Here is a 57,671-nt window from a genome sequence, read left to right on the forward strand (position 1 = left end):
GGGCGCGTCGAGGACGATGCGACTCACGATCGCGTCACCGAGGTCCGCCACGCGCGCCCACCGGCGCTGCTCCTCGAGGCCGGCGAGCCGTCGGACGCGCAGGAGCTCCTCGTACCAGGCCAGCACACGCGCCCGCTCGGGGATCCGGGCCTCCGCGCGGTCGAGCGTCGAGGCGGCCACCGTCGAGGCGGCCTGCGGGTCGGGCACCTCGGCCGCGTCCCAGCCGAAGGAGGCGAACTCGCGGCGGCGTCCCTCGGTCACGGCGGCGGCGAGCTCGGGCTCGGAGTGGTCGGTGAAGAACTGGAAGGGCGTGCGGGTGCCCCACTCCTCGCCCTGGAAGAGCATCGGCGTGTACGGCGAGAGCAGGACGAGCGCCGCCTCCGCGGCGAGCCTCGCGTCGCTCAGGCTCGCCGAGGGGCGGTCGCCCGTGGCGCGGTTGCCCACCTGGTCGTGGTCCGAGGCGAAGACGACGAGGCGGCGCGGGTCCGTGCCCTCCGGCACCGGCGCCCCCCAGTCCGAGCCCCGGAAGGAGGACCAGGTGCCCGCGTGCAGGAAGCCGTGGCCGTAGGCCGTCTCGAAGGCGCCGGGCTCGGCGAAGTCCGCGTAGTAGCCCTGCGCCTCGCCCGTGAGCCGGACGTGGATGGCGTGGTGGACGTCGTCGGCCCACTGCGCGGTCATGCCGAGGCTCGGCATGAGCGCGGGAGGCTCCTCGTCCGTGCCGGTGATGACGCCGACGTCGTTGAGGTCGGACTCCGCGATGAGGGACAGCGGCCGCCCGAGCTCGCCGGAGAGGTCCTCGACGGCGTCGGCGAGCCGGGCCAGGAGGTGACGGTGCGGGGCGACGGCCGTCGACCAGGCGTGGTCGTCGCGGATGGCGTGGATCGCGTCCAGGCGCAGGGCGTCGACGTGGAAGTCGCGCAGCCAGCGCAGCGCCGAGTCGATGACGAAGGCGCGCACCTGCTCGCTGCCGGGCCGGTCGTAGTTGACGGCGGGGCCCCAGGGCGTGTCGTGGGCGCTCGTGAAGTACGGCCCGAAGACGCCCAGGTAGTTCCCGCTGGGACCCAGGTGGTTGTAGACGACGTCGAGGCAGACCGCGAGGCCCTCCCGGTGGGCGGTGTCGACGAAGCGCGCGAGGGCCTCGGGCCCGCCGTAGGGCTCGTGGACGGACCACAGGGCGACGCCGTCGTAGCCCCAGCCCGCCCGACCGGGGAAGGAGGCGAGCGGCATGAGCTCGACGACCTCGACGCCGAGGCGCGCCAGCTCGGGCAGGTGCTCGGCGGCGGCGTCGAGGGTGCCCTCGGAGGTGAAGGTGCCGACGTGCAGCTCGTAGACGACGGCGCCGCGGGCGTCGCGCCCCGCCCATCCCTCGTCGGTCCACAGGCCCTGTGCCCAGGCGGCCGTGTCGACGGTGCGCGAGGGGCCGTGGACGCCGTGGGGCTGGCGGGGACTGCGCGGGTCGGGACGGTCCGCGGAGCCGTCGACGCGGTAGGCGTAGTCGGTGCCGTCGGGCAGGTCGCGGGGGCTCACCCACCAGCCGCCCTCGGCGCGCTCCATGACGAGCGCCTCGTCGGTGGCGGGGAGGTGCAGGAGGACCTCGCGGGCCTCCGGAGCCCAGACGGGCACGCGGGGCCCGAGGGGGAGCGCGGGGGAGACCCAGGCCTCGCGGGGCGGCACGGGGTGCTCGCGCTGCTGCTCGTCCTCACGCATCAGGCGTCCTCCTCCCCGTCGTGGACACGCACCAGGACGGCGACGGGGGCGTCGCCGAGGACCTCGGACAGGGGCTGCGCGCCGCCGCCGAGCGCCGCGTCGTCGAGGACGCCGGCCCAGCGGCCCTCGGGCAGGACGACGGAGTCCTCGCGCCACCCGCCGAGCTGGGCGAGCCGGCGGCCCAGGCGCCGGACGATGACGACGACCTCGGCCTCCTCGTCCGTGAGGCGGGCGAAGGCGAAGGCGTGACCGGTGGTCACCGGCAGGGCGCGGTAGCCGGAGCGCGGGCCGACGAAGGCCTCGGGATGCTCGCCCCGCATCCGCAGGAGGGCGCTGGTGAGGGCGAGCTTTTCCTCGTCGAGCGTGCGCGGGGCGGCGCCGTCGTCGAGGGAGGCGAGGACCGCCTCGAGGCCGGCCGGCGAGGCGTAGTCGACGGCGCGGCGGTTGTCGGGGTCGACGAGGCTCGTGCGGGTGGTCTCGGAGCCCTGGTAGACGTCGGCGACGCCGAGCCAGGTGAGGGCCAGGGCCTTGTTCGCCAGGGTGACGTCATGGACCTCTCGACGAGTCGTCTCCGCGAAGGCGGTCAGCTCCTCGGCGACGCCGGGGTCGGCGAGCAGGAAGGCGGCGTAGTCGGTGAGGCCCTTCTCGCGGCCCTCGTCGGCGCCGGTCCAGGTGGTCCAGACCTTCTGCTCGCGGGAGGCCTTGATGAGGTAGGCGCCCAGGCGCTCGGCGTCGATCGGGTCGTCGGAGTCCGGCGCCCACGTGCCCCACAGCGTCTGCCACAGGAGGTTCTCGCTGCGGCCGTCCAGGTCGACGGGGCGCTGCTCGGCGGTGGCGACGCGGAGGCGGTGGACGAGCTCGCTCCACTCGTCGGGGTAGGAGGCGAGGACGTCGAGGCGGGCGCGGACGTCCTCGCCGCGCTTCGTGTCGTGGGTCGTCGTCGTCACCATCGTGTCCGGCCAGGCGTCCTGGACGCGGTCGGCCCAGGCGTGCGCCTCGTCGGTGCCGAGGGCGAAGCCGGAGGGGTTGCCGCCGACCTCGGTGAGGCTGGTGAGGTGCGTCCACCGGTAGAAGGCGGTGTCCTCGACGCCCTTGGCCGTGACGGCGCCGCAGACCTGCTGGAAGCGGATGACGGCCTCGGCCCGCTCGGGGGAGTCGGCCAGTCCCTCGGACCCGACCGGCTCGCCGAGGAGGAGGCCGACGACGAGGTCGAGGGTCTCGGCGCTGTCCTCGTCGAGGCGGCGGCGGGCGCGCTCGGCGTCGGTGCGCAGGACGGCGGCCTGCTCGGGCTCGGGGGTGACGCCCGGGACCACGTAGGCGCGGTAGCGGTCCGCGGCCACGAGGAGCTCGATGAGGCAGCGGCGCAGGTCCCGGAAGGTGTGGTCGCGCAGGCGGACGTCCTCGTCGGTGAGCCGGTCGAGGATGCGGGCGAGGCGGTCCACCTCCGCGGCGAGGGACCCGGAGATGACCTCGCGCTTGGCGGTCTCGACGACGCGGGCGTAGTCGACGGGGGCCTCGCCGGTCAGCTCCTGCATGAGGGCGCCCAGGCGGGTGGCGCCGGCGGGGTCGACCTGGAGCTGGTCGATGCGCCAGGCGGCGTCGTAGCCGGTGGTGCCGGCGACGTGCCAGGAGCCGGGCAGGGGCTCGTCGGGGGCGAGGATCTTCTCCGCGGCGATCCAGGCGCCGCCGGTGGCCTCGGAGAGGTGACCCAGGTAGCCGGCCGGGTCGGCGAGGCCGTCGGGGTGGTCGACGCGCAGGGCGTCGATCGTGCCCGCCTCGAGGAGCTCGATGATGAGGGCGTGGGAGCCGTCGAAGACCTCCGGGTCCTCGACGCGGACGGCCGCGAGGGTGCCGACGTCGAAGAAGCGGCGGTAGTTGATCTCCTCGTCGCCGACCTTCCAGTAGGCGAGGCGGTAGTGCTGGCGCTCGACGAGGACGGCGAGGGGGAGGGACTCGGTGCCCTCGGCGACGGGGAAGACGTGGTCGTAGTAGCGCAGGACCCACTGCTCGCCGAGGTCGGGCTCGGTGGGGACCACCATCCGCTCGAGGTGCAGCTCGTCGTCGGCGAGGACTCGGCCGATCCGCTTGCCGAGGACCGGCATGAGGATCGGCTCGTCGACGTCGACGTCGAACCAGGCGGCGAAGGGCGAGTCCGGACCGTTGCGCAGGACGGACCAGAGCGGCCGGTTGTGCCAGCCGGGGGTCGGGACGGCCATGTGGTTGGGGACGATGTCGACGACGACGCCCATACCGGCGGCGTGCGCGTCCGCGGCGAGCCGCTCGAGCCCGGCGCGCCCGCCCATCTCCTCGCTGATCCGGGTGTGGTCGACGACGTCGTAGCCGTGGGTGGAGCCGGGGGCGGCCTGGAGGACGGGGGAGAGGTACAGGTCGGTGACGCCGAGCCGCTTGAGGTAGGGCACGAGGGCGCGGGCGTCGTCGAAGGTGAGGGAGGCTCCCATCTGGAGGCGGTAGGTGCTCACCGGGGTGCGGCGGCCGGCCGCCGGGACGTGCCCGGACCAGGGGGCGTAGCCGTCGGCGGGCAGGTCGACCGCCTCCGGGCGGACGTCGTCGGAGGGGCCGGGCGGGTTGGTGGTGCTCGGGGCCGGGTTGCTCGGGGTCGTGGGGCTGGTGGTCATCTCGTGCCTTCGTCCTGTCCGTGCGCGGCGCCCGGCGGGCGCCGTCTGACTGGTCTGGTGGGCTGTGTCGGTCGGGGCTTCGTCGGTCGGGCGGGTGCCGGCGGGACGGCTGCCTGTCGGGTGGTCGCCGGCGCTGTGCCGGGTGGGCGGCACAGCGGTGCGGTGCGACGGTCCCCGGGACGGCGCGGGGGAGGCACCTGCGGTGCCTCCCCCGACGTCCTCAACCCCGCGCGGTGGTGGGGGGAGCGGTGGTCGTCTCGGGCGCGGCCGGCGCCGTCGGGGCGGCCGGAACCGCCGTGACGCTCTCGCGGCCCTTTGCGGCGATCTCGGCGCGATTCGGGTCGGCGCCGAGCGTCGTGGCGGCCTCGGCCTGGAGCTCGTCGGCCTGCTCCGCGGTGGCGGCGTCCGGGTCGGCGAGGAGGAAGAGCATGGATCGCGCCTCGACGACGACGTCCTCGCCGGCGGCGAGCACGAGGTCGGTGCCGCCGTCCTCGGCGGGCGCCGTGTCCAGGGCCACCGTCCAGGCCGCGGCGTGGTCCGGGCCGGGGAGGGTGAACTCGATGTCCTCCTCGGAGGCGTTGATGAGGATGAGGAAGGAGTCGTCGACGATCCGCTGACCGCGCTCGTCGGGCTCGGCGATGGCGTCCCCGTTGAGGAAGACCGTCATGGCGCGGGCGTACCAGGTGCCCCAGTCCTCATTCGTCATGCGCTCGCCCGAGGGGCGCAGCCACTCGATCTCGCCGAGCTCGGACTCGCCGCCGTGGCCGGCCTCGCCGGTGAAGAAGCGGCGGCGGCGCAGGACCGGGTGGTCGCGGCGCAGCCACACCATCGTGCGGGTGAACTCGAGGAGCGCCTGCTCGTCCTCGCCGAGGTCCCAGTCGATCCACGAGATCTCGTTGTCCTGGCAGTAGGCGTTGTTGTTGCCCTGCTGGGTGCGGCCGAGCTCGTCGCCGTGGCAGATCATCGGCACGCCCTGGCTGAACAGGATCGTGGAGAGGAAGTTGCGGACCTGGCGGTGGCGCAGCGCGGGGACCCCGCGGTCCTCCGTCGGGCCCTCGGCGCCGCAGTTCCACGAGCGGTTGTTGTTGTCACCGTCGTTGTTGCCCTCGCCGTTGGCCTCGTTGTGTTTTTTGTTGTACGAGACGAGGTCGTTGAGGGTGAAGCCGTCGTGCGCGGTGACGAAGTTGATCGAGGCGACGGGCGTGCGTCCGGAGTGCTGGTAGAGGTCCGAGGAGCCCGTGATGCGGGAGGCGAACTCGCCCAGCGTCGAGGGCTCGCCGCGCCAGAAGTCGCGCACCGTGTCGCGGTACTTCCCGTTCCACTCGCTCCACAGGGGAGGGAAGCCTCCGACCTGGTAGCCGCCCTCGCCGACGTCCCAGGGCTCGGCGATGAGCTTGACCTGGGAGAGCACCGGGTCCTGGTGGATGATGTCGAAGAAGGCGGAGAGCTTGTCCACCTCGGCGAACTGGCGGGCCAGGGTCGAGGCGAGGTCGAAGCGGAAGCCGTCGACGTGCATCTCGGTGACCCAGTAGCGCAGCGAGTCCATGATGAGCTGGAGGACCGCCGGGGAGCGCATGAGCAGGGAGTTGCCCGTGCCCGTCGTGTCGAAGTAGTGCTCCTCCCCGCCGTCGACGAGCCGGTAGTAGGCGGCGTTGTCGAGGCCCTTGAAGGACAGCGTCGGGCCCATGTGGTTGCCCTCGGCGGTGTGGTTGTAGACGACGTCGAGGATGACCTCGATGTCGGCCTCGTGGAGGGCCTTGACCATCGTCTTGAACTCGGCGACCTGCTGGCCGTCGGTGCCATAGGCGGCGTAGGTGTTCTGCGGCGCGAAGAAGCCGATGGTGTTGTAGCCCCAGTAGTTCGACAGCCCCTTCTCCTGGAGGTGGGTGTCGTTGACGAACTGGTGGACCGGCATGAGCTCGATGGCGGTGACGCCGAGGTCCTTGAGGTGGTCGATGACGACCGGCTGGGCGAGGCCAGCGTAGGTGCCGCGCAGGTTCTCCGGCACCTCGGGGTGGAGCCGGGTGAGGCCCTTGACGTGGGCCTCGTAGATGATCGTGTCATGGTACTCGTGGGCCGGCGGACGGTCGTGGCCCCAGTCGAAGAAGGGGGTCGTCACCACTGAGCGCATGGTGGCGCCGGCGGAGTCCTCCTCGTTGCGGACGGAGGGGTCCTCGAAGGTGTACGAGTACAGCGACTCCGAGGGGACGACCTGCCCCGAGATGGCCTTGGCGTAGGGGTCGAGGAGGAGCTTGGAGGGGTCGCAGCGGTGGCCGGCGGCCGGGTCGTAGGGGCCGTGGACGCGGAAGCCGTAGTGCTGGCCGGGGCGGACGGCGGGCAGGTAGCCGTGCCAGACGTCGGCGTCGACCTCGGTGAGGTCCACGCGCGTCTCGGTGCCGGAGGCGTCGAAGAGGCACAGCTCGACGCGCTCGGCGACGGAGGAGTAGACGGCGAAGTTGGTGCCGGTCCCGTCGAAGGTCGCGCCGAGCGGGTACGGCCGGCCGGGCCAGACCGTCTGCTCGGGGGTCGACGGCGTGGGCGACGCCGCGCTCTCGGCGGACGTCGTGGCTGAGGGCTCGGGAGTTGTCTGCATGGGGCAACCTTGCCACGAGGGCGTCCTCGGGGCCCGTCCACGTGCCCGCTCACCGCTGAGGGCGTAGGCCGCGCCGGCGGCCCGGGCGGCGGACGGCGGGCGCCGCTCCCGGCCACGGCGAACGGCGCGTGAACCGCCCGTGCACGGGGCGTGAGGCACGTCATGCCCCATCTGATTTGGCGGCCGGCGCGAGCCTCTGCTAACTTTCTGCCCGCACCGCTCAGCGGTTGCGGCACGCGGATGTGGCTCAGTTGGTAGAGCATCACCTTGCCAAGGTGAGGGTCGCGGGTTCGAGTCCCGTCATCCGCTCGGGCGATTGGCGCAGCGGGAGCGCGCTTCCCTGACACGGAAGAGGTCACTGGTTCGATCCCAGTATCGCCCACCACCCACCGAGACCCGGTTCCCAGCAGGGAGCCGGGTCTCGTTCTTCCCCGGCCACCAGGTCCTCCCATGACAACCGGACACCCGCTCATGAGAGGACAGGCGCCATGGCGCTGCTCCACCGCACCCGTAGGACGCTCACCGGGACCTTCCGAGCCGTCAGCGACGAGGAGTACGCGCGGCTCTGCGCGGGGACCCTCGTGCCGCACCGCGCCTCGGTCGAGTGGGACGACTACGCCGTCCTCCTCCCGGAGCGGGAGCTCTGGCAGGGCGCCCGCACCGCCTGGTGCGTCGACGGCGGACCGCGCGCCCTGCTCACCCTCCGCCGCTTCCACATCCACCGGATGCCCGTCCTCTGGGCGGAGGGCTCGCCGCTGTGGCCCGGCGGCGACCCGACCCCGGAGGAGGAGCGCGCGCTCGTCGAGGACCTGCGCCGCTGGGTCTCCTCTGTCGACCCGGCCCAGGCCCTCGTCCGGCTCGCCGTCCTCCACCACGAGGAGATTCCCGGCGTCGTCCCCACCTGCCAGCAGCTCTACGCGCACGACTCGACGGTCGTCATCGACCTCGACGGCGACGAGGAGGCGCTGCGCTCACGGATGAAGGGCCGCGGCCGCCGCGGCGTCAACCGCTCCCTGCGGCGCACCCGCGTCGTCGTCGAGGAGGAGACGGGCGTCGACCGCACCGCCTTCGAGGAGGTCTACGGCGTCATGCACGCCACCGCGCAGCGGCAGGGCTTCCACGAGCACGACGTCGACTACTACTGGCGCTTCCTCACTCACTTCCGCGACCGCGGCATGGCTCGCCTGTGGGTCGGCCGCGTCGACGGGCGCGCCGTCAACTGGGGGCTGGCGATCATCCGCGGCGACTTCGCGACCTGGGAGGTCGCCGCCTCCGACGACGAGGGACGCCGGCAGCACGGGCCGGACGTCACCCTGTACCGGGCCCTGCTCGACCTGCAGGCCTCCGGCGTCCGCACCTGCGACCTGGCCGCCATCGGCTCCGACGACAACCCGGCGCTCATGGGCCTCAACGAGTTCAAGACCAAGTGGGCGACCGGGGTCACCCGCGTCGGCGCCCCCATGGAGCTCGTCCTCCAGCCGGCCCGCCACCGCCTCCTCAACGCCCTCGCCGCGCGCGTGAGCGGTGAGGGCGGCATGCCCGCCGTCCTGCGGGCGGCCGAGCGGGAGCGCGCGGCGCGCGAGGCGGAGGAGCGGGCCGAGCCGGTCCTCGTCGATCCCGCGCTCGCGGTCGACCTCCGTGACGGGCGCCGCCGAGGCCGGGGCGTCGCGTGACCCGGCGCCGCCCCGGTCGGGGTGCGTCACACGACGGCGCGCGCTCCTTGGAGCGCCCGGCGCGCCGTGGCACCCTGGATCCGGCCCGCGACCGGGCCCGCCGTGCGCGACCGGCGCCCGCGACCACCGAACCGGGAGAGCACATGCCTGCCACCGTCCTGCCCGTCATCGTCTCCGGCGAGACGAGCGCCTACGCGCTCGCCCGCCTCATGCACGAGGCCACGGGGGAGCGGGTCGTCTGCGTCAGTCCGGACCCCATCGAGGCCATCGCCCGCTCGAGCTTCATCGACGTGCACCACGTCCCGCTCCACCAGGACGACGAGGCCATCATCGCCACCCTCGAGGAGCTCGCCGACGCCCACCCGGGCGCGACCCTCGTCATCATGGCGAATCACGACAACTTCGCCCGCTTCGCCGCCGCCAACGCCGAGCGGCTCGGAGACCGCTTCGTCCACCCCTTCCCGTCGCTCGAGGTGTGGGAGACCGTCCAGGACAAGGCCCGCTTCAACGAGCTCTGCCGGGAGCTCGACATCCCGACCCCGCCCGACGCCGTCGTCGACCTCGCCGACCCCGCCGAGGGCGAGTGGGAGGCGCCCGCCGTCGAGCTGCGCTTCCCTGTCGTCGCCAAGGCCATCGACGCCCTCGACTACTCGAGGGTCTCCTTCGAGGGGAAGTCCAAGGTCTTCTTCCTCGACGACCAGGCCGAGCTCGACGCCATCTGGGGGCCCATGCGGGAGGCCGGCTTCCGCGGCCGCTTCCTCGTCCAGGAGATGATCCCCGGCGACGACACCTGCGGCGTCTCGCTCACCGCCTACGTGGACTCCCACGGAACGGTCACCCTGCGCTCCGGCGCGCAGGTCCTCGTCGAGGACCACGACCCGACCGCCATCGGCAACCCCATCGCCATGCTCATCCGCGACTACCCCGAGCTCCACGCCGAGCTCGAGCGCTTCTTCGAGCGGGTCGGCTACACCGGCTTCGCCAACGTCGACGTCAAGATCGACCCCCGCGACGGCAGGCACTACTTCTTCGAGGTCAACCCGCGCATGGGCCGCAACTGCTACTACGTCGACGTGGGCGGCGTGAACCCCATGGAGCCGATGGTGGCCGACCTCGTCCACGGCGAGCGCCGCGAGCGCGTCGACGCCGTGGAGCCCGGCGTCTACAGCCTCATCCCGCGCGCCCTCATCCTGCGGTACCTGCGCCGCCCGTCCCTGGCCGGCGAGGTCCGCCGGGTCACCCGCCGGCGCCCGGTGAAGGACCCGCTCGTCAACCGCGAGGAGAAGGACCTGCGGCGCGCCGTCGTCGTCCGCCTCATGCGCCTCAACTACTTCCGCAAGCTGGGCCGCTTCTACCCGCACCCGGAGGGCCTCTACCTCTGAGAGCCCGTCGCTCCGCCCGCCGACCAGCCCAGCCGCCCAGCCAGCGCCGTCCCGCCCCGGGACCGGCCGAACCCCACGAGGAACCATGCCCAGCTCCCACGCGATCTTCCGCCCGATCACCGACGACGACTACGACGCGCTCATCGACGGCCAGCCCTACCCCCACCGCGCCGCCGTCGCCTGGGACGGCTACGCCGAGATCCTCCCCGAGCGCGAGATCTGGAACGGCACGCGCGTCGCGTACTGGCCCGCAGGCGCCGCCGCCCCCCGCGCCGTCCTCACCCTGCGCCAGTACCACATCCGCCGCATGGCCTTCCTGTGGGCCGAGGGCTCGCCCGTGTGGGTGGGCGAGGGGCCCACCGCCGGCGAGGAGCAGGCCCTCGTCGACGCGCTGCGCCGCTGGGTCGCCAAGGTCGACCCGACCCAGTCCTTCATCCGCCTCCACGTCCTCCACCACGAGGACGTCGCGGGGATCGTCCCCACCTGTCAGCAGATCTACGGCCACGACTCGACCATCGTCATCGACACGACGGGCACAGAGGAGGACCTGCGCGCACGCATGAAGAAGCGCGGGCGCCGCGACGTCAACAAGGCCGGGCGCGAGTGCCGCGCGACGATCGCCGAGGAGACGGGCATCGACCGCGAGGGCTTCGACGAGCTCATCGCGATCATGCACGAGACCGCCGACCGCCAGGGCTTCCACGACCACGACGCCGACTACTACTGGACCTTCTTCACCTACTTCCGCGACCGCGGCATGGCGCGGCTCCTCGTCGGCCGCGAGGAGGGCCGCCCCGTCAACTGGGGCCTGTTCATCGTCCGCGGCGACTTCGCCACCTACGAGGTCGCGGCCTCGAGCGAGGACGCCCGCCGCAACTACGCCCCCGACCTCACCCTCTACACCGGGCTCCTCGCCCTCCAGGCCGACGGCGTCAAGGCAGTCGACCTCGTCGCCATCGGCTCGGACTTCGCTCCCGAGCTCAACACGCTCAACAACTTCAAGACGAAGTGGACGCAGGAGATCACGAGGGTCGCGGCGCCTGTCGAGATCGTCCTCAAGCCGCGCCGGTACCGCCTCCTCAACGCTCTGGCGCACCGCCTCGGGCGCTGACGACACGCGCCCGCTCCTGCGCCCCTGGAGCGAGGGCCTCCGCCGCTGCGGCGACGGAGACCGGACGAGAATCATCCTTAGGAATGATACGGAGGCGCATCGGCGTCCATAGGCTCCGGTAGCAGCGCAGCGGCGCCCGTCGGGCGCCCCGCGACCCCGAGATCCGAGGAGACAGCGTGCCCGTGCCGACCGCCCCGACCGAGACGTCCGGAGTCCTCACCCGAGCGAGCGCCAAGGAGATGCGCATCGCCGTGGGCAACACGCCGGCGCCCGTCGAGCAGACCGAGGCCTGGGAGCGCTTCGAGGGCTCGATGGGGCGCTCGCTCTTCGGCCGCTACGTCTACGTCGCCGACGGCAAGCCGACCGCCGCGGTCGCCCTGTACCGCTACGAGGTGCACGGGCAGCCCTTCCTGTGGGCCAAGCACGGGCCCGTCTGGCTCAAGGAGCAGACCCCCGAGCGCGAGGCCGAGCTGCGCGAGCTGCTCGTCGCAGAGGTCCGACGCCGCGAGCCCCGCACCGCCTTCATCCGGCTCCACGCCCGCTTCCAGGCGCCCGGCCTCCACGAGCTCCTCTCGACGATCACCTACGACCGCACCATCGTCATCGACCTCACGCCCGGCAGCCCCGAGGCCATCAGCGACGCCATGCCCAAGGACGGACGCCGCGGCGTCCGCCGGGCCGAGCGCGTCGCCCGCGAGGCCGGCTGCACGATCGCCGAGGAGACCGGTCTCGACCGCGCCGCCTTCGACGAGGTCTACGAGGTCATGGTCGAGACCGCCCGCCGCGACGGCTTCCGCCCCCACCCGAGCGAGGTCTACTGGCGCCTCCTCACCGAGCTCGGCCCCGAGCACGCCCGGCTCTTCGTGCTGCGCAAGGACGGCGCGCCCCACGCCTGGGACCTCGTCACCGTCGTCGGTCGCCACGCCGTCGCCTACTACGGCGCCTCCTCGAACGAGTCGCGCGGCTTCCGCGCCGCCGAGGCCCTCGACTGGTTCGTCGCCTGCGCCCTGGCCGAGGAGGGCAAGGTCGGACTCGACCTCATGGGCGCCGAGTCCTCCCGGGTCCCCTACCTCTACAGCGTCGGCCGCTACAAGAAGCGCTTCGCCAAGCACGCCACGGAGGTCGACGGCGCCTGGGACCTCCCGGTGCGCCCCGCCCTCTACACGGGCATGGTCGCCGCGAAGCGGACCCGGGCCGCCCTGCGGCAGGAGGTCGCGCCGCGCGCCCGTGCCGGGGCCTCCGCGGCCACGGGGGCCCTCCGCGGCGCCGCGGGAGCCGTCGGGCGACGCCTCCGCGGCTGAGCGCCGCGGGTGACGGCGCCGCGGGCGGTGGAGCGGACCACCGGGGTGTGCCCGGCGCCTCCGAGACCGCACCCGGGCGGCCCCGGGGCCCGGCGGTAGAGTGGCGCGCGAAGAAGCGGGTGCACCAGTGCAGCGCCCCACCCCCACCACGCAGGAGAATCCCGTGCCATCTCAGCCCAGCACCGACATCACCCTCGACGGCGCCCCGCGCAGCATCGAGGAGGGCACCACCGGCACCGCGCTCTTCGAGGCGGACCGGGACGTCGTCGCCATGAAGGTCGACGGCGAGCCCTGGGACCTCGCCCGCGAGGTGCCCGCCGGCGCCGTCGTCGAGCCCATCACGCTGGCCAGCGAGGACGGCCTCAACATCCTGCGCCACAGCGCCACCCACGTCATGGCCCAGGCCGTCCAGGAGATCTTCCCCGACGTCAACCTCGGCATCGGCCCCTTCATCACCGACGGCTTCTACTACGACTTCGGCAACATCGACGCCGTCACGCCCGAGCTCCTCAAGGACATCGAGAAGCGCATGAAGCGCATCGTCAAGGAGGGGCAGTCCTTCGTCCGCCGCGACATCTCCGAGGAGGAGGGACAGACCGAGCTCGCCGACCAGCCCTACAAGCTCGAGCTCATCACCACCAAGGGCAAGGGCGCCGAGACCTCCGCCTCCGTCGAGGTCGGCGAGTCCGGCCTCACCATCTACGACAACGTCCGACGCAACGGCGAGGTCGCCTGGAAGGACCTGTGCCGCGGCCCCCACCTGCCCTCCACCAGGCTCATCGGCAACGGCTTCGCCCTCACCAAGTCCTCCTCCGCGTACTGGAAGGGCGACCAGTCGGGCGACTCGCTCCAGCGCATCTACGGCACCGCCTGGGCCTCCAAGGACGACCTCAAGGCCTACCAGAACCGCATGGCCGAGGCCGCCCGCCGCGACCACCGCAAGCTCGGCGCCGAGCTCGACCTCTTCTCCTTCCCGGAGGAGATCGGCCCCGGCCTCGTCGTCTTCCACCCCAAGGGCGGCATCCTGCGCCACGAGATCGAGCAGTACGTCATCAAGCGCCACGAGGAGGCCGGCTTCGACTTCGTCCACACGCCGGAGATCTCCAAGGGCAACCTCTTCCACACCTCGGGCCACCTGCCCTACTACGCGGACACGATGTTCCCGCCCATGAACGTGGACGAGGAGACCGACGCCGAGGGCAACGTCACCAGGGCCGGCCAGGAGTACTACCTCAAGGCCATGAACTGCCCCATGCACAACCTCATCTTCCGCGCCCGCGGCCGCTCCTACCGCGAGCTGCCCCTGCGCTTCTTCGAGATGGGCCACGACTACCGCTACGAGAAGTCCGGCGTCGTCCACGGCCTGACCCGCATGCGCGGCTTCACCCAGGACGACTCCCACACCTACTGCACCCGCGAGCAGGCCCCCGAGGAGATCCGCAAGCAGATCGAGTTCTTCATCTCGATCCTCCAGGCCTTCGGTCTCAACGACTTCTACCTCGAGCTGTCCACCCGCGACACCGACGGCGCCCACAAGGACAAGTTCATCGGCTCCGACGAGGACTGGGAGGTCGCCACCCGCACCCTGGAGGAGGTCTGCACCTCCACCGGCCTCGACCTCGTCCCCGACCCGGGCGGCGCCGCCTTCTACGGCCCCAAGGTCTCCGTCCAGGCCCGCGACGCCATCGGCCGCACCTGGCAGATGTCGACCATCCAGTACGACTTCAACCAGCCCGAGCGCTTCGACCTCGAGTACACCGCGGCCGACGGCACCCACCAGCGCCCGATCATGCTGCACTCCGCCAAACTCGGGAGCGTCGAGCGCTTCATCGGCGTCCTCACCGAGCACTACGCCGGAGCCTTCCCGGCCTGGCTCGCCCCCGTCCAGGTGCGCCTCGTCCCGGTCGCCGAGGCCTTCGACGAGTACGTCACGCAGGTGGCCGAGAGGCTTCGCGCGCGCGGCGTCCGCGTCGAGACCGACCTCTCCGACGACCGCTTCGGCAAGAAGATCCGCAACGCCTCCAAGGAGAAGGTGCCCTTCACCCTCATCGCCGGCGGCGACGACGTCGACGCGGGGGCCGTCTCCTTCCGCTTCCGCGACGGCTCCCAGGTCAACCAGGTGCCCGTCGACGAGGCGATCGAGCACATCACCCGCGTCATCGCCGAGCGCGTCAACGACCCGGCGGGGGAGAAGCCGGTCCGTGACTGACAGGTCTGACAGCACGGGCAGCGCCACCGGCGCCCGGCCCCGCGACCTCGAGCACGTCCAGGGCGCCGTCCTGGACGGGCCCGACGGCCCCGTCACGGTCGAGGCCCCCTTCCAGCACGCCGACGCGCCCGACCCCTTCGAACGCCTGTGGACGCCGCACCGCATGGTCTACGTCGGCGGGCAGGACAAGCCCAAGGACTCCTCGTCCTCGCAGTGCCCCTTCTGCGCGGCTCCCGACCGCGAGGACGAGGACGCACTCATCGTCCACCGCGGCGAGCACGCCTACGTGCTCATGAACCTCTACCCGTACAACACGGGCCACCTGCTCGTGTGCCCCTACCGCCACGTGTCCGACTGGACCGAGGCGAGCGAGGGCGAGCGGGTCGAGATCGGGCGGCTCACCGCCCGCGCCATGGAGGTCGTCCGCGCCGTCTGCCACCCGCACGGCTTCAACCTGGGCATGAACCAGGGAGAGGTCGCCGGAGCCGGCATCGCCGCCCACCTCCACCAGCACGTCGTGCCCCGCTGGACGGGGGACGCCAACTTCATGCCCATCATCGGACGGACCAAGCCGGTGCCCCAGCTCCTCGGCGACCAGCGCGACGTGCTGGCCGCGGCCTGGGACTCCGCGCCCACGGGCCTGGAGGCCGACGAGCGCTGACGCCGGTCCCGTGCCCCGGCACGGCGAACCGGCGCCCGGCGCCGACGGAACCCCGAAGCCCCGCCGGGCGGTCCGCCGCCCGGCACCCCTGGTCCACCGGTCCCCGAACCCCGATCCTGAGGAAGAGATGCTCGGACAGCACGGCCGCGGCCTCACCAAGGCCCTGTTCACCAAGCCCGCCCTGGCCATGGCCAAGGTCGGCATCACCCCCAACATGCTCACCGTCGGCGGGACCGTCGCCTCCGTCGCCGTCGCCGTCCTCACCCTCCCGCAGGGCCGCTTCGTCCTCGGGCCGGTCCTCATGGTGCTCGTCCTCATCGGCGACTCCTTCGACGGGATCCTCGCCCGCGCCACCGGACGCACGAGCCAGTTCGGGGCCTTCCTCGACTCGACGATGGACCGGCTCGCCGACGGAACCGTCTTCGGCTCCCTCACCGTCTGGGCGGCCCTCCACATGGTCCCCGGGTGCCTGCGCACCTGGACCGTCGCCCTGGCCGCCTGCAGCGTCGTCCTCGCCGCCGCCGTCCCCTACGCCCGCGCCCGCGCCGAGTCCGTCGGCGCCACCGCCTCCGTCGGCATCGCCGAGCGCACCGACCGCCTCGTCGTCGGCCTCGCCGCGACCTTCCTCGTCGGCCTCGGCGCGCCCACCTGGTTCCTCACCGCGGGCCTCGCCATCGTGGCCGCCGCCTCCCTCATCACCGTCATCCAGCGCGTCCTCACGGTCCGCACCCAGGTCCTGGCCCGCGAGGCCGCCGAGCGCGCCCGGGGCGAGCAGTGAGGCGGCCCGGCGTCGACGACGTCTACCGCTTCGCGTGGCGCAACGTCCGCCGCCTGCCCGCACCGGTCGGCTACGGGCTCTTCCACCTCGCCGGCGACGCCGCCTGGGCGGTCCAGCGCGTCACCCGCTCGAGCACCGGCGTCGGCCAGCTGCGCCGCAACCTCGCCCACCTCCTGCCGGAGGGCACGAGCGAGCGCACGCTCTCCTTCACGACGCGCGCCGGCATGCGCTCGTACATGCGCTACTTCTACGAGGCCTTCGCCCTGCCGGGGCTCAGCCGGGACCAGCTCATGGCCCGCGTGCGCCCCGACGTCGACCCCGCCGTCTGGGAGGCCGTCGCGAAGGGCTCGATCGTCATCGCCCTGCCGCACATGGGCAACTGGGACCTCGTCGGCGCCTGGGGGAGCGAGAGGCTCGCGCAGGTCCTCACCGTCGCCGAGCGCCTCGAGCCGGAGGACCTCTTCGAGCAGTTCGTCGAGTTCCGCGAGGGCCTCGGCATGCGCATCATCGGCCAGGCCAAGGGGGAGAAGGTCTTCGAGCGCCTCGTCGCCGCCGCCCGCGAGGACCGCTACGTCATCCCGCTCCTCGCCGACCGTGACCTGTCCTCCTCCGGCATCGAGGCTCCCCTCGGTGGGGCGCCCGCGCACGTCGCCGCCGGTCCGGCCGCGCTGGCCGAGCGCCTCGGCGTCCCCCTCTTCACCGCCTCGGTCGCCTACGAGCGCCTCACCGGCGAGCGCCGACGCGCCGCCGGAGGCCCCTGGGGCGTCGTCCTCACCATCCGCCCGGTCCCCGCGCCCGAGGGCCTCACGGGACGGGGGAAGGTCGCCGCGTGGACGCGCGCATGGGTGGCCGACCTCGGCCCGCGCATCGCGGAGCACGCCCAGGACTGGCACATGCTCCAGCCCGTCTTCGACGCCGACCTCGACCAGGAGCGCCTCGCCCGCCGCCGCGCCCGCGAGGCCGCCGAGGAGGACGCCCCGGCAGCCGCCGTCACCACCGCCGCAGGGGAGGGACGCGCATGAGGATCGGCATCGTCTGCCCCTACTCCCTCGACGCCCACGGCGGCGTCCAGGTCCACGTCCTCGAGCTCGCCGCCGAGCTGCGCGGCCGTGGCCACGACGTCCAGGTCCTCGCGCCCGCCTCCAGCGTCGAGGGCTACCCGGAGTGGGTGACCAGCGCCGGCGACTCCGTCGCCATCCCGTACAACGGCTCCATCGCGCGCCTCAACTTCGGTGCGGCCGTCGCCCGCCGCGCCCGCCGGTGGCTCGAGGCCCACGACTTCGACCTCGTCCACATCCACGAGCCGATCACCCCGAGCGTCGGCCTCCTCGTCCTCCAGGCTGCGGACTGCCCGCTCGTCGGGACCTTCCACTCGGCGATGGAACGCTCGCTCGCCCGCGAGCTCCTCTCGCCCGCCACCGGCCAGTGGGTCGAGCGCCTCACCGCGCGCATCGCCGTCTCTGAGGAGGCGCGCCGGACCCTCATCCAGTACCACGGCGGCGACGCCGTCGTCATCCCCAACGGAGTCAACGTCGCCCCCTTCCGGGCCGCGCGCAGCGACGACCCGCGCTTCGCCGGCACCCCCGAGGCGCCCACCATCTCCTTCCTCGGCCGCGTCGACGAGCCCCGCAAGGGCCTCCAGGTCCTCGCCGAGGCCGTCCCGGCCGTCCTCGAGGCACTGCCCGGCGCCCGCTTCCTCATCGCGGGCCGCGGCGAGGCCGGCGAGCAGCGCCGCGAGCTCGCCCGCTTCGGCGACCGCGTCGCCTTCCTCGGCGGCGTCTCCGACGAGGACAAGGCGGCGCTCCTGGCCTCCTCGAGCGTCTACGTCGCCCCGCAGACCGGCGGCGAGTCCTTCGGCATCGTCCTCGTTGAGGCCATGGCCGCCGGCACCCACGTCGTCGCCAGCGACCTCACCGCCTTCTCCGACGTCCTCGGCGGCGGCCGCTACGGAGCCCTCTTCCACAACGAGGACGGCGCCGACCTCGCCCGGGCGATCATCGAGACCCTCACCGACCACGAGGCAGCGGAGACCCGCCGCGCCGCGGCCACCGCCGTCGTCGGCCAGTACGACTGGTCGACCGTCACCGACCGGGTCCTCGACGTCTACGACATGGCCCTGTCCATCGCGCACACCCGCGTCAACGTGGCCCCCGGCGGCCTCACGATGATGGGGCGGCTGCGCAGCGTCCGCGAGGAGGGCTCATGACCACCGCGACCGCAGCGGCCTCCCTGACCGCCCTCGCCGCCCCCACCGTGACGGACCTCGCGCCCGCCCGGGCGCTGCCCGCGGTCGTGGCGGCGCAGGACGAGCTGCGATCCGGACCCTTCACCGGGCCCTGGGCCTGGACCACTATCGTCGCGCTCGTCGTCGTCCTCGTCGTCGCCCTCGGCTGGATCCTCTACGCCCGCGCCGTGCGCGTCGACCGCCTGCACCGCCAGGTCCTCGGAGCGCGCGCCACCCTCGAGGCCGAGCTCACCCACCGCGCCCAGGCCGCCGCCGAGCTCGCGGCCTCCGGAGCCCTCGATCCCGCCAGCGCCCTGCTCCTGTCCCGGGCGGCGCACGACGCCCTCGAGGCCGAGGGCCCCGTCGTCGACGACTGCCTCGACCCAGACGAGCGCGGGGGAGCGCACCCCGCCCGGCCCCGCGCCCTCATCGAGTCCGACCTCACCCGCGTCATCCGCGCCGTCGCCCACGAGGGCGCCCGCGCCGAGCTGGCCGAGGGCCCCGTCGGCGCCGACTGCCTCGCCCGCCTCGACCGCGCCTCCTACCGGCTCGGCCTGGCGCGCCGCTTCCACAACATCCACGTCGCCGAGGCGCGGCGCCTCCGGGCCCGCCCGGGCGTGCGGCTCCTCCACCTCGCCGGCAGCGCGCCGCTGCCCGCGACCTTCGACATTGACGACGACGCCACCGCCCCCGTGACCGGGAAGGACGACGACGCATGAGCAACCCCAGCGGCCCCTCGACGGGCACAGGAGGGTGGGCCCCCAGGCCCGGGTACCAGCGCGGAGGCCTCGCCCCGGCCGGAGCCCCGTCGACGGGCGCACCCGCGGCCTCCCCGGCACCCGGCTGGGCCGCCCCGCTGACCCGCCACCGCCGTCGCGGAGACGTCGCCAAGTACGTCATCGCCGTCGTCGGCGGCCTCGGCCTGCTCATCATGCTCGGCCTCACAGCCATGAACGCGGGCGGCTCGAGCCACGTGCTCCTGCCGATCGCCCTCGCGGTCATCCCGCTCGTCATCGTGCTCGCGGCCGTCTTCTGGATCGACCGCTGGGAGCCCGAGCCCTTCGGCGTGCTCCTGGCCGCCTTCCTGTGGGGCGCCGGCGTCGCGACCCTCATCTCGCTCGTCGTCAACACGACGGCCTCCGTGCTCGTCGCCTCCTCGACCGGCGACCCCTCGGGCGGCGAGCTTGTCTCCGCGGTCGTCTCCGCGCCCTTCATCGAGGAGTCCACCAAGGGCCTCGGCGTCCTCATCATCTACCTCATCTGGCGGCGCACCTTCAACGGGCCCGTCGACGGCATCGTCTACGCCGCCGTCGTCGCCGGCGGCTTCGCCTTCGCCGAGAACGTCCTCTACTTCGTTCAGTACTCCGACTCCCTCATGCAGACCTTCCTCATGAGGGCCGTGTTCTCGCCCTTCGCGCACGTCACCTTCACCGCGTGCACAGGCCTGGCCATCGGGGCGAGCTCGCGCATGCGCTCCCGGCTCGCCTGGCTGTGGATGACCCCCATCGGGCTCGTCGCCGCGATGATCCTCCACGCCTTCTGGAACGGCGTCATCTCGGTTGCCCCCGGGCTCTACCTCCTCGTCGAGGTCCCCTTCTTCCTCGCCTGCGTCGCGCTCGTCATCTGGCTGCGTTGGAGCGAGCGGATGACGATGCGCCAGCGGCTCATGGACTACGCCCGGGCCGGCTGGTTCGACCCCGCCGAGATCACCATGCTCACCACCGGCTCCGGACGCTCGGCCGCCCGCCGCTGGGCCAGGGGGCGCGGCCCCGTCGCCGCCGGCGCGATGAAGGAGTTCCAGACCGCGACGGCGGCCCTGGCCCAGCTGCGCCAGCAGGGCCTCGACGGACACGCCGAGGCCGACTACGCGAGCACCGAGAACGAGCTGCTCAGCACCATCGCGACCTCCCGGCGCACCTTCCTCGGGCGCTGAGGTCCCGCTGGCCGACCCGGCCGCGGGCGTGCCGGGACCACTGGCGTAGAGTCGATCGGGACGGGTCGCCGTACAACGGCGGGGGACACCCGCGGCGGGACCCGGCGGAGGATGAGCATGACCGAGCAGACCACCACGACCGGCACGACCACGGGCACCACGACCGTCAAACGCGGCATGGCGGACATGCTCAAGGGCGGCGTCATCATGGACGTCGTCACTCCCGAGCAGGCGAGGATCGCCGAGGACGCGGGCGCCGTCGCCGTCATGGCGCTCGAGCGCGTGCCCGCCGACATCCGCGCGCAGGGCGGCGTGGCCCGCATGAGCGACCCCGACCTCATCGAGGGCATCATCGACGCGGTCTCGATCCCCGTCATGGCCAAGGCCCGCATCGGCCACTTCGTCGAGGCGCAGGTCCTCCAGTCCCTCGGGGTCGACTACATCGACGAGTCGGAGGTCCTCACCCCGGCCGACTACTCGCACCACATCGACAAGCACGCCTTCACCGTGCCCTTCGTCTGCGGCGCGACCAACCTCGGCGAGGCGCTGCGCCGGATCACCGAGGGCGCCGCCATGATCCGCTCCAAGGGCGAGGCGGGCACCGGCGACGTCTCCAACGCCGTCACCCACATGCGCACCATCCGCGACGAGATCCGTCGCCTGGGCTCGCTGCCCGCCGACGAGCTCTACCTCGCGGCCAAGGAGCTGGGCGCGCCCTACGCCCTCGTCGAGGAGGTCGCCCGCACCGGCGCCCTCCCCGTCGTGCTCTTCACCGCTGGCGGCATCGCCACGCCCGCCGACGCCGCCATGATGATGCAGATGGGCGCCGAGGGCGTCTTCGTCGGCTCCGGGATCTTCAAGTCCGGGGACCCGGCAAAGAGGGCCGCCGCGATCGTCCGCGCGACCGCGCAGTTCGACGACCCGGCCGTCATCGCTGAGGTCTCGCGCGGCCTCGGCGAGGCGATGGTCGGCATCAACGTCGACGACCTCCCCGTCTCGCACCGCCTGGCGGAGCGCGGCTGGTGACCGGCTCCCGAGAGACCGGCACCGGGCGCGTCGGCGTCCAGCGGCACCCCCGCTCGCTCTTCCCCGTTACCGCCGACGGCGCGGGACCCCTCGTGGGCGTCCTCGCCCTCCAGGGCGACGTACGCGAGCACTCCCGCAGCCTCGCGGCCGTCGGCGCGCGCCCCGTCGCGGTGCGCTCCGCGCGCGACCTCGCCGCCCTCGACGGGCTCGTCGTGCCGGGCGGCGAGTCCACGGTCATGGGGAAGCTGCTGCGCTCCTTCGGGATGCTCGAGCCCCTGAGGGGCCTCGTCGCCGACGGCCTGCCGGTCTACGGGTCCTGCGCCGGGATGATCCTGCTCGCCGAGCGCATCGAGAACCCGGCGCCCGGTCAGGAGGGTCTCGGCGGCCTCGACGTCACCGTGCGGCGCAACGCCTTCGGCCGACAGGTCGACTCCTACGAGGAGGACCTCCTCGTCCCCGCCCTCGGTGCGGACGCCTCCGCACCGCTCCACGCCGTCTTCATCCGCGCCCCGTGGATCGAGGAGGTCGGCGACGGCGTCGAGGTCCTGGCGCGCACCCGCGCAGGCCGCGCGGGGGGCCTGACCGACGGACGGCCCGTCGCCGTGCGTCAGGGGTCGGTCCTGGCGACCTCCTTCCACCCCGAGGTCGCGGACGACCACCGCGTGCACTCGCTGTTCCTCTCCATGGTCAGGGAGGCGCGGTGAGCGAGGGCCCCGGCGGCCTCGATCACCGAGTCGCCACGACCCCGGACGGGCGCGACCCCGAGCGCGTCCCGGAGAACTGGCGCGAGCTCCTCGACCCCGTCGAGTGGAGCCTCAATGCCGAGGGGCTGCCGGCCCGCCGCGCCGCCCGCGTCATCGCCCTGCGCCACGATCCCGAGCCGGCGATCCTGCTCGTCACCGGCCACGACTTCGGCGACGCCGACCACTGGTGGGCCTTCACCCCGGGCGGCGGGATCCTGCCGGGGGAGTCGTCGCTCGACGCCGCGGTCCGGGAGATGCGCGAGGAGACCGGCGTCGTCCTGGAGCCCGACGAGCTCGCCGGCCCCGTCGTGAGGCGGTCGAGCCGCTTCGTCTTCAACCTCGTCACCGCCAGGCAGGACGAGGAGATGTTCCTGGCGGTCCTCGACGCCGGTCGTACGGCTGCCAGCGAGGGCGCCGACGGCGAGATGGACCGCTCCGGGTGGACGGACCTCGAGCAGGAGGTCCTCGACTCCCTGCGCTGGTGGCCGCTGGGCGCGCTCGACGCCGCCGTCGCCGAGGGCACGGCCGTCTACCCGCAGGCGCTCCCCGTCCTGGCCCGCGAGCTCCTCGGCGGGTGGGACGGCGTCGTCCGGGAGATCCTCGAGGAGGACTGAGCCCGCGCCCCGTGACCGCGGGCCTGTCCGCGCCCGCGAAGGCCTTGTGCGCGAGATCCTCGCCACGTCGCGGCCCCTGGGCGGGCCCGTTCCTGGGGGAGCGGCGTGCCCCGGCGCTAGGATGGCGACGGATCCTTGCGGGCCGTCACCGCTCCCTCACCCGGGGCCTGGTGCGGCGCCGCGGCCCTCACCTGACTTCGACACCCAGGAGGACACATGTCGGGACACTCCAAGTGGGCGACCACCAAGCACAAGAAGGCCGCGATCGACGCCAAGCGCGGCAAGCTCTTCGCGCGCCTCATCAAGAACATCGAGGTCGCCGCCCGCACCGGCGGCGGTGACCCCGCCGGCAACCCGACCCTCTTCGACGCCATCCAGAAGGCCAAGAAGAACTCCGTCCCCGCCGACAACATCACCCGCGCCGTCAAGCGCGGCAGCGGCGAGGAGGCCGGCGGCGCCGACTGGCAGACCATCATGTACGAGGGCTACGGCCCCGCTGGCGTCGCCTTCCTCGTCGAGTGCCTCACCGACAACCGCAACCGCGCCGCCTCCGACGTGCGCGTCGCCTTCACCCGCACGGGCGGCAACCTCGCCGACCCGGGCTCCGTCGCCTACAACTTCGAGCGCAAGGGCGTCGTCGAGGTCGCCAAGGCCGACGGCATCGACGAGGACACCATCCTCATGGCCGTCCTCGACGCCGGCGCCGAGGAGGTCGTCGAGGGCGCCGAGTCCTTCGAGATCATCTCCGAGCCCACCGACCTCATCGCCGTGCGCAACGCCGTCACCGAGAACGGCATGGAGTACGACTCGGCCGAGTCCCAGTTCGTCGCCGGCACCAAGGTCGAGGTCGACCTCGAGGGCGCCCGCAAGGTCATGCGCCTCATCGACGCGCTCGAGGACCTCGACGACGTCCAGAACGTCTACACCTCCGTCGACATCTCCGCCGAGGTCGCGGCGGAGCTCGACGAGGACGAGGACTGAGCCCCACGGGCTCCCGCGGTCCCGCCGCCCGCCATCGCGGGTGACGGGGCCGTTCCCGTACCCGGGCGCCGGGCCGCACGCGACCCGACCGGGCCGTGCCCGGCCACCCCGGCACCCGACCAACCCGACGAGCAGGAGAGACGAGGCACCGCCGTGCGCTCCACCCAGGCCGTCGTCGCCCAGCAGCGCGTCCTCGGGATCGACCCCGGGCTCACCCGCTGCGGCTTCGGCTGCGTCGACATCGACCCGCGCCGCCGCGCGCGCCTCGTCGAGGTCGGCGTCGTGCGCACCCCGCCCTCCCAGAGCCCGGAGCTGCGCCTGCTGGCCATCGCCGAGGCCCTCGACGACTGGATCGCGCGCCTGGGCCCCACGAGCGTCTCGGTCGAGCGCGTCTTCGCCCAGGACAACCTCCGCTCCGTCATCGGCGTCGCCCAGGTCATGGGCGTCGTCATGGTCGCCGGCGCCCGCGCCGGCCTCGAGGTCGCCCAGCACACGCCGAGCGAGGCCAAGGCCGCCGTCACCGGCTCGGGCACGGCCGACAAGCCGCAGGTCCAGATGATGGTCCAGCGCATCCTCGGCCTCGACGCCCTGCCGAAGCCCGCCGACGCGGCCGACGCCCTCGCCCAGGCCATCTGCCACGGGTGGCGCGGCGGCGGCACCGGCGTCGACGGCGGCACCGAGATGGTCTCCGCCGGAGGCTCCGTGCGCGCCTCGGCCCGCACCCCCGCCCAGAAGCAGTGGGCGCAGGCCCAGGCGGCCGCCCGGCGCTACGGCGCGGTCGACCCGCGTCGTGCGCGGCGCTGAGCCCCGCTGCTGCTAGGGTCTGAACGTCTGTTCGAACGCGCTGCGGCGCGATGAGGCCGAGGCTCCCCGCCCGGCACGAGGAGGAGCCCACCCGTGATCGCGTCACTGCGCGGCACCGTCGCCTCCGTCTCCCTGACCGGTGCGGTCATCGAGGTCGGCGGCGTCGGCATGAGCGTCCTGGCCACGCCCACCACCCTGGCCGCCCTGCGGGTCGGGGAGGAGGCCGCCCTCGCCACCGAGCTCATCGTCCGCGAGGACTCGCTCACCCTGTACGGCTTCGCCGACGCCGACGAGCGCGACTGCTTCCGCGTCCTCCTCGGCGCGAAGGGCGTGGGCGCCAAGCTCGCCCTCGCCATGCTCGCCGTCCACACCCCCGACGCCCTGCGCCGCGCCGTCGCGAGCCAGGACGTCGCCGCCCTCAAGCGCGTGCCCGGTCTCGGCCCCAAGGGCGCCCAGCGCGTCATCATCGACGTCGGCGACAAGCTCGGCCCCGTCACCGGCGCCGACGCCCCGCTCGCACCCGGCGCCGCCGACGCCCCGGCGGCCGACGGCGCCGAGCCGAACCCCGACGTCGTCGCCGCCCTCGTCCAGCTCGGCTGGAACGAGGCCGCCGCCTCCCGGGCCGTCGCCACGGTCGAGGCCGACGGCGCCGAGTCCGGCGAGCCGGCTCTGAGCGTCCCCGAGCTGCTCCGCGCCTCGCTGCGCTGGCTGGGAGGCGGCCGCCGTGGCTGAGGAGAGCGGGTACGGCTCCTACGAAGCGGGGGACCGGCTCGTCGGCGGGGGAGCGGACGACTCCGAGCGCGCCGCCGAGGCCGCGCTGCGCCCCAAGCGCCTCGAGGACTTCGTCGGGCAGGAGGTCGTGCGCGGCCAGCTCTCCGTCGTCCTGCGCGCCGCCATCGCTCGCGGCGCCACCCCGGACCACGTGCTGCTCTCCGGCCCGCCCGGGCTCGGCAAGACGACCCTCGCCATGATCATCGCGAACGAGGTCGAGGGCTCCCTGCGCCTCACCTCGGGCCCGGCGATCCAGCACGCCGGGGACCTGGCGGCCATCCTGTCCTCCCTGGAGGAGGGCGACGTGCTCTTCATCGACGAGATCCACCGCCTCGCGCGCACCGCCGAGGAGATGCTCTACCTCGCGATGGAGGACTACCGGGTCGACGTCGTCGTCGGCAAGGGCCCGGGCGCCACCTCGATCCCGCTCACGCTGCCGCCCTTCACGGTCGTTGGCGCAACGACTCGTGCGGGTCTGCTGCCCGCACCGCTGCGCGACCGCTTCGGCTTCACCGGCCACCTCGAGTACTACGGTCCGCACGATCTCTCGCGCATCATCTCCCGCTCCGCGGGGCTGCTGGGCGTCGACCTCGACCCCGAGGCCGCCACCGAGCTCGCCCGGCGCTCGCGCGGGACGCCGCGCATCGCCAACCGCCTCCTGCGGCGCGTGCAGGACTGGGCCGAGGTCCACGGCACCCCCGGGCACCTCGACCTCGCCGCCGCCCGCGGCGCCCTCGAGGTCTTCGAGGTGGACGCCCTGGGCCTCGACCGTCTCGACCGCTCGGTCCTCGAGGCCCTGTGCACCCGCTTCCACGGCGTGCCGGTGGGCCTGACCACCCTCGCCGTCAGCGTCGGCGAGGAGCCGGAGACCATCGAGACCGTCGCCGAGCCCTACCTCTTCCGCGAGGGCCTCCTCGTGCGCACCCCGCGCGGGCGCGCCGCGACCCCGGCGGCCTACGCGCACCTCGGCCTCGAGCCCCCGGAGGGCGAGGCCTACCTCGGCTGAGGCGGGGCGCGGGTCACACCCCGCGACGTGACGCGCCTCCCGCGTTCGGTGCGGAGCCGTGGCCTAGACTCGCCACGGCCCCTCGTGCTCCACGGGGCGGTAGCCCCTCAACGATTCGGAGTCCGCACCATGCTCGTCGCCCTCGTCGTCATGCTCCTGGCGTTCTGGCTCATGTCCCACTTCGCGCGCAAGCAGCAGCAGAAGATGCAGGCCGAGCAGGAGCGGCGTACCGAGGAGGCCATGGTGCCCGGCACGTGGGTCCGCACCCGCGCCGGCTTCTACGGCACCGTCGTCGAGATCGACGGCGACGTCGTCACCCTCGCCACTCCCCTCGGCGACGAGTCCCTGTGGGCCAAGAGCGCCATCGTCGGCGCCGAGGAGCCCCCCTTCGCCTCCACCGCCGCCGCGGAGGACGGGGACGCCGTCGTCGTCGACGCCGCCGACGCGGAGGTCCTCCCCGCCGAGGAGCGCGTCGCCTCCGAGTACGAGGACGGGTCCGAGCCGCGCCCCTGAGCGCCGCACCCGGCGGGACCGCCGCCGCCCCGTCGCCGACGACCCTCCCCACGACATCCTGAGAAGAGACCGCGTGTCAACCAAGCAGATCAAGAAGCCGGGGCGACGACTCCTCGTGCTCCTCCTCGTCATCGCACTCGGCTACGGCGCCCTCGTCGCCGGCGTGGCGACGCACCGCACCTCCATGACGCCGGGCCTCGCGCTCGACCTCGAGGGCGGCACCCAGATCATCCTCACCCCGACGACCTCCGACGGCTCCAAGATCACCGACGAGGACGTCACCCAGGCCATCGAGATCATCCGGCAGCGCGTCGACGCCTCCGGCGTCGCCGAGGCCCAGATCTCCCGCCAGGGCGGTCAGAACATCGTCGTCTCCCTGCCGGGGCACCCGAGCGAGCAGACCCTCGAGCTCGTCCGCAACTCCGCGGTCCTCTACTTCCGCCCGGTCATCCGCATCATCCAGGGCTCCGCCCAGGCGATCGCCTCGTCCTACAACGCCCAGGTCGAGGCCGCCGCCACGGCGAGCGCCTCGGCGTCCGCCGCCCCGAGCCCGGAGGCGAGCGACGCAGCCCCGAGCGCCGCGGCCACCCAGCCCGCCACCGTCTCCCCGACCGAGGTCGCCACGTCCTACGCCGACGTCAACGGCGACGGCACGATCAGCGACGACCCGCTCGAGTCCACGAGCGACGACAACTCCTCGGACAAGTGGATCACCGAGAAGATGATCTACGACGCCTACATGACCGACTGCGCCGCCGAGAAGAACCTCACCGGCCAGTCCCAGGACCCGAAGAAGGCCGTCATCTCCTGCGCCAAGGACGGCTCAGGCGCCACCTACATCCTCGGCCCGGCCGACATCTCCGGCACCGACATCGCCAACGCCGCCTCCGGTCTCGAGACCACGAGCCAGGGCCAGACGACGAACAACTGGGTCGTCTCCATCGAGTTCGACTCCAAGGGCACCAAGGAGTTCGCCGCGGTCTCCAAGCGGCTCCTCGCCTACCGCGACGCCGCCTCCTCCTCGAGCTCCTCGACCACGAGCGCGACCACCTCGACCGACTCACAGAAGGCCGAGTTCGCCATCGTCCTGGACGGCCTGACCATCATGGCCTCCGGCTTCAACTCGGACGTCACCAGCCCGATCACCAACGGCAAGGTCCAGATCTCCGGCAACTTCAAGCAGGCCGAGGCCAACACGCTGGCCAACCAGCTCTCCTTCGGCTCCCTCCCGCTGACCTTCACGGTCCAGTCCGAGCAGCAGATCTCCGCGACCCTGGGCACCGAGCAGCTCCGCAACGGCCTCATCGCCGGCCTCGTCGGATTCATCCTCATCATCCTGTACCTGGCCTGGCAGTACCGCGGTCTGTCGGTCGTCGCCGTCGCCTCGCTGCTCGTCGCCGCCGGCATCACGTACCTGGCGATCGCGCTGCTGAGCTGGACGATGGGCTACCGCCTGTCGCTGGCCGGCGTCGCCGGACTCATCATCTCCATCGGAATCACGATGGACTCCTTCATCATCTACTTCGAGCGCATCCGCGACGAGGTCCGCCACGGGCGCACCCTCAACGCGGCCGTCGACGAGGGCTGGAAGCACGCCAGCCGCACGATCATCGTCTCCGACGCCGTCAACCTCGTCGCCGCCGTCGTGCTCTACTTCCTCGCCGTCGGCGGCGTCCAGGGCTTCGCCTTCACCCTCGGCGTCACGACCGTCGTCGACCTCATCGTCATCATGGCCTTCACCCACCCGATGATGGCCTGGATCCTGCGCTTCACGTTCTTCGGCCAGGGCCACCGCCTCTCCGGCCTCGACCCCGAGCACCTCGGCGCCCGCAACCGTTCCGCCTACGGCAAGGGTCGCGAGGCGGCCATCGCCGCCGCCGGCGAGTCCCTCGCCCGCCGCAAGGCCCGCGCCCGCCAGGGCGCCACCGCCGTCGAGGACGGTGCCGAGGCTCCGGAGGCCGCGACCGCGCAGGAGGGGGACGACGCCGTCGACCCGCAGGCCACGAGCCGAAAGGAGGGCCAGGAGTGAAGTCCCTCTCCCAGCTCGGCAACGAGCTCTACTCCGGACGCACCTCCGTCCCCTTCGTCCCGAAGCGGCGGATCTGGTACACCATCGCCGTTCTCGTCATCCTCGTCTCCGCCGTCCTCGTCTGGAAGCCCGGCCTCAACCCCGGCATCGACTTCAAGGGCGGCTCCGAGGTCACGATCACCGGCCTCGCCAACCCCTCCGAGTCCCCGGCGAACGACGTGCTCAATGACGAGGGCATCGACGGCGCCTCCGTCACCACCATGGGCTCCTCCGCCGTCCGCATCCAGACCACCACCCTGGAGAAGAAGGACCTCGACACCCTCACCGACGCCCTCACGAAGGCCTACGACGTCGACGCGGCGGACGTCTCCGCCACGACGATCGGCCCGACCTGGTCGAGCGACGTCACCGGCAAGGCCATCCGCGGCCTCGTCATCTTCTTCCTCCTCGTCGGAGCCCTCATCTGGGCCTACTTCCGGACCTGGAAGATGGCGGTCGCCGCCCTGCTGGCCCTCGTCCACGACATCGTCATCACCGTCGGCGTCTACGCCGCCTCCGGCTTCGAGGTCACGCCCGCGACGATCATCGGCGTGCTCACCATCCTCGGCTACTCGCTCTACGACACGGTCGTCGTCTTCGACAAGATCCGTGAGAACACCGACGGCTACGAGTCGCAGACCCGCTCGACCTACGCCGAGCTCGCCAACCTCGCCGTCAACCAGACCTTCATCCGCTCGATCAACACCTCGATCGTCGGCGTCCTGCCCGTCGCGTCGCTGCTCGTCGTCGGAGCCTTCATCCTGGGCGCAGGCACCCTGCGCGACATCGCCCTCACGCTCTTCATCGGCATGATCGCCGGCACCCTGTCCTCGATCTTCCTGGCTACGCCGCTCCTCGTCGACCTGCTCGGCCGCGAGAAGGGCGTGCGCGAGCAGGCCGAGCGCGTCGAGCGGGCCCGCGCCCAGCGCGCCGGCGCCGTCGAGGGCGACCCCGAGGCGGCCGCCGCCGTCGCCGCCGAGCCCGTCGCGTCCCCCCTCACCCCCGGGCACCACCTCGGTGCCGCCGCACAGCCCAAGAGAAGGAAGAAGCGGTCATGACCCAGTCCCACGAGCTCCCGGGCGCGCTGCCGGAGTCCCTGCAGCGCATCGTCCTGGAGAACCTGCGGGAGCAGCAGGACTTCCCGGAGCCGGGCATCCTGTTCCGCGACATCACCCCGCTGCTCGCCAACGGCCCCGCCTTCGCGACCTTCATCGACGAGCTCGCCGCCCACTACCGCGGCCACATCGACGCCGTCGCCGGCCTCGAGTCCCGCGGCTTCATCCTCGCGGCGCCGCTCGCCGTCCACCTCGGCATCGGCATGATCACCGTGCGCAAGGCCGGCAAGCTCCCGCCGCCGGTCATCGGCGTCGACTACGCCCTCGAGTACGGCACCGCCCGCATGGAGCTGCGCCCCGACGACGTGCACGAGGGCGACCGCGTCCTCGTCATCGACGACGTCCTCGCCACCGGCGGCACCGCCGCCGCGTCGATCGAGCTCATCGAGTCCGCGGGCGCCGAGGTCGTCGACACCTGCGTCCTCCTCGAGCTCGCCGCCCTCGGCGGGCGCGACAAGCTGCCCGGCCGCCAGCTCGACGCCGTCGTCACCTTCCAGTCCGCCTGAGGCCCAGCCCCGGCACCCCGCGAGCCCCGGCCCCACGGCCGGGGCTCGCGCGCGTCCGCGACGGCGACCGCCGCCCGTGCGGACCGGACCGCGGAAGCAACCGGAAGGTAACGCCCGTCACGGCTATGATCCCGGCATGACGGAGACGAAGAGCAGCACAGGCACCGGGGACGCCACCGTCGTCCCGGGCTCCCGCGTGAGGAGCAGGCTCGCGTGGTTCGGCTCCCGCGGCCACTCCACCCCGCCGGCCATCGAGCCCCTCCTGCGCGCCCTGCGCGCCAACCACCCCAAGGCGGACACGAGCCTCATCGTGCGCGCCTACGAGGTCGCCGAGAAGGCGCACGCCGGGCAGCGACGCAAGTCCGGCGAGCCCTACATCACCCACCCCGTCGCCGTCGCGACCATCCTCGCCGAGCTCGGCATGACGCCGCAGACGCTGGCTGCCGCGCTCCTCCACGACACCGTCGAGGACACCGACTACACGCTCGACAACCTGCGCGCCGACTTCGGCGACGAGATCGCCCTCCTCGTCGACGGCGTCACCAAGCTCGACAAGCTCCAGTACGGCGAGGCCGCCCAGGCCGAGACCGTCCGCAAGATGATCATCGCGATGTCCAAGGACATCCGCGTCCTCGTCATCAAGCTCGGAGACCGCCTCCACAACGCCCGCACCTGGAAGTACGTCTCCGCCGAGAACGCCGCCCGCAAGGCCAAGGAGACCCTCGAGATCTACGCGCCGCTGGCGCACCGCCTCGGGATGAACACGATCAAGTGGGAGCTCGAGGACCGCTCCTTCAAGGCGCTCTACCCGGGCGTCTACGAGGAGATCGAGCACATGGTCGCCGAGCGGGCCCCGGCCCGCGAGGAGTACCTGCGCCAGGTGCGCCTCCAGATCGAGGAGGACCTGCGGGTCAACCACATCAAGGGCGTCGTCACCGGCCGGCCGAAGCACTACTACTCGATCTACCAGAAGATGATCGTGCGGGGTAAGGACTTCGACGACATCTACGACCTCGTCGCCGTGCGCGTCATCGTCGACACGATCCAGGACTGCTACGCCGTCCTCGGCTCCCTGCACTCGCGCTGGACCCCGATGTCCGGGCGCTTCAAGGACTACATCGCCGTCCCCAAGTTCAACCTCTACCAGTCGCTGCACACGACCGTCGTCGGCCCGGGCGGCAAGCCCGTCGAGATCCAGATCCGCACCCACGAGATGCACCGGATGGCGGAGTACGGCGTCGCGGCCCACTGGAAGTACAAGGAGGACCCCAACGCCACCGGGCCGAGCCCCGCCGGCGGCAAGGCCGTCGAGCGCGACTCCGGGGAGATGGCCTGGCTGCGCCAGCTCGTCGACTGGCAGAAGGAGACGCAGGACCCCGCCGAGTTCCTCGACTCCCTGCGCTACGAGATGGCCGGCACGCAGGTCTACGTCTTCACCCCCAAGGGCGACGTCATGGCCCTGCCGGGCGGCTCGACGCCTGTCGACTTCGCCTACGCCGTCCACACCGAGGTCGGGCACCGCACCGTCGGCGCCCGCGTCAACGGCCGCCTCGTACCCCTGGACACCCGCCTGGAGAACGGCGACACCGTCGAGGTCTTTACCTCCAGGGCGCAGGGCGCCGGACCGAGCCGCGACTGGCTCGCCTTCGTCGGCTCGACGCGCGCCCGCAACAAGATCAAGAGCTGGTTCTCCCGCGAGCGCCGCGAGGAGGCCATCGAGGAGGGCAAGGGCGCGATCGCGCGGGCGATGCGCAAGAAGGACCTGCCGATCCAGCGCCTCATGAACCACGAGTCGCTCACCGACGTCGCCACGACGCTCGACAAGGGGGACATCGAGGGGCTCTACGCCGCCGTCGGCGAGGGGCACGTCTCCGCCGCCCACGTCGTCGACACGCTCGTCGCGGCGCTCGGCGGCGAGGCGGGCACCGAGGAGACCCTCGCCGAGGGGGTCCTGCCGACCAAGGCCGCCGCCAACCGGGCACGGGCCCGTCAGGGCGACGGGGGCGTCGTCGTCGACGGCATGGACGAGGGGGACGTGTACGTCAAGCTCGCCCGCTGCTGCACCCCGATGCCGGGCGACCCCATCGTCGGCTTCATCACCCGCGGCTCGGGGATCTCCGTGCACCGCGCCGACTGCCAGAACGTCGAGCAGCTCGAGGCCGAGCCCGAGCGGATCATCGGGGTGCGGTGGGCGGACCACGCGCAGAGCGCCTTCCTCGTCCAGCTCGAGGTCGAGGCCCTCGACCGCGGCGGGCTGCTCGCGGACATCACGCGCGCCTTCGCCGACAACCACGTCAACCTCATGAGCGCCAACACGGCGACGAGTCGGGATCGCGTCGCCACGATGCGCTTCGTCGTCGAGCTCGCCGAGGCGAGCCACCTCGACCACACCCTGGCGGCCCTGCGCCGCATCGACGGCGTCTTCGAGGCGCACCGCACCTCCTCGGGCGGCTCCAAGCGGGGCGGCACGCGGGGCTGAGGCCGAGCCTGGGGCCCCGCGTTGGCGCGTCCCAGCCGTCAGGCGAGGGCGGTGATGAGGCTCTGGGCGCGCGGGCGGCCCCGGGCGCTGCCGCCCCGGCAGCGGTCGAGCGCGCAGAGCAGCGAGGCGCGGGACTCTCCGAGCGCGAGCGCCCGCAGCACCGCCTCGACGGCGACCGCCGGAGGCGAGGTGCGAGCGGCATCGACGGCAGCCCGGGCCGGGGCGGCGCAGCGCAGACCGCCGACCAGCACGAGGTCCTCGGACGCGAGCGCGCCGCGTCGCAGCCGGACCCGCGGCGACCCGCCCGACCGCGAGGGCGTGCTCACCTCGAGCCCGCCCGCCGGGGACCGCCGACCGTCGTGCACCCACAGGGCCGTCAGGCCGACGAGGGCGCCGTCGGCGGGGACGTGATCGGCGACGCAGCGGGCCCGCGCCACCGGCGAGCGCAGGAGGTCGCGCGGCACGGGCAGGCCGGCGACGCGTTCGAGGAGGGCGGTGTCGAGGACCGGTACGCGCAGGAGCGCGAGCTCGTCGTCGGAGAGCGGCGACGTGGCGGACGGCGGCGCCGGACGCAGGAGGCGGTCCATGACGCGGGGCGCGGGGACGCGCGGTGCGGGGGCGCGCTGGGGCGGGGAAGTCACGCACGCCATGCTGCCGGGGCGTCGCGCCCGGGTGCGAGCCCTCGCGCGGAGCCTGTGGACAACCGGGGAGCCGGGCGCCGCGCACGCGACGGCGCCGGGCCCCGCGTGCTGCGGGACCCGGCGCCGGTGGCTCACCGCCGTGAGGGCGGGGCGATCGCGTCAGGCGCGCGCGGAGCGGCGCACCTGGTCGAGCCATGCACGACGGGCGGTCAGCGCGGCCTCGGCCTCGGCGATCCGCTTGTCGTCGCCGGCGGAGCGGGCGGCCTCCAGGTCCTTCTCGAGCTCCGCGATGGAGTCCTCGAGCTGACCGGCCAGGCCCTCGGCACGGGCCTTGGTCTCCGGGTCGGTGCGGCGCCACTCGGCGTTCTCGGCCTCGCGGATGGCGTCCTCGACGGCTCGCATGCGGCCCTCGATCCGGCGCACCGCGTTGCGCGGGACGCGGCCGGCCTCCTCCCAGGCGTCCTGGATGGGGCGGATGGCCTTCTTGGCGGCCTTGACGTCCTTGATCGGCAGGAGGGCCTCCGCCTTCTCGACGAGGGTCTCCTTGACCTTGAGGTTCTCGGCGAACTCGGCGTCGGTGGCCTCGTCCTTGGCGCGGCGGGCGTCGAAGAAGACCTGCTGGGCGGCGCGGAAGCGGGCCCACAGGGCGTCGTCCTCCTTGCGGGAGGTGCGACCGGCCTTCTTCCACTCGTCCATGAGACCGCGGTACTTGGCGGAGGTGCCGCCCCAGTCCGTGGAGTCCTGGAGCTCCTCGGCGCGCTTGATGAGCGCCTCCTTGGCGGCCTTGACCTGCGACTGCTTCGCGTCGAGCTCGCTGAAGAACTGGCGGCGATGGCGGTCGAAGGTGGTGCGGGCGTGGCTGAAGCGCTTCCACAGGCCGTCCTCGGTGGGACGGTCCAGGCGCGGGCCGCGGCGCTGGGCGCCCTTCCACTGCTCGAGCAGCTCGCGCAGCTCGGCGCCGGAGTTCTTCCACTGGGTGCGGGCAGGGTCCTGGGCCGCGATGGCCTCGGCGCGCTCGACGATGGCGGTGCGGTCCTTGAGGGCCTGCTCCTTGGCGGCGGCGCGCTCGGCGGTGACGGCCTCGCGGCGCTCCGCGGCGACGCCCTTGAGGGCGGTGAAGCGGGCGCGCAGGCCCTCGAGGTCGCCGACGGCGGCCGGCTCGACGAGGGACTCCTCGAGCGTCTTGATGGTCGAGTCGATCTCGCGGACGCTCAGCTGCGGCAGGCGCGTGGCGAAGAGGTCGACGGAGGACTTGAGGTCGAGGAAGCGGCGCACGTAGAAGGCCATGGCCTCGGCGATGGGGGCGTCGGGGAACTGGCCGACCTCGCGCTCGGCGCCGTCGTCCTGGACGAAGACGCGGCCCTCGCCGTCGACGCGACCCCACTTGGCGGCGTCGAGCGCCTCCTCGGGGTCGACCTCGGGCTCTGCCGGGGCGGCGGGGGCGGGGACGGCTGCGGGCGTCGGGACCGGGGCCCCGTCGGCGGGGGCCTCGGACGGGGCGTCCTCGGCGGGCGCGGCCGCGACGGGCTCGGACGGCGCGTCGGAGGCCTCGCCCTCGGTCGGGTCCTGGGTGCCCTCGCCGTGGGCGGCGGCGGCCTGCCCGGCGGCGGCGAGCGCCTCGGTGCTCGACTGCTCGGCGTGCGAGGCGGCGGCCTCCTGGGCGCTGTCCGCCTGGGCGGGAGCGGGCTCCTCGAGGGTGTCCGAGACGGCCGGCGCCGGGGCGTCCTCGCCGGCTGCGGCCGCCGCGTTCGCGGCGGCGGTCTCACGGCCCTCGGCCGCGAGGCGCTCCTCGACCTCGCCGCCGTTCTCGGGGGCGACGGGGGTCTCGTCGGTGGCGGGGACGGGGCTCTGCTCGGCCGCGTCCCCCTCAGCTTTTCCCGAGGGGTCGGCGGCCTCCGTGGCGGGGTTGGCCTGCTCGGTGCGCTCGTGCTCGGTCGCGGCGCGCTCGGCGGACGAGGGCGCGGGGTCAGAGCCGGAGTGGCCCTGCTGCCGGTCATCGGACGTGGAGGTGGGCGTCAGCTCGGCGTCGGGCTGGGTCTGCTCGGACACGATGTGCTCCTTCATGTGTTGACGGGGTGGGGCCGGGAAGGACCGGCCCGTTCCGTTCGCGCCCGGCCGGGGCCGGGTGGTGGTGGTCCGCCGCGGAGACGACGGTTCTCAGAGCCTACCCGTCGCGGACCGCCGCGGCGCGGGCTCGGTCCGCCCATCGGGCCCGTTGCGCGCCCGGCGTAGCGAGCGGGAGCGTCCGCGGCGCGCGGCGTCGCCGACCGCTGCGACGGGCAGCCGCGGGGCTCGCCGCTGCGCGGGTCCCTGGAGGAGTCAGCGCAGCCGGACCAGGCGGTCGAGGTCGTCGTCGGGCAGGGCCGGGTCGACGACGGCGGTGACCTCCGGCGCACCGAGGTCGACGGCGCCCGAGGAGACGGTGAGGAAGGCGGTGTCGGAGGCGTCGCGACCCGTGGCGATCCGCAGCAGCGTGCGGCGCGGTGCCAGGGCCGTCGCGTCGACGACGCACCAGTGGCCGTCGACGAGGGCCTCGGCGACCGCGTGGAAGTCCATGGGGTCCAGGCCCGGCGCGTAGACGCTCACGAGCCGCGCGGGCACCCCGACGGCCCGCAGGAGCGCCACGGTGAGGTGGGCGAAGTCGCGGCACACGCCCTGGAGGGCGAGGAGGGTGCGCACGGCGCCGTCGGTGGGGCGCGAGGTGCCGGGCACGTAGGCGAGCCGGCTGCCGACCCAGGAGGAGACGGCGTCGAGCAGCGCCTTGCCCGTCAGGCCCTCGAAGGCCGCGGCGGCGGTGGGCGCGAGGGTGTCCGACTCGCAGTACCGGCTGGGCAGGCGGTGGACGACGCGGTCGCGGGCGAGACCCGCGGCGTCCTCAGCCTCCTCGACGGCGGGGAGGGCCCCGTGGACCTGGGCCTCGTAGACGACCTCGAGCTCGCCGACCGGTGCCCCGCTCACGAGGTGCAGGCGCGTCCCGGCCTCGGTGCGGACCTCCGTCAGGGGCAGGGGGCGGCCGTCGACCGTGACGGTGAGGCTCTCGGCGACCGGGCAGCGGTCCTCACCGACGCCGGGGCCGGCGGCGGGTGCGGCGAGGGCCACGGACAGGACGAGCTCGGCGGGCGCCGTCACCGTTGCGGCGAGGCGCGCGCCGACCCGCCGGACGGTGGAGCCCTCCAGGGCGGGTGCGAGGAGCGGCCCGGTCGTCCCGGGCCCCTCGGTGCTGCTCGTCTGGGCGGTCATGGTGCGCTCCTTCAGACCAGGCGGATGACGTCGACGCCGACGCTCAGCTCCGACGTCGTCCCCTCGGTCTCGATGATGCCCTTGAGCGTGGCGACGTCGCGGTAGTCCCGGCCCCAGCCGGAGACGACGTAGCGGCCGTCGGCGAGGCAGTCGTTCGTCGGGCACGAGGAGCTCGGCGGACCACGAGCGGACGGCGCGCGTGGGCCGGGCGAGCCGCGAGGGCAGCGCCCAGGCGGCGACGAGGAGCGGGTCGTCCTCGCCCGGGGCACGGCCGGAGGCCGGTGCGTCCGGGACCGTCGGGCCGTCCGGGGGCAGCTCTCGGGCCGCGGGCACGGGCGCGCCGAGGTCGACGACGGGCGTCTTGGAGACCTCGAGGCGTCGGTGGGGCTCGCGGACCTCGATGTCGTGGGTGTGGTTGCCGAAGACGTCGAGCCCCTCGGTCATCACGGCGGGCACCGGGTCCACCGCGACCTCGTCGCCGAGGACCCGCTGGTGCGCCGTGGCCCGCGGGCGGCTGGCGACGCGGCCGTAGGAGGCCGTCACGTCCTGCGTGTAGGAGTAACGGGTGACGTGCCGGACCTGGTAGCGGCGGGGCGAGCTGTTCTCGGGCTTCTGGGGCCTCATCGGACCTCCTGCACGATGCGGTGGGAGCGCTGGGCGCGGAAGGCCGTCGCGTCGAGGACGGCGGACACGGCCCGCACGCCCTCCTCGAGCTCGGCCAGGACGGCCGTGAGGTGCGCCCGGTCCGACGCCGCCCGCGCCACGTCCAGGACGGTGAGCGCGTCCAGGGGCACCCCGATGGCGCCGTCGAGGGACAGCGAGGGCATGTGGGCGAGGTCCTCTCGCAGCCGCTCGAGCTGGAGGAGGACCGAGCGCGGGTTCGACGGGTCCGACAGGAGGAGGTCGAGACCCACGTCGAGGCCGGAGAGGCCGGCCGGGTCCTCGGCGAGGCGACGGCGCAGCGAGATGACGGAGTTCCTCGAGCGGGCGACGGCCTCGATGAGGGCGGAGGCGCCGTCGGCGCGCTGGTCGGCGGCCACCGCGCGCAGGATCCGCAGCGTCTCCTGCGCGCGCTCGACCCGGCGCCCGGCGTCCAGGTAGGCCCAGGAGGCGTCACGGACGAGCCCGTCAGCGGTGACGCCCGTGAGCGCGAGGCGCAGCTCGAGCACCTCGCCGAGCACCCGCGCCATCGACGGCGGCCCCGCCAGCGGCAAGCCCTCCGCCTCCGCGAGGAGCTCCTCCAGTCGGGCCAGGACGATCCACGTGTCCTCGCTCCGCAGGTCCCTCACCTGTCCGGCGGCCAGGACGGCGCGACGGGCCGAGTAGCGGACCGGGCCGCGCCGGCCGGCGTCCAGGACGAGGGCCCGCAGGTGCTCGCGGGGCGCGGTCGGTCCGGCGGCCTCACGGGTGGCCAGCGAGCGTCCCGCCTCCTCGCCGTGGACGGCGGTGACGGCGTCGATGGCGTCGAGCAGGACGCTCATCGCGACGAAGCCGTCGGTGCCGGGGTGCTCCGAGGAGTCCTCGACGAGGTCCTGGGCGACGAGCGCGAGGCGCGCCGTGGACTCGCCGCGCTCGGCGTAACGGCCGAACCAGTACAGGTCCTGGGCCGCCGAGCGCGACAGGGGCAGGGCGCCGGGGCGCCTCGCGGCGGCGGGGCCCTTCCGCCCGGGGCCGGTGGCGGCTGTGGCCTCGGCCGGACGGGGCGGGCGGTAGCGGACGGGGCGGTCGAGGGCCGGGGCCGTCGGGCGGTCGGCGGCGTCCATGACCCACACGTCGCGCACACGGGTCGGCTCCGTGGCCGAGGAGCCCGCGGCAGGGTCGAGGACGACGACGCCGCCCGGCATGACGAGCCGCTCGCCCGGCCCGCCCAGCGTGAGGGTCCGCAGCACGCCGGTCGGCGCCGGGCCGCTCGCGGCGGCGGGGGCCTCCGTACCGCCGGGGTGGAGGGAGTCGGGCACGGCCCAGGGCGCGACGCGCTCGCGGGCGCACCAGGCCCACGGCCGGGCGGCGAGGTCCTCGGTGAGCTCGGCGCGGCCCTCGGCGTCGAGCAGCGCCGGCACGACGACGCGGTGCGAGGGGCCGCCGGGGCCCAGCGGTGCGGGGGCCTCGGCCAGCGGCGAGAGCTCGAGCTCGTCGACGGACCCGGCGGCAAGGGCATCGTCATCGGCCCGGCCGCCACCCGCGCCGAGCTCGAAGCCCTGCAGGCCAAGATTCTCGAGGACCCGCGCAGCTGGATCGCCCAGCCCGTCGTCCAGCTCTCCACCGTCCCCACCATCCGAGACGGGCGCCCCGCGCCCCGCCACGCGGACCTGCGCCCCTTCGCCGTCAACGACGGCTCGGACGTCTGGGTCCTGCCCGGCGGCCTCACCCGCGTGGCTCTGCCCGAGGGGCGCCTCATCGTCAACTCCTCCCAGGGCGGCGTCTCCAAGGACACCTGGGTCCTCGCCGACGAGCACGCCGAGCACGCCGGGCCGGCCGGCCGGGCTGATGATGAGGCCGCGCCCCGCACCCGCGCCGCCGTCGTCGACGTGCGCCCCCAGGCCCACTACTCCGAGCACGCGCACCGGCCGCCCCAGGAGCAGCAGCAACAACAGCAGCAGCAGTGCCGGGTCGGCCACCCCGCCGCGGAGACCCGCGCACCGAGCGGCCCGACCGCCTGCGTCGCCGGGGCCGAGCCCGCCGCCGTCCACCCCAGCGAGCAGGAGGTCGTCCCGTGCTGAGCCGCATCGCCGAGTCCCTCTACTGGATCGGGCGCTACGTCCAGCGCGCCGAGGACACCTGCCGCCTCCTGGACGTCCACCTCCAGCTCATGGTCGAGGACCCGACGGCGGACCTCGAGGTCTCCGCCGCCTCGATCCTCGCCGTCCTCGGCCTGCCCGCCGAGGAGGAGTGCCTCACCACGCCCGGCCTCCTCGCCCGGCTCAAGGACGACCCCGACTGCCCGGGATCGGTCTCCGCCTCCCTGCGCAACGCCCGCGAGGCCGCCCGCCGCGTCCGCGAGACCGTCCCGCCCGAGGTCTGGGAGCCCCTTAACACGACCTGGAACGAGGTCCGCACCGGCTGCGTCGCACGCATGCGGCCCACGGCCTCCCTGACCCACCTGCGCCAGTCCTGCGCCGTCATCGCCTGCGTCGCCGACGACACGATGCGCCACGACGAGGGCTGGCAGCTCATGCTCCTGGGACGCAGCCTCGAGCAGGTCGACATGTCCGTCCGCCTGCTCATGTGGACCCTGCGCACGCAGGACGCCGCCAACGTCTGGTCCAACGCCCTGCGCGCCGCCGGCGCCATGCACGCCTTCCGCTGGGCCCGCGGCGCCACCACGGAGCCCGCCGAGGCCGCCCAGTTCCTCCTCATGGACCCGCTCCTCCCGCGCTCCGTCGTCCACTCCCTCGCCCAGGCGGAGGACGCCCTCGCGGCCCTCGACCCCGGCGGCTGGCCCGACGGCCCGCGCACCGCGGCCCAGCGCGCGCTCGGCCGCGCCCGCTCCGAGCTCGAGTTCCTCGCCCCCGACGAGGTGCTCACGGACCTGGCGGGCCGGCTCGAGGAGCTCCAGCTCGTGTGCGAGCGCGTGAGCGAGGCCGTCGCCGAGCGCTACTTCTCCGGCGCCGCCGCCCCGCGTGGAGCGAGGGCGCGGCGGAGGAGCCCGTCACGACCGCCCAGACGAAGGGAGCGCTCGCATGACCACCACGCTGCGCGTCGTCCACACGACCGGCTACCGCTACGAGGGCCGTGCCACGGGCTCCATCAACGAGGCCCGGATGATCCCGCGCTCCGACGCCGAGCAGACGGTCCTGTCCTCGCGCATCGAGATCGCCCCGACGGCGTGGACCCACCGCTGGACCGACTACTTCGGCACCGGGGTCGTCGCCTTCGAGATCCACGAGCCGCACGAGGAGATGCGCCTCGTCGCCACCTCCACCGTCGACGTGACCCGGCCGCCCGCCCAGGGCCCGGCCGCCGGCGAGGGGATCCACTGGGAGGAGCTCGGCACCGACGAGCTGCGCAGCCGGCTGGCCGAGTACCTCACCATGAGCCCGCTCGTCGAGCCGGCGGAGGGCCTGCGCGCCCTCGTCGCCTCCCACCGCGAGGGGGCCGCTGAGCCCCGCGAGCTCGTCGACGCCCTCGTCGCCGCCGTCACCGGGCACGTCGCCTACGTCCCGGGCTCCACCGACGTCACCACCCGCGCCGCCCAGGCCTGGGAGGTCGGCTCCGGCGTGTGCCAGGACCTCTCCCACGTCCTCATCGGCGCCCTGCGCGCCGCCGGTGTCCCGGCCCGCTACGTCTCCGGCTACCTCGGTCCGGGCCTCGCGAGCGCGCCGGTGGTCACGGTCGCGACGGGCCAGTCCCACGCCTGGGTCGAGGCCTGGCTGGGCCGCTGGGTGCCGCTGGACCCGACCAACCGGGCGCCCGTCCTCGAGGAGCACGTCGCCGTGGGCCACGGCCGCGACTACGCCGACGTGGCCCCGCTGCGCGGGGTCTTCACGGGGGCGCCGGCGGAGTCGATGTTCGTCGACGTCGTCGTCACCCGGATGCGCTGAGCAGGCACGACGCGCCTAAACGTGCACGCGGCGTCACGTAATCACGAACGTGCGTGCACGACCGCAGTGCGGGCGGACCCGGGGTTTCCCGCGGAACGGCGGGGAGTGGCGCGCCGTCGGTCCCGTACCGGCCCGCCGGGGGAGGGACGTCCTACCTTCGGCGTACCCGGGCCCTCCCGCCCGGGCCACCCCCAGCGCACCCGGAGGCACCCATGGCGAAGCTGCCGACCCTGCTCGACTGGCCCGTCGTCCGACAGGTCACGAGCGGAGACTTCCTCGGACGCGGCAAGGCGGTCACCTCGCCCACCACCCGCGGCATCGAGGCGCGCACGGTCACCGCCGACCGCGTCGTGCGCTCCGTGTGCCCGTACTGCGCCGTCGGCTGCGGCCAGCTCATCTACGTCAAGGACGAGAGGATCATCCAGATCGAGGGCGACCCCGAGTCCCCGATCAGCCGCGGACGCCTGTGCCCCAAGGGCTCCGCCTCCGAGCAGCTCGTCAACTCGCCCACCCGCATCTCCACGGTCAGGTACCGCCGCCCCTACGCCACCGAGTGGGAGGACCTCGACCAGGACACCGCGATCGACATGATCGCGGACCGCTACATCGACACCCGCCGCCGCACCTGGGAGGAGTCCGACGGCGAGCACGAGGACCTCCACCGCACCCTGGGCATCGCCCACCTGGGCGGAGCAGCTCTCGACAATGAGGAGAACTACCTCATGAAGAAGCTGTACACCGCCTCCGGCGTCATCCAGGTGGAGAACCAGGCCCGCATCTGCCACTCAGCCACCGTCCCCGGCCTCACCGGCTCCTTCGGCCGCGGCGGCTCGACCCTGTCCCTCCAGGACATCGCCAACGCCGACCTCATCATCGTCGAGGGCTCCAACTTCGCCGAGGCCCACCCCGTCGGCTTCCAGTGGGTCACCGAGGCCAAGCTGCGCGGCGCCAAGCTCATCCACATCGACCCCCGCTTCTCCCGCACGAGCGCTCAGGCCGACAAGCACATCCCGATCCGCACCGGCTCCGACATCGCCCTCCTCGGCGCCGTCATCAACAAGATCCTCACCGACGACCTCTGGTTCAAGGACTACGTCCTCACCTTCACCAACGCGACCAGCGTCGTCTCCGAGCGCTTCGCCGACGCCGAGGACCTCGACGGCCTCTTCTCCGGCTACGAGGAGGACACCGGCACCTACGACCTGTCCACGTGGGAGTACGAGGAGGCCGACGACGCCCCCGCCTCCGACGGCGACGGCGTCGGCGCGCCCGACCCCGGCAACGACCCGGGCGACGTCCCCGGCGCCAGCCACCACGAGTCCTTCGGCGCCGGCGGTCCCGCCCTCGCCCACTCGCGCATCAAGACCGACCCGACGCTGCAGAACCCGCGCTGCGTCCTCAACCTCCTCAAGCGGCACTTCGCGCGCTACACGCCCGAGCTCGCCTCGGAGGTCTGCGGCATCACCCGCGAGGACTTCGACTACCTCGTCGACGCCATCGTCGAGAACTCCGGCCGCGAGCGCACGACCACCTTCTGCTACGCGCTCGGCTGGACCCAGCACACCGGCGGCGCCCAGATGATCCGCGCCGCCGGCATCCTCCAGCTCCTCATGGGCAACATGGGCCGCCCCGGCGGCGGCATCATGGGCCTGCGCGGCCACACCTCCATCCAGGGCTCCACCGACATCCCGACCCTCTTCCACATCCTGCCCGGCTACCTGCCGATGCCGGTCGCCGGGAAGTCCGACGACCTCGAGCACTACCTCGCCGGGATCTCCTCGCGCGAGCAGAAGGGCAACTGGGCCGGCGCCGACGCCTACGTCGTCAGCCTCCTCAAGGCCTGGTGGGGCGAGACCGCCCAGCCCGACAACGAGTTCCACTTCGGGGACCTGCCCCGCCTCACCGGCGCCCACGGCACCTACCAGACCGTCCTGCGCATGATGGACGGCGGCGTCGAGGGCTACTTCGTCCTCGGCCAGAACCCCGCCGTCGCCCAGGCCCACGCCCGCATCCAGCGCAAGGCCCTGGCCGAGCTCAAGTGGCTCGTCGTGCGCGACCTGCGTGAGACCGAGACCTCGAACTTCTGGAAGGACGCCCCCGAGATCGAGACCGGCGAGCTCGTCACCGAGGAGATCGGCACCGAGGTCTTCCTCATGCCGGCCGCCTCCCACGCCGAGAAGTCCGGCACCTTCACCAACACCCACCGCCTGGTCCAGTGGCGCCACAAGGCCGCCCAGGCCCCCGGCGTCGGCATGAGCGACCTGCAGTTCTACTACCTGCTCGGCAAGCGCATCCAGGAGAAGCTCGCCGGCTCGACCGACCCGCGCGACCGCCTCCTGCTCGACATGACCTGGGACTACCCGACCGACGACGAGGGCGAGATCGTCCCCGAGTCCGTCCTCGCGGAGATCAACGGCTACTTCCTCGAGGGGGACGACAAGGGCCACACCCTGGGCGGCTACGCCGACCTCAAGGCCGACGGCTCGACGTCGTCGGGCTGCTGGCTCTACACGGGCGTCTACGCCGGCGACCACAACCGTGCCGCCGACCGCCCCGACCGCAAGGACCAGGACGGGCCGCTCGCCCACAACTGGGCCTGGGCGTGGCCGGCCAACAACCGCATCATGTACAACCGAGCCTCCGCCGACGCCGAGGGCCGCCCCTGGTCCGAGCGCAAGAAGCTCGTGTGGTGGGACGAGGAGGCCGGCCGCTGGACCGGCGACGACGTCCCCGACTTCCCGGCCACGAAGGCCCCCGGCTACGTCGCCCCCGAGGGCGTCCACGGCACCGCCGGCCTGTCCGGAACGGACGCCTTCACCGCCCAGGCGGACGGCAAGGCGTGGCTCTTCAGCCCCCGCGGGCTCGTCGACGGCCCCTTCCCGACGCACTACGAGCCGCAGGAGTCGCCGCTGGCGAACCCCCTGTACGACCTCCAGGCCAACCCGACCCGTGAGACCTTCACCCGCGAGGACAACCTCTTCGCCCCGTCGGCGGGCCAGCCGGGCGCCGAGGTCTACCCCTACGTGCTCACCACGTACCGCCTCACCGAGCACTACACGGCCGGCGGCATGACCCGCACGCTGCCCTACCTCGCCGAGCTCCAGCCCTCCATGTTCTGCGAGCTCGACAAGGAGCTCGCCGCGGCCAAGGGCCTCGAGAACGGCGGCTGGGCGACGATCGTCTCGCCGCGCGGCGTCATCGAGGCGCGCGTCCTGGTCACCGACCGCTTCACGCCGCTCACGGTCGGCGGGCGCACCATCCACCAGATCGGCATGCCCTTCCACTGGGGCAACGGGCGCACCTCCATCACGAAGGGCGACTCCGCCAACGACCTGCTCGGCATCGTCCTCGACGCCAACACGCACATCCAGGACTCCAAGTCCCTCACCGTGGACGTCAGGCCGGGCCGCCGCCCCACCGGCGCGGCCCGCCTCGACCTCGTCCGCGAGTACCAGCAGCGCGCCGGCCTCGTCCCCGACACCGGGCAGGACGGGCTGAACAGCCTCACCACCGGTGGCGCCGAGCGCCTCGCCACCGCCGCCACCGAGTCCGGGAGCAGGGCATGAGCATCTTCAAGAACCAGCTGAGCGGCCCCACCGACCCGCTCCACGACGCGAACTACGGCGTCGAGACCAAGCGCAAGGGCTTCTTCACCGACACCTCCGTCTGCATCGGCTGCAAGGCCTGCGAGGTGGCCTGCAAGGAGTGGAACCGCGTCCCGGCCCGGCAGGAGCACGAGCACGGCAACACCTTCTCCGGCAACTCCTTCGACAACAGCTACCACCTGGGCGCCAACCAGTGGCGCCACGTCGCCTTCGTCGAGCAGACCGGCGAGCAGATCGCCGCGGCCCGCCGCTCCGGCGTCGTCGCCCTCGGCATGCCGAGCGTCCGCAAGCCCGGCGAGGGCCTCGCCGGCGGCACCGACGGCGCCGCTGCCCCGACCAGGACGGCGCTCGCCGACCCGGCCGACCCCACGGCCCCGGGCTCCGGGCTCGCCGAGGGCGACCCGCAGGGCCTGCCCGCCGTGCGCTGGCTCATGAGCTCGGACGTGTGCAAGCACTGCACCCACGCCGCCTGCCTCGACGTGTGCCCCACCGGCGCGCTCTTCCGCTCCGAGTTCGGCTCCGTCGTCGTCCAGCCCGACGTCTGCAACGGCTGCGGCTACTGCGTCGCCGCCTGCCCGTTCGGCGTCATCGACCGCCGCGAGAAGGGCACCATCACCATCGGCGACGTCTCCACCCCGATCCCCAACGGGGGCGTCGCCCAGAAGTGCACCCTGTGCTACGACCGCCTCAAGGACGGACAGAAGCCCGCCTGCGCCAAGAACTGCCCGACCGAGTCCATCCACTTCGGTGACCACGACGAGATGGTCCGCATGGCCCGCGAGCGCCTCGCCGAGCTCCACGCCCAGGGGCACACCGAGGCCCGCCTCTACGGCGCCAACCCCGACGACGGCGTCGGCGGCACCGGCAGCGTCTTCCTCCTCATGGACGAGCCGGAGGCCTACGGCCTCCCGCCGGACCCCGAGGTCACCACTGCCGACATCGCCTCGATGTTCACCCACGCGGGCGTCGCCGGCACCGCCATGATCGCCACCGCCCTCGGCATGTTCGTCCTCAACGGGAGGCAGAAGTGACCGTCACCGCCTTCGACTCCGTCCGCCCGCCCGAGCCGCCCCGCGACGGGCGGCGCCGTCGCCGTCGTCGTGACGGTGCGCCCCGCACCGGTCCGGACTGGATGGTCCCCGCCGCCGAGTTCACCTCCTACTACGGGCAGAACATCGTCAAGCCGGCCCCGTGGGAGGAGGCCATCGCCATCTACCTGTGGGCCGGCGGCATGGCCGCGGGCTCCGGGCTCGTTGGCGCCGGCGCGGACATCACGCACCGCCACGTCCTGCGCCGCAACGCGCGCATCGCCGGACTCATCAGCCTCGGCGTGGGCGGCACCGCCCTCGTCGTCGACCTGGGCCGCCCCGAGCGCTTCCTCAACATGATGCGCACCGCCAAGCTCACCAGCCCCATGAGCGTCGGCTCCTGGATCCTCGTCGGCTTCTCCGGCTTCACCGGGGGCGCGGCCGCCCTCGAGATCGTCCAGCCCTTCCTGCCGCGCGAGTCCTGGTGGCGCGAGCTCGTCGACGTCGCCAGCATCTTCGCCTCCGCCGGCGCCGCCTTCTTCGCCCCGCCGCTGGCCGCCTACACGGCCGTCCTCTTCTCCGACACGGCGACGCCCCTGTGGCACCAGGCCTACCGCGAGATGCCCTTCCTCTTCGTCTCGTCCGGGCAGGGGGCCGGCTGCGGCCTCAACATGATCCTCGGCTCCTCCGACGAGATGCGGCCCGTCCACCAGCTCGCCTCCGTCGCCGCCGCCTGCGACCTCGCCGCCGACGCCGCCATGGAACGCCGCCTCGGCGAGGAGGGCCAGCCCCTCCACGAGGGTCGCGCCGGTCGCCTCCACAAGGCCGCCAAGGTCCTCACCGCCGTCGGCGGCGTCACCGCCGCCCTCGCCGGACGCAACCGGGCCCTCAACGTCCTGGCCGGAGCGTCCCTCGTGGCCGGCTCCGCCTGCACCCGCTTCTCGATCTACTACGCCGGCCTGGAGAGCGCGAAGGACCCGGTCTACACGGTCCGCCCGCAGCGCCGCCGCTTCGCCGAGAAGCTCGCCCAGGGCCGCTCCGTCACCGAGCCCGGCGGCGAGTGGCCCGAGTACTCCATCCGCTGACCCGTCCGGCGGCCGGGTCCGGACGGTCCGGTCGTCGGCGGGAGCGGCCGACCTGCTGAGGGCTGCTGACCTACCGCTCCGCCACGGCTGGAGCCACCGCACCACGCACCACTATGACCGCCCCGGCCGGGGCACCGAGGAGAACCATGCAGAAGCACGTCGACGACCCTGAGACCACGCGCCGCACGCAGGCCTTCGCCGACCTCCTGTGCGCCGAGCTCGGGATCGACCGCGCGCTCGCCGAGGCCGTCACCTCCCCGGTCCTCGCCACGGTCGGGCAGGTCGCGCACGGCTCCGCGCGTCCCGCCGGCGCCCTGTCCGCGTTCCTCGCGGGCGTCGCCCTCGGACGCGAGGCGGGCTCCTCCGGGCAGGACGCTCCGAGCGAGGAGCAGGTCCGCGCCACGCTCACCCGCGTGCGCGAGACCGTCCGCCGCTTCGAGGAGCAGGAGGCCGGTGCCGGTGACGCCGGTGCTGCTGATCCGAACGAGCCGGGGGAGCCGCGCGCATGAGCCGCATCACCGCGCGTCGCCGCATCACCGCCGTCGACGCCTCCCACCCCGGCGGCGTCGGCCGCGTCGACACCGTCGCGATGGAGGAGCCCCTCGAGATCCGCCTCGGCGGGGCGCCCTACACCGTCACGATGCGCACCCCCGGCCACGACGTCGAGCTCGCCCAGGGACTGCTGGGCGCCGAGGGCATCATCACCCGCCTCGAGGACGTCGCCACCGCGCGCTACTGCGCGGGCTCCGTCATGGACGACGAGACCGGCCAGCCCGCCAACACCTACAACGTCCTCGACATCCGGCTCGCGCCCGGGGTCATCGTCCCCGAGGGGCGCGTGCGCCGCGCGGTCACCTCCTCGGCCTGCGGCGTGTGCGGCACCGAGTCCATCGACCTCCTGCGGACCCAGGCCCGCTTCGACATCGCCGCCGACGACGTGCGCGTGCGCGCCGAGACCCTGCTCGCCATGCCCGACGCCCTGCGCGAGGCCCAGAAGGTCTTCTCCTCCACCGGCGGCCTGCACGGCGTCGCCCTGTTCACCGCCGAGGGCGAGATGCTCGTGGCCCGAGAGGACGTCGGCCGGCACAACGCCACCGACAAGGTCATCGGCTGGGCCATGCAGCACGGCCGCTACCCGGCCTCCGGCAGCGTCCTGTTCGTCTCCGGGCGCACGAGCTTCGAGCTCGCGCAGAAGGCCGCCATGGCCGGCGTCCCCGTCCTCGCCGGCATCAGCGCGCCCTCGAGCCTGGCCGTCGACGTCGCCGAGGAGCTCGGCATCACGCTGGCCGGCTTCGTGCGGGGCGACCGCATGAACCTCTACACCCACCCCGAGCGCATCGTCCTGGAGGGCTGAGCCCTCTCGACCGCCTGACGGCGCCGGACGTGGTGGCGCGGTGCGCCTCGCCGACGCGGATCGACGGTCACTGCACACGAGAGATGATTGCCGTTCCGGTAACTCGGCAGGATGCGGCGGAAAATCCGTGTGACTCCTGAGGCGTTGAGCCCCTCCTGCGTGCATGAGCCCGGGCGCCGCACACGGGAGGGGAGGCTCAACCCACGAGCACCACTGGCACCACTGCAGGGAACGGCGCGATCTCGCCGTTCGGCCGCCCAGCCGCGTGCGGAGGGACGCGCGTCGCGTGTGCTACGTTGCCCCGCGTGATCGCCTGAGAACCAGCTCGGTACGACGCCTCCTGCGCGCCGCCCGCACCGAGCGCCATCAGCCCCGTGCCCACCCACCCGCACCGCAGCGACGAGGAGCCCTCCGTGCCCGCGATCACCCTCACCGACCTCACCTTCTCCTACACCGTCGAGCCGCTCCTCGACCACGTCTCCTTCTCCGTCGTCGACGGCGAGCGCGCCTGCCTCGTCGGCCCCAACGGCTGCGGCAAGACGACGCTCCTGCGGCTCGTCACCGGCGACCTGCTCCCCGACTCGGGCACAGCCGTCGTCACCGGGGTCGACGGGGGAGCGGCCGGACTGCGCCGAGCACCCGACGTCCTCGCCATGACCGGCACGGTCGGCGACTACCTCGACGCCGCCACTGCCGAGGTGCGCGCCCTCACCGCCCGCTTCGAAGAGGTCACCGCGGCCCTCGCCGACGCCCCGGACGCCGCCGACGAGCGTCGCCTCACCCGCGAGTACGACGAGCTCCTCGCCGCCATGGAGGCCGCCGACGTCTGGAGCCTCGACTCCCGCGTCCAGGAGACCCTCGCAGGCCTCGGCCTCGCGGCGATCACGGGGGAGGAGGGCCGTTCCCGCGACCTCGCCACCCTCTCGCCGGGACAGCGCGGTCGCCTCGAGCTGGCCGCCACGCTCCTCGCCTCACCGTCGGTCCTCGTCCTGGACGAGCCCACCAACCACCTCGACGATGACGCCGCCCGCTACCTCGCCGGGCTCCTGCGCGACTTCACGGGCCCTGTGCTGCTGGCCAGCCACGACCGCGCCTTCCTCGACGAGGTCGCCACCGTCCTGCTCGACCTCGACACCGCACCGTGGCAGGCGCTCCTCACCGCGGAGGGCGGTGGCCCCCTGCCCGGGGTGCAGCGCTGCGCCGGCGCCTACACGGACTACCTCGCCCAGAAGGCGGCCGCCCGCGCCGAGCACGCCCGGCTCCACGCCGCCCAGCAGGAGGAGAAGCGCTCGATCCGCACCCACCGCCGATCGGCCGAGGACATCGCCGCCGGCGGAGTGCGCCTGCGCGAGGCGACCAACAAGGAGAAGAAGTTCTTCGCCGACCGCGCCTCCAAGACCATGACCCGCCGGACCCACAACGACGACCGGCGCATGGAGGCCCTCACCTCCCGCGAGGTCCGCAAGCCCCGCGAGTACCTCCTGCGCATGGACCTGCCGGGCGTCGGAGCGCCCTCGGGCGTCGCCGTGGCCGCCCGTGCCGCCGCCGTGCCCGGCCGGCTCGCGCCGGTGACCCTCGACCTTCGCGCCGGGGAGCACCTCCTCCTCACTGGCCCGAACGGCGCCGGCAAGTCCACCCTCCTCACCTGGATCGCCGGCGGCGAGGCACCGACCGAGGACTCGACCGGCACCCTCGACGTGGGCGGCCGCCTCGCCGTCGTCCCCCAGCGGCTCCCGCGGACCGGTGACCCCGGACTGGATCCCGAGGCCTGGGAGAACGGGATCGGCGAGACCGGAACGGGCGTCCTGCACCCCTCCTTCTGGAACCGGTGCGTCGGGGAGCTCTCCGCCGGTAACCAGCGCCGCGTCCAGCTCGCCCTCGCCGTCGCCGCCGCCCCGGAGGTCCTCGTCGTCGACGAGCCCACCAACTACCTCGACCTCGACTCCGTCGAGTCCCTCGAGTCGGCCCTCGCGGCGTGGGACGGGACGCTCCTCGTCGCGAGCCATGACCGCTGGCTCCTCGAGCACTGGACGGGGCAGCGCCTCGAGCTCGAGCCCGCGTGCTGAGGCCAGGACGCCCCGGAGCGCCCCGCGGCCGACGCCACGATCGCAGGCACCCGGAGGAAAGCCGGCGCCCCTCCCCGTCGCAGGCCCCGCAGCCGCCCGACGGATGCACCTGCGGGCCTCGGTGGGAGAATGACGCCGTGTCACGCGAGATCCCGGAAGCCCCGCTCATCTCGAACGGTCCAGCCAGGTCCTCTCCGCGGCGCCTCGGTCTCCTCGTCAGCCCCGACCCGCTCGAGGTCCCGCGACGCCAGCCGCTCCCACCGCCCGGACCCGTCTGGTTCCCCTCCGTCATGGGTACCGGCATCCTCGCCACGACGCTGCACCTGTCCGCCGACGTCATCGGCGGCGCCCTGCGGGCGCCCGTGGCGGCGCTCGCGCTCGCGGACCTCGCCGTCGCGTGGGCCCTGCTCCTCGTCCTCACCCTCGGCTACGCGGCCCGCGTCATCCGGGACCCGGGCGTCCTCCGAGCCGAGATCGACTCGCCGTTCTGGGGACCGGTCGCCATGGGCCTCATGAGCGTCGGCTCGGCGACCGCCACCGTGCTGCCGGCCCACTGGCCCGCGCTCGCGGGCGCGTCCTGGGCGGTTGACACGGTCTTCTGGGTGCTCGGCACGCTCCTGGGACTCGCCGCGGAGGTCCGGCACGTCCACCGGGTCCGGGAGGGCACCGAGCCCGTGCCGAGCTTCGTGTCCTGCCTCGCCGTGCTCGCGCCCATGGTCTCCTCGACCGTCGGCGCCGGTGTCGTCCCGCACCTGGCGCACGCCGTCGGGGGAGCGGTCCTGGTCATCTCCTTCCTGTGCTGGGTGGTCTCGCTCGTCATGGGCTGGCGGATCTTCCTCGCCGCCTACCCGCGCACCCTGCGGCTCGCACCGCTGCCGCTGGGGCTGTCGGCCTCGGCGATCATCCCGCTCGGCATCGTCGGCCAGTCCGTCGCCGGGATCGTCGCCATCGCGACCCAGGCCGCCGCCTACGTGAGCGCACCGACGGCGCGGACGCTCCTCGTGGCCGCCCACGGCTGGGGCTGGGTCATGCTCGCGCTCGGGCTGCCCATGATCGTGTGGGGCCTGCTCGTCCTCGCCCGCGGGCTGCGACGCCGCATGCCGTACTCGCCCGGGTGGTTCGCCGCCACCTTCCCCGTGGGGACGATGGCGCTCGGCGGCATCATGCTCGGGCGCTCCGTCGACGTCGCCGCCGTCTCCTGGCTGGGCGTCGCCGCCTGCGCCCTCCTCCTCGGCACCGTCGTCCTCGGGCTCAGCGGCGCCGTCGTCCACCTCGTGGGGGACGCCCGGGCGGGGCGCACCGTCCGCTGAGCCGGTCCGCCCGACGGCGCTGCTCCGAGCTGCCCGGGCGGTAGCCTCGAGCCATGATCCTCGAGCGCACGATCGCCCCCGTCTTCGCCGCCAACTGCTACGTCCTCGCCGCCGGCCCGGGCGGCCCGGCCCTCGTCGTGGACCCCGGAGCCGGTTCCGTCCGCGGCGCGCTCGCCCTCCTGCGCTCCAACCGGCTCGCCCTGGGCGCCGTCCTCCTCACCCACGGTCACGCCGACCACGTGTGGGACACCGCCGCCCTCATCGACGCCGCGCGCGAGGGGGGGATCGCCGTCGGCGGAGAGGTCCCCGTCTACGTCCCGGAGCCGGACCGCTACCGCCTCGACGACCCGGACGCGACGACCGGCATCCGCTCCGAGGGCATGACCTTCGCGGACCTCGCCGGCACGCCGTGGACCTGCCCGTCCGGCATCCACATCTTCCCGGGGGAGGGCTTCTCGCGCGCTGTCGAGCTCGTCCCGGGGATCGCCGTGCAGGCCGTGCCCGCGCCGGGTCACTCGGAGGGCTCGACGATCTTCTTCCTCAACGCGAGCCTCGCGGACAACGACCTGCTGCGCGAGGCCGAGGTGCCGGCCCTCGTCGAGGCCGACCCCTCCGAGGCGGACGAGCCGCACGACTACCTCATCGGGATCGACGGCGACGTCATCTTCAAGGGCAGCGTGGGGCGCACCGATCTGCCCGGAGGCGACCAGGTCCAGATGTGGGGCACCCTGCGCCTCCTCGCCTCCGCGATCAGCCCGGAGACGGTCCTCCTGCCCGGGCACGGCGCCTCGACGACGATGCAGCACGAGCACCGCGGGAACCCCTACCTCGCCGAGGCCAAGGTCCGCGGCGGCGAGCTGCGAGCGTGAGCGAGCGGCGGGGCGGGCGGCCCCGGAAGGAGCGCTACCCGCGGGCGTGACAGAATGGCGCCCATGGCAGCAGCACAGGCCCGTCAGGCCCAGTCGTCCCTCTCCGGCTTCCCCGAGTGGCTCCCCGCCGCCCGGATGATCGAGCAGTCCTTCATCGACACGCTGCGCCATACCTTCGAGCTCCACGGCTTCTCCGGGATCGAGACCCGCGCGGTCGAGCCCCTGTCGCAGCTCACCAAGAAGGGCGAGACCTCCAAGGAGGTCTACCTCCTCTCGCGCCTCCAGGCCGACCCCGACGAGAAGGCCGAGGACCCCTCCAAGCAGCTGGGCCTCCACTTCGACCTCACCGTGCCCTTCACCCGCTACGTCGTCGACAACGCCGGCGTCCTGCACTTCCCCTTCAAGCGCTACCAGATCCAGAAGGTCTGGCGCGGCGAGCGCCCGCAGGAGGGCCGCTTCCGCGAGTTCTACCAGGTGGACATCGACGTCGTCGGCGACGGCGCCCTGCCACTCCACTACGACGTCGAGACGCCCCTCATCATGCACGAGGCGCTCTCCGCCCTGCCCATCCCGGCGATCACCATCCACGTCTCCAACCGCAAGGTCGCCCAGGGCTTCTACCAGTCCGTCGGCATCGCGGACGACCAGCTCATCGAGGTCCTCCGCGTCGTCGACAAGATCGACAAGATCGGCCCCGAGGCCGTCGCCGCCGAGCTCGTCGAGACCGTCGGCGCCACGCAGGCCCAGGCCGAGGCCGCCCTCCGCCTCGCCGGCATCTCCGGCGCCGACCCCGAGTCCGTGCGCGCGGCCGTCCTCGCCGCCCTCGACGGCGCCGAGCCCACCGAGCTCCTCACCACGGGCCTCGACGAGCTCACGGACCTCCTCACCACCGCCGAGCGCCGCCGCCCCGGCGCCGTCATCGCCGACCTCAAGATCGCCCGCGGCCTCGACTACTACACGGGCACCGTCTACGAGTCCTTCATGGCGGGCGCCGAGGACCTCGGCTCCGTGTGCTCCGGCGGCCGATACGACAACCTGGCCTCCAACGGCAAGCGCACCTTCCCGGGCGTCGGCATCTCGATCGGCCTGTCGCGACTGCTCTCGCGCGTCATCTCCGACGGCCTCATCGAGGTCTCCCGCGGCGTGCCCACGGCCGTCCTCGTCGCCGTCACCGACGAGGAGCACCGCGCCGCCTCCGACGCCGTCGCCGACGCCCTGCGCGCCCGCGACATCCCCGCCGACGTCGCCCCCACGGCCGCGAAGTTCGGCAAGCAGATCAAGTTCGCCGACAAGCGCGGCATCCCCTTCGTCTGGTTCCCGGGCACCGACGGCGAGCCCGACTCCGTCAAGGACATCCGCTCCGGCGACCAGGTCGAGGCCGTCGCCGCCACCTGGACGCCCGCGGACGCGTCCGACCTCGCGCCGCTCCTCGCGAGCGCCACCGCCGAGCAGGACTGAGACCGTGACCGAGCAGGGGGCGGCCCCCACGGGCGGCGGCGCGCCCGGCCGGCACCCCGGGCTCCGCCACCGGCGCCCTCACCGGGCTGCGCGACGCGCTCGCCGGCCTCGCGCTGCCCTACGCCCTGCCGGGCACGGCGACCGCGCGCAGCCGCGCCGACCTCGTGCGCGACCAGCTCGGCGACTACGTCCTGCCGCGCCTCGCCAGCCTCGAAGCCCCGCTCCTCGCGGTCGTCGGCGGGTCCACGGGCGCCGGCAAGTCGACCCTGGTCTCCTCCCTCGTGAGGCGCCACGTGACCGCCTCCTCGGCGATCCGCCCGACGACGCGCCGCCCGCTGCTCCTCCACGCCCCCGGGGACGGCCCCTGGTTCGAGGGCGACCGCGTCCTCGGCTCGCTGGCCCGCGTGCGGGTCGCGGAGGACGCCGCCCCGACCCCGCCCACGGCCTCCACGCCGCGCGAGCTCGAGGTCCGCACCTGCTCCGCCCTGCCCGAGGGACTCGCTCTCCTGGACGCCCCCGACGTCGACTCCGTCGTCGAGGAGAACCGCGACCTCGCCGCCACCCTCCTGGCCGGCGCGGACCTGTGGGTCTTCGTCACCACCGCCGCCCGCTACGCCGACGCCGTCCCGTGGGCGCTCCTGCGCCAGGCCGCCGAGCGCGACGTCGTCATCGCCGTCGTCCTCGACCGCGTCCCCGAGGGCGCCGGCACCGACGTCGAGAACGACCTGCGCCGCCGGCTCTCCGACGCCGGACTGGCCGACGCACCCGTCTTCTCCGTGCCCGAGACCCGCCTCGACGCCGAGGGCCTCCTCCCCGACGGGGTCGTCGCGCCCCTGCGCACCTGGCTCACCGGGCTCGCGGAGGACGCCGCGGCCCGCGCGGCCGTCGCCCGACGCACCCTCGCCGGCGCCCTCGGAGCCGCCCTCGCCGAGACGACGGCCCTCGCCGGCGAGCTCGACGCCCAGACCACCGAGCACGACGACCTCGCCGGCGCCGCGTCCGCGGCCCACGCCGAGGCCCTCGCCCGCGTCCAGGAGGCCACCGAGGACGGCTCCATGCTCCGCGGCGAGGTCCTCGCCCGCTGGCAGGAGCTCGTCGGCACCGGGGAGCTCCTGCGCGGCCTGGAGAGCCAGGTCGGGCGCCTGCGCGACCGGCTCGGCGCCGCCCTGCGCGGCCGTCCCGCGCCCGCCGCCAAGGTCGAGGAGGCCATCGAGTCCTCGCTGGCCTCCCTCGTCGTCGCCGAGGCGCAGCGCGCGGCGCTGGAGACCGAGCGGGCCTGGCGCCGCGCCGGCACCGCCCCCTACCAGCTCACCGCCGCCCTGGCAGCCCTGCCCTCTGACGCCGAGCTCGCCCAGCGCGCCGCCGCGCTCGTGCGCGACTGGCAGGGCGACGTCCTCGAGATGGTCCGCGCCGAGGGCGGGGACAAGCGCCTCACCGCCCGCGTCCTGTCCCTCGGCGTCAACGGCGTCGGCGTCGCCCTCATGATCATCGTCTTCGCGCACACCGGGGGACTCTCCGGCGGCGAGGTCGGCATCGCCGGCGGCACCGCCGTCATCGCCCAGCGACTCCTCGAGGCCGTCTTCGGCGACCAGGCCATGCGCACCATGGCCCAGCGCGCCCACGACGACCTCATCGACCGCGCCCGCGCCCTCCTCGACGCCGACCGCGCCGCCTTCACCGGCGCCCTCGCCCAGCCCGAGCCCACCGGCGACGAGCTGCGCCGCGACGTCGAGCGCGCCCGCACCGCCGTCGGCGCCCTCCTCGACGGACGGAGCGCCCGATGACGCCCCCGACCATCCGCCGCCGGGACGCCGTCGGCGCCTCCGACGCCGAGCCCACGCGCGCCTTCGACCGTGACACCTCCCGCGCCCAGCGCCGCGGCGCCGCCCGCGACCTCGACCAGACCCTCTGGGACCTCACCCGCGCCGTCGAGCTCGGCGACGGACTCGTCGAGGACGCCGCCCTCGCCCCGGCCCGCACCGTCCTCACGCGCGCCGGCGAGCGCCGCCGCATCGCCCCCGGCGTCACCGTCGTCGCCCTCCTCGGCGCCACCGGCTCCGGCAAGTCCAGCCTCTTCAACGCCCTCACCGGCGCCACCATCGCCCGCACCGCCGTCACCCGTCCCACGACGACGAAGCCGCTGGCGGCCCTGCCCGCCGGCGCCTCCGGGCCCGTGACGGACCGCGTCTCCGACCTGCTTGACTGGCTCGGCGTCGACGAGCGCGTCCAGCTCGAGAACGACACCGGCATGGGCGGAGCGACCGTCCTCCTCGACCTGCCGGACGTCGACTCCGACGAGGTCGCCCACCGCGAGATCGCCACCCGGCTCGCCGGGCTCGTCGACGTCCTCGTGTGGGTCCTCGACCCCGAGAAGTACGCCGACGCCGTCCTCCACCGCGACTTCATCGCCCCCATGGCCGCCCACGCCGAGGTCGCGATCGTCGCCCTCAACCAGGTCGACCGCCTCGACCCCGCCTCACGCGAGGCCGTCACCGCCGACCTCGCCCGGCTCCTCGCCGAGGAGGGCCTCGCGGGCGCCCGCGTCGAGGCCGTCTCCGCCCGCACCGGCGAGGGCGTCCCCGCCCTGCGCGAGCGCATCGGGGTCGTCGCCGCCACCGCCCGCGCCGCCGAGGACCGCCTCGCCGCGGACGTGCGCACCGCCGCCGACGTCCTCTGGCGCGAGCTCGCCCTCGACGAGACCACGAGGGCGCTGCCCGCCGACGTCGAGAGCGCCTGGACCGACCTGCGCGCCGCCGCCGCCCGCGCCGCCGGCGTCGACGCCGTCGCGAGCGCCGTCGCCGGCTCGACCGCGCAGCACGCCTCCCGCTGCGTCGGCTGGGTGCCCGTGCGCTGGGTCGGCCGCTTCCGCAAGGACCCGTTGCGCGCCCTGCACCTCGGCGCCGACGTCGTGCGCGGACGCCTTCCCGAGCCCACCGCCCGCGTCGGCGACACCGCCTCGGGCCGCGGCACCGCGGGCTCGGACCTCCTCGTCGAGCCGGCCGCACGCACCTCGGTCCAGACCGGCGCCGTCGCCGGGGGAGTCCTGCGCTCCGCCGCGCACACGACCGCCGTCCGCATGACCGGGGACCTGCCCGGCCAGGCCGAGGCCGACGTCGTCGCCCGCTCCGACGAGCGCGCCGCGGCGCTCGGGGACGCCCTCGACTCCGCCGTCGCCCGCACGGACCTCGAGCAGAGGCGCGTCCCGGGCTGGTGGCGCGCCGCCAACTGGCTGCAGTGGATCTGCGCCGCCACCGCCCTCGTCGGGGCCGCCTGGCTCCTCGTCGTGCACCTCGTCGCCACCTACGTCCTCATGCGCGAGCCCGACCCGCCCCGGCTCGGCGAGCTGCCCTGGCCCGTGGTCCTCCTCCTCGGCGGTCTGCTCCTCGGAGCGGTCCTCGCCGGGATCGGGACGCTCCTCGCCCGCGTCACGGTGCGGCGCCGGGAGGCGCGGGTGCGCGAGCGCCTGCGCGCGTCCACGGACGCCGTCGTCGACGAGCGGCTCATCGAGCCCCTGCGCGCCGACCTGACGCGCTGGAACGACCTCGCGGAGGCACTCAGCCGCCTACGCTGAGAGACGCGCACCGGACTCGCGCAGCGTCAAGCGGAGGGAGCCGCCATGGACATGGTCATCGCCGGCATC

General features: G+C 73.8%; 43 protein-coding genes, 2 tRNA genes and 2 pseudogenes (1 of these 47 cut by a window edge). 40 read left to right on the forward strand and 7 right to left on the reverse strand.

Annotated elements, in window-relative coordinates; translation table 11 throughout:
- The 3 genes from treZ to glgX form a co-directional block, all read right to left on the reverse strand.
- A protein-coding gene (gene treZ, locus AXF14_RS10065) for a malto-oligosyltrehalose trehalohydrolase (RefSeq protein ID WP_211260082.1) crosses the window boundary here: on the reverse strand, window positions 1-1,707 show its 5' portion. The gene continues 267 nt to the left of window position 1, outside the view; 1,707 of the gene's 1,974 nt are visible here — the first part of the coding sequence; the start codon lies at window positions 1,705-1,707; its stop codon lies beyond the left edge, outside the window.
- Window positions 1,707-4,343 (reverse strand): malto-oligosyltrehalose synthase, encoded by a 2,637-nt coding sequence (treY, locus tag AXF14_RS10070; protein ID WP_084355505.1) that lies wholly within the window; start codon window positions 4,341-4,343, stop codon window positions 1,707-1,709. The genes treZ and treY overlap by 1 nt, the downstream gene beginning before the upstream one ends.
- Window positions 4,344-4,563: 220 nt before the next feature.
- Window positions 4,564-6,936, reverse strand: a complete 2,373-nt coding sequence (gene glgX, locus AXF14_RS10075; RefSeq protein ID WP_084355506.1) for a glycogen debranching protein GlgX — start codon at window positions 6,934-6,936, stop codon at window positions 4,564-4,566.
- A 236-nt stretch (window positions 6,937-7,172) separates the two neighbouring features.
- Here glgX and AXF14_RS10080 point away from each other — a divergent pair.
- From AXF14_RS10080 to AXF14_RS10200, 25 genes are all read left to right on the forward strand, one after another.
- Window positions 7,173-7,245, forward strand: a tRNA-Gly gene (locus AXF14_RS10080).
- A 1-nt stretch (window position 7,246) separates the two neighbouring features.
- Window positions 7,247-7,321: transfer RNA gene (locus AXF14_RS10085), tRNA-Val, on the forward strand.
- A gap of 103 nt (window positions 7,322-7,424) precedes the next feature.
- Complete coding sequence (locus AXF14_RS10090) at window positions 7,425-8,609, forward strand: lipid II:glycine glycyltransferase FemX (RefSeq protein ID WP_067942955.1); 1,185 nt, start codon at window positions 7,425-7,427, stop codon at window positions 8,607-8,609.
- A gap of 143 nt (window positions 8,610-8,752) precedes the next feature.
- Complete coding sequence (locus AXF14_RS10095) at window positions 8,753-9,991, forward strand: carboxylate--amine ligase (RefSeq protein WP_067942956.1); 1,239 nt, start codon at window positions 8,753-8,755, stop codon at window positions 9,989-9,991.
- 85 nt (window positions 9,992-10,076) lie between these two features.
- Window positions 10,077-11,102, forward strand: coding sequence for a lipid II:glycine glycyltransferase FemX (locus AXF14_RS10100; RefSeq protein ID WP_067942958.1), 1,026 nt, complete (start codon window positions 10,077-10,079; stop codon window positions 11,100-11,102).
- Window positions 11,103-11,278: 176 nt separating this feature from the next.
- Complete coding sequence (locus tag AXF14_RS10105) at window positions 11,279-12,403, forward strand: lipid II:glycine glycyltransferase FemX (protein ID WP_236755526.1); 1,125 nt, start codon at window positions 11,279-11,281, stop codon at window positions 12,401-12,403.
- A 163-nt stretch (window positions 12,404-12,566) separates the two neighbouring features.
- Window positions 12,567-14,612 carry a threonine--tRNA ligase gene (thrS, locus tag AXF14_RS10110; RefSeq protein WP_067942959.1) on the forward strand — a complete coding sequence of 682 codons (2,046 nt, stop codon included), beginning with the start codon at window positions 12,567-12,569 and terminating at the stop codon, window positions 14,610-14,612.
- A gap of 70 nt (window positions 14,613-14,682) precedes the next feature.
- A complete protein-coding gene (locus AXF14_RS10115) occupies window positions 14,683-15,273 on the forward strand; it encodes an HIT family protein (RefSeq protein WP_211260174.1) in 591 nt (196 codons plus the stop codon).
- A 127-nt stretch (window positions 15,274-15,400) separates the two neighbouring features.
- Window positions 15,401-16,051 (forward strand): phosphatidylinositol phosphate synthase, encoded by a 651-nt coding sequence (gene pgsA, locus AXF14_RS10120; RefSeq protein ID WP_067942962.1) that lies wholly within the window; start codon window positions 15,401-15,403, stop codon window positions 16,049-16,051.
- Window positions 16,048-17,073, forward strand: a complete 1,026-nt coding sequence (locus AXF14_RS10125) for a phosphatidylinositol mannoside acyltransferase (RefSeq protein ID WP_067942965.1) — start codon at window positions 16,048-16,050, stop codon at window positions 17,071-17,073. Before pgsA ends, AXF14_RS10125 begins: the two co-directional genes overlap by 4 nt.
- Window positions 17,070-18,257 carry a glycosyltransferase family 4 protein gene (locus AXF14_RS10130; RefSeq protein ID WP_067942966.1) on the forward strand — a complete coding sequence of 396 codons (1,188 nt, stop codon included), beginning with the start codon at window positions 17,070-17,072 and terminating at the stop codon, window positions 18,255-18,257. Before AXF14_RS10125 ends, AXF14_RS10130 begins: the two co-directional genes overlap by 4 nt.
- Window positions 18,254-18,994 (forward strand): hypothetical protein, encoded by a 741-nt coding sequence (locus AXF14_RS10135; RefSeq protein ID WP_236755528.1) that lies wholly within the window; start codon window positions 18,254-18,256, stop codon window positions 18,992-18,994. The genes AXF14_RS10130 and AXF14_RS10135 overlap by 4 nt, the downstream gene beginning before the upstream one ends.
- Entirely contained in the window at window positions 18,991-20,208 is a 1,218-nt protein-coding gene (locus AXF14_RS10140) for a PrsW family intramembrane metalloprotease (protein WP_084355507.1), read from the forward strand. Before AXF14_RS10135 ends, AXF14_RS10140 begins: the two co-directional genes overlap by 4 nt.
- Before the next feature lie 117 nt (window positions 20,209-20,325).
- Window positions 20,326-21,234 carry a pyridoxal 5'-phosphate synthase lyase subunit PdxS gene (gene pdxS / locus AXF14_RS10145; protein WP_067942969.1) on the forward strand — a complete coding sequence of 303 codons (909 nt, stop codon included), beginning with the start codon at window positions 20,326-20,328 and terminating at the stop codon, window positions 21,232-21,234.
- A gap of 92 nt (window positions 21,235-21,326) precedes the next feature.
- Window positions 21,327-21,938, forward strand: coding sequence for a pyridoxal 5'-phosphate synthase glutaminase subunit PdxT (pdxT, locus tag AXF14_RS10150; RefSeq protein WP_067944323.1), 612 nt, complete (start codon window positions 21,327-21,329; stop codon window positions 21,936-21,938).
- The gene (locus AXF14_RS10155; protein WP_067942970.1) at window positions 21,935-22,591 is read left to right on the forward strand and encodes an NUDIX hydrolase; all 657 of its coding nucleotides are present in this window, start codon (window positions 21,935-21,937) and stop codon (window positions 22,589-22,591) included. Before pdxT ends, AXF14_RS10155 begins: the two co-directional genes overlap by 4 nt.
- Window positions 22,592-22,807: 216 nt before the next feature.
- Window positions 22,808-23,572 carry a YebC/PmpR family DNA-binding transcriptional regulator gene (locus AXF14_RS10160; RefSeq protein WP_067942972.1) on the forward strand — a complete coding sequence of 255 codons (765 nt, stop codon included), beginning with the start codon at window positions 22,808-22,810 and terminating at the stop codon, window positions 23,570-23,572.
- Between the two features lie 198 nt (window positions 23,573-23,770).
- Window positions 23,771-24,376: a crossover junction endodeoxyribonuclease RuvC gene (locus AXF14_RS10165; RefSeq protein WP_067944325.1), complete on the forward strand. Its 606-nt coding sequence runs from the start codon at window positions 23,771-23,773 to the stop codon at window positions 24,374-24,376.
- A 93-nt stretch (window positions 24,377-24,469) separates the two neighbouring features.
- Window positions 24,470-25,108, forward strand: coding sequence for a Holliday junction branch migration protein RuvA (gene ruvA, locus AXF14_RS10170; RefSeq protein WP_067942974.1), 639 nt, complete (start codon window positions 24,470-24,472; stop codon window positions 25,106-25,108).
- Window positions 25,101-26,153, forward strand: a complete 1,053-nt coding sequence (gene ruvB, locus AXF14_RS10175) for a Holliday junction branch migration DNA helicase RuvB (protein WP_067942976.1) — start codon at window positions 25,101-25,103, stop codon at window positions 26,151-26,153. The genes ruvA and ruvB overlap by 8 nt, the downstream gene beginning before the upstream one ends.
- A 129-nt stretch (window positions 26,154-26,282) precedes the next feature.
- Complete coding sequence (locus AXF14_RS10180) at window positions 26,283-26,666, forward strand: preprotein translocase subunit YajC (protein WP_067942978.1); 384 nt, start codon at window positions 26,283-26,285, stop codon at window positions 26,664-26,666.
- Between the two features lie 73 nt (window positions 26,667-26,739).
- The gene (secD, locus tag AXF14_RS10185) at window positions 26,740-28,695 is read left to right on the forward strand and encodes a protein translocase subunit SecD (RefSeq protein WP_067942980.1); all 1,956 of its coding nucleotides are present in this window, start codon (window positions 26,740-26,742) and stop codon (window positions 28,693-28,695) included.
- Window positions 28,692-29,792, forward strand: a complete 1,101-nt coding sequence (gene secF, locus AXF14_RS10190; protein ID WP_067942982.1) for a protein translocase subunit SecF — start codon at window positions 28,692-28,694, stop codon at window positions 29,790-29,792. Before secD ends, secF begins: the two co-directional genes overlap by 4 nt.
- Window positions 29,789-30,355 carry an adenine phosphoribosyltransferase gene (locus tag AXF14_RS10195; RefSeq protein ID WP_067942984.1) on the forward strand — a complete coding sequence of 189 codons (567 nt, stop codon included), beginning with the start codon at window positions 29,789-29,791 and terminating at the stop codon, window positions 30,353-30,355. Before secF ends, AXF14_RS10195 begins: the two co-directional genes overlap by 4 nt.
- A gap of 136 nt (window positions 30,356-30,491) precedes the next feature.
- Entirely contained in the window at window positions 30,492-32,834 is a 2,343-nt protein-coding gene (locus tag AXF14_RS10200) for a RelA/SpoT family protein (protein ID WP_067942987.1), read from the forward strand.
- A gap of 38 nt (window positions 32,835-32,872) precedes the next feature.
- Here AXF14_RS10200 and AXF14_RS10205 read toward each other — a convergent pair whose 3' ends face one another.
- From AXF14_RS10205 to AXF14_RS10220, 4 genes are all read right to left on the reverse strand, one after another.
- Window positions 32,873-33,475, reverse strand: a complete 603-nt coding sequence (locus AXF14_RS10205; RefSeq protein ID WP_067942989.1) for a hypothetical protein — start codon at window positions 33,473-33,475, stop codon at window positions 32,873-32,875.
- 159 nt (window positions 33,476-33,634) lie between these two features.
- Window positions 33,635-35,524 carry a DUF349 domain-containing protein gene (locus tag AXF14_RS10210; protein WP_236755540.1) on the reverse strand — a complete coding sequence of 630 codons (1,890 nt, stop codon included), beginning with the start codon at window positions 35,522-35,524 and terminating at the stop codon, window positions 33,635-33,637.
- A 270-nt stretch (window positions 35,525-35,794) separates the two neighbouring features.
- Window positions 35,795-37,339, reverse strand: a complete 1,545-nt coding sequence (locus AXF14_RS13320) for a transglutaminase family protein (RefSeq protein ID WP_084355510.1) — start codon at window positions 37,337-37,339, stop codon at window positions 35,795-35,797.
- Window positions 37,336-38,775 carry an alpha-E domain-containing protein gene (locus AXF14_RS10220; RefSeq protein ID WP_067942991.1) on the reverse strand — a complete coding sequence of 480 codons (1,440 nt, stop codon included), beginning with the start codon at window positions 38,773-38,775 and terminating at the stop codon, window positions 37,336-37,338. Before AXF14_RS10220 ends, AXF14_RS13320 begins: the two co-directional genes overlap by 4 nt.
- 9 nt (window positions 38,776-38,784) lie before the next feature.
- Here AXF14_RS10220 and AXF14_RS13745 point away from each other — a divergent pair, with 9 nt between their 5' ends.
- From AXF14_RS13745 to AXF14_RS10290, 15 genes and pseudogenes are all read left to right on the forward strand, one after another.
- Window positions 38,785-39,435 (forward strand): circularly permuted type 2 ATP-grasp protein, encoded by a 651-nt coding sequence (locus tag AXF14_RS13745; protein WP_067942993.1) that lies wholly within the window; start codon window positions 38,785-38,787, stop codon window positions 39,433-39,435.
- Window positions 39,429-40,256 (forward strand): annotated as a pseudogene (locus AXF14_RS14910) (alpha-E domain-containing protein); the annotation flags it as partial. The gene AXF14_RS13745 and the pseudogene AXF14_RS14910, both read left to right, overlap by 7 nt.
- A 139-nt stretch (window positions 40,257-40,395) precedes the next feature.
- Window positions 40,396-40,584 (forward strand): annotated as a pseudogene (locus AXF14_RS14915) (transglutaminase N-terminal domain-containing protein); the annotation flags it as partial.
- A gap of 162 nt (window positions 40,585-40,746) precedes the next feature.
- On the forward strand, window positions 40,747-41,256 hold the full coding sequence (locus AXF14_RS14530) for a transglutaminase-like domain-containing protein (RefSeq protein ID WP_236755550.1): 510 nt from the start codon (window positions 40,747-40,749) through the stop codon (window positions 41,254-41,256).
- A 212-nt stretch (window positions 41,257-41,468) separates the two neighbouring features.
- Window positions 41,469-44,822: a formate dehydrogenase gene (gene fdh, locus AXF14_RS10240; protein ID WP_067942998.1), complete on the forward strand. Its 3,354-nt coding sequence runs from the start codon at window positions 41,469-41,471 to the stop codon at window positions 44,820-44,822.
- Entirely contained in the window at window positions 44,819-45,892 is a 1,074-nt protein-coding gene (locus AXF14_RS10245) for a 4Fe-4S dicluster domain-containing protein (RefSeq protein ID WP_067942999.1), read from the forward strand. Before fdh ends, AXF14_RS10245 begins: the two co-directional genes overlap by 4 nt.
- Window positions 45,889-46,974: an NrfD/PsrC family molybdoenzyme membrane anchor subunit gene (nrfD, locus tag AXF14_RS10250; RefSeq protein WP_067943001.1), complete on the forward strand. Its 1,086-nt coding sequence runs from the start codon at window positions 45,889-45,891 to the stop codon at window positions 46,972-46,974. Before AXF14_RS10245 ends, nrfD begins: the two co-directional genes overlap by 4 nt.
- A gap of 146 nt (window positions 46,975-47,120) precedes the next feature.
- Window positions 47,121-47,483 (forward strand): DUF6457 domain-containing protein, encoded by a 363-nt coding sequence (locus AXF14_RS10255; RefSeq protein WP_067943002.1) that lies wholly within the window; start codon window positions 47,121-47,123, stop codon window positions 47,481-47,483.
- Window positions 47,480-48,328, forward strand: a complete 849-nt coding sequence (fdhD, locus tag AXF14_RS10260) for a formate dehydrogenase accessory sulfurtransferase FdhD (RefSeq protein ID WP_067943003.1) — start codon at window positions 47,480-47,482, stop codon at window positions 48,326-48,328. The genes AXF14_RS10255 and fdhD overlap by 4 nt, the downstream gene beginning before the upstream one ends.
- A gap of 413 nt (window positions 48,329-48,741) precedes the next feature.
- On the forward strand, window positions 48,742-50,394 hold the full coding sequence (locus AXF14_RS10265; RefSeq protein ID WP_067943004.1) for an ABC-F family ATP-binding cassette domain-containing protein: 1,653 nt from the start codon (window positions 48,742-48,744) through the stop codon (window positions 50,392-50,394).
- 137 nt (window positions 50,395-50,531) lie between these two features.
- The gene (locus AXF14_RS10270; RefSeq protein WP_067943005.1) at window positions 50,532-51,704 is read left to right on the forward strand and encodes an SLAC1 family transporter; all 1,173 of its coding nucleotides are present in this window, start codon (window positions 50,532-50,534) and stop codon (window positions 51,702-51,704) included.
- Between the two features lie 53 nt (window positions 51,705-51,757).
- Complete coding sequence (locus AXF14_RS10275; RefSeq protein ID WP_067943006.1) at window positions 51,758-52,573, forward strand: MBL fold metallo-hydrolase; 816 nt, start codon at window positions 51,758-51,760, stop codon at window positions 52,571-52,573.
- Window positions 52,574-52,627: 54 nt separating this feature from the next.
- Window positions 52,628-54,031 carry a histidine--tRNA ligase gene (hisS, locus tag AXF14_RS10280; protein ID WP_067943007.1) on the forward strand — a complete coding sequence of 468 codons (1,404 nt, stop codon included), beginning with the start codon at window positions 52,628-52,630 and terminating at the stop codon, window positions 54,029-54,031.
- A gap of 164 nt (window positions 54,032-54,195) precedes the next feature.
- Complete coding sequence (locus AXF14_RS10285; protein WP_417861977.1) at window positions 54,196-55,815, forward strand: dynamin family protein; 1,620 nt, start codon at window positions 54,196-54,198, stop codon at window positions 55,813-55,815.
- On the forward strand, window positions 55,812-57,602 hold the full coding sequence (locus AXF14_RS10290) for a GTPase family protein (RefSeq protein ID WP_067943010.1): 1,791 nt from the start codon (window positions 55,812-55,814) through the stop codon (window positions 57,600-57,602). Before AXF14_RS10285 ends, AXF14_RS10290 begins: the two co-directional genes overlap by 4 nt.
- The last annotated feature ends 69 nt before the right edge of the window (window positions 57,603-57,671 follow it).

The sequence above is a fragment of the Actinomyces radicidentis genome (assembly GCF_001553565.1).
GTDB lineage: Bacteria > Actinomycetota > Actinomycetes > Actinomycetales > Actinomycetaceae > Actinomyces > Actinomyces radicidentis.

Bases quoted from the DNA above. Each gene is read 5' to 3' on its own strand.
- AXF14_RS10135 (WP_236755528.1), top strand. From the start codon at position 18,254: ATGACCACCGCGACCGCAGCGGCCTCCCTGACCGCCCTCGCCGCCCCC.
- AXF14_RS10180 (WP_067942978.1), top strand. From the start codon at position 26,283: ATGCTCGTCGCCCTCGTCGTCATGCTCCTGGCGTTCTGGCTCATGTCC.
- AXF14_RS14530 (WP_236755550.1), top strand. From the start codon at position 40,747: ATGAGCCCGCTCGTCGAGCCGGCGGAGGGCCTGCGCGCCCTCGTCGCC.
- AXF14_RS10100 (WP_067942958.1), top strand. From the start codon at position 10,077: ATGCCCAGCTCCCACGCGATCTTCCGCCCGATCACCGACGACGACTAC.
- fdhD (WP_067943003.1), top strand. From the start codon at position 47,480: ATGAGCCGCATCACCGCGCGTCGCCGCATCACCGCCGTCGACGCCTCC.
- glgX (WP_084355506.1), bottom strand. From the start codon at position 6,936: ATGCAGACAACTCCCGAGCCCTCAGCCACGACGTCCGCCGAGAGCGCG.
- treY (WP_084355505.1), bottom strand. From the start codon at position 4,343: ATGACCACCAGCCCCACGACCCCGAGCAACCCGGCCCCGAGCACCACC.
- fdh (WP_067942998.1), top strand. From the start codon at position 41,469: ATGGCGAAGCTGCCGACCCTGCTCGACTGGCCCGTCGTCCGACAGGTC.
- AXF14_RS10200 (WP_067942987.1), top strand. From the start codon at position 30,492: ATGACGGAGACGAAGAGCAGCACAGGCACCGGGGACGCCACCGTCGTC.
- AXF14_RS10290 (WP_067943010.1), top strand. From the start codon at position 55,812: ATGACGCCCCCGACCATCCGCCGCCGGGACGCCGTCGGCGCCTCCGAC.
- AXF14_RS10255 (WP_067943002.1), top strand. From the start codon at position 47,121: ATGCAGAAGCACGTCGACGACCCTGAGACCACGCGCCGCACGCAGGCC.
- pgsA (WP_067942962.1), top strand. From the start codon at position 15,401: ATGCTCGGACAGCACGGCCGCGGCCTCACCAAGGCCCTGTTCACCAAG.
- AXF14_RS10195 (WP_067942984.1), top strand. From the start codon at position 29,789: ATGACCCAGTCCCACGAGCTCCCGGGCGCGCTGCCGGAGTCCCTGCAG.
- AXF14_RS10090 (WP_067942955.1), top strand. From the start codon at position 7,425: ATGGCGCTGCTCCACCGCACCCGTAGGACGCTCACCGGGACCTTCCGA.
- AXF14_RS10245 (WP_067942999.1), top strand. From the start codon at position 44,819: ATGAGCATCTTCAAGAACCAGCTGAGCGGCCCCACCGACCCGCTCCAC.
- AXF14_RS10275 (WP_067943006.1), top strand. From the start codon at position 51,758: ATGATCCTCGAGCGCACGATCGCCCCCGTCTTCGCCGCCAACTGCTAC.
- AXF14_RS10140 (WP_084355507.1), top strand. From the start codon at position 18,991: ATGAGCAACCCCAGCGGCCCCTCGACGGGCACAGGAGGGTGGGCCCCC.
- AXF14_RS10160 (WP_067942972.1), top strand. From the start codon at position 22,808: ATGTCGGGACACTCCAAGTGGGCGACCACCAAGCACAAGAAGGCCGCG.
- AXF14_RS13320 (WP_084355510.1), bottom strand. From the start codon at position 37,339: ATGAGGCCCCAGAAGCCCGAGAACAGCTCGCCCCGCCGCTACCAGGTC.
- hisS (WP_067943007.1), top strand. From the start codon at position 52,628: ATGGCGCCCATGGCAGCAGCACAGGCCCGTCAGGCCCAGTCGTCCCTC.
- AXF14_RS10130 (WP_067942966.1), top strand. From the start codon at position 17,070: ATGAGGATCGGCATCGTCTGCCCCTACTCCCTCGACGCCCACGGCGGC.
- pdxS (WP_067942969.1), top strand. From the start codon at position 20,326: ATGACCGAGCAGACCACCACGACCGGCACGACCACGGGCACCACGACC.
- AXF14_RS10095 (WP_067942956.1), top strand. From the start codon at position 8,753: ATGCCTGCCACCGTCCTGCCCGTCATCGTCTCCGGCGAGACGAGCGCC.